Origin of the sequence: Streptomyces sp. NBC_00090 (assembly GCF_045160815.1) — a bacterium.
Lineage (GTDB): Bacteria > Actinomycetota > Actinomycetes > Streptomycetales > Streptomycetaceae > Streptomyces.
Window position 1 is genome coordinate 626,873 of record NZ_CP108224.1, and the last position, 57,671, is coordinate 684,543.

The 57,671-nt window shown below is 73.9% G+C and carries 44 protein-coding genes and 1 riboswitch (2 of these 45 running past the window's edge); of the genes, 26 read left to right on the forward strand and 18 right to left on the reverse strand.

Features of this window, described 5'->3' with window-relative positions; translation table 11 throughout:
• The 4 genes from OG361_RS02830 to OG361_RS02845 all read left to right on the forward strand — a co-directional run.
• A protein-coding gene (locus OG361_RS02830) for an FAD-dependent oxidoreductase (protein ID WP_405851671.1) crosses the window boundary here: on the forward strand, window positions 1-1,069 show its 3' portion. 350 nt of this gene lie to the left of the window's left edge; 1,069 of the gene's 1,419 nt are visible here — the last part of the coding sequence; its start codon lies off the left edge, out of view; it ends in the stop codon at window positions 1,067-1,069.
• A complete protein-coding gene (locus OG361_RS02835) occupies window positions 1,066-2,289 on the forward strand; it encodes an FAD-dependent oxidoreductase (protein ID WP_405851672.1) in 1,224 nt (407 codons plus the stop codon). Before OG361_RS02830 ends, OG361_RS02835 begins: the two co-directional genes overlap by 4 nt.
• Before the next feature lie 119 nt (window positions 2,290-2,408).
• Window positions 2,409-2,885 (forward strand): NUDIX domain-containing protein, encoded by a 477-nt coding sequence (locus tag OG361_RS02840; RefSeq protein WP_405851673.1) that lies wholly within the window; start codon window positions 2,409-2,411, stop codon window positions 2,883-2,885.
• A 63-nt stretch (window positions 2,886-2,948) separates the two neighbouring features.
• On the forward strand, window positions 2,949-3,194 hold the full coding sequence (locus OG361_RS02845; protein WP_384559481.1) for a hypothetical protein: 246 nt from the start codon (window positions 2,949-2,951) through the stop codon (window positions 3,192-3,194).
• A 113-nt stretch (window positions 3,195-3,307) separates the two neighbouring features.
• Here OG361_RS02845 and OG361_RS02850 read toward each other — a convergent pair whose 3' ends face one another.
• Window positions 3,308-4,513: a cytochrome P450 gene (locus OG361_RS02850; protein ID WP_405862028.1), complete on the reverse strand. Its 1,206-nt coding sequence runs from the start codon at window positions 4,511-4,513 to the stop codon at window positions 3,308-3,310.
• 106 nt (window positions 4,514-4,619) lie between these two features.
• On the reverse strand, window positions 4,620-6,617 hold the full coding sequence (locus OG361_RS02855; protein WP_405862030.1) for an NAD-binding protein: 1,998 nt from the start codon (window positions 6,615-6,617) through the stop codon (window positions 4,620-4,622).
• 527 nt (window positions 6,618-7,144) lie between these two features.
• Here OG361_RS02855 and OG361_RS02860 point away from each other — a divergent pair.
• Complete coding sequence (locus OG361_RS02860) at window positions 7,145-8,407, forward strand: D-alanyl-D-alanine carboxypeptidase family protein (protein WP_405851675.1); 1,263 nt, start codon at window positions 7,145-7,147, stop codon at window positions 8,405-8,407.
• 154 nt (window positions 8,408-8,561) lie between these two features.
• Here OG361_RS02860 and OG361_RS02865 read toward each other — a convergent pair whose 3' ends face one another.
• Together OG361_RS02865 and OG361_RS02870 are read right to left on the reverse strand one after the other, a co-directional pair.
• Entirely contained in the window at window positions 8,562-10,952 is a 2,391-nt protein-coding gene (locus OG361_RS02865; protein WP_405851676.1) for an ATP-binding cassette domain-containing protein, read from the reverse strand.
• A 172-nt stretch (window positions 10,953-11,124) separates the two neighbouring features.
• Entirely contained in the window at window positions 11,125-11,367 is a 243-nt protein-coding gene (locus OG361_RS02870) for a DUF5133 domain-containing protein (RefSeq protein WP_405851677.1), read from the reverse strand.
• Window positions 11,368-11,508: 141 nt separating this feature from the next.
• Here OG361_RS02870 and OG361_RS02875 point away from each other — a divergent pair, with 141 nt between their 5' ends.
• On the forward strand, window positions 11,509-12,546 hold the full coding sequence (locus OG361_RS02875; protein WP_405851678.1) for an NAD-dependent epimerase/dehydratase family protein: 1,038 nt from the start codon (window positions 11,509-11,511) through the stop codon (window positions 12,544-12,546).
• 72 nt (window positions 12,547-12,618) lie between these two features.
• On the opposite strand, the gene OG361_RS02880 is transcribed toward OG361_RS02875, so the two are convergent.
• Window positions 12,619-13,479, reverse strand: coding sequence for a glutathione S-transferase C-terminal domain-containing protein (locus OG361_RS02880; RefSeq protein ID WP_405851679.1), 861 nt, complete (start codon window positions 13,477-13,479; stop codon window positions 12,619-12,621).
• Between the two features lie 458 nt (window positions 13,480-13,937).
• Here OG361_RS02880 and OG361_RS02885 point away from each other — a divergent pair, with 458 nt between their 5' ends.
• From OG361_RS02885 to OG361_RS02900, 4 genes are all read left to right on the forward strand, one after another.
• Entirely contained in the window at window positions 13,938-14,393 is a 456-nt protein-coding gene (locus tag OG361_RS02885) for an RrF2 family transcriptional regulator (protein WP_405851680.1), read from the forward strand.
• A 192-nt stretch (window positions 14,394-14,585) separates the two neighbouring features.
• Complete coding sequence (locus tag OG361_RS02890) at window positions 14,586-15,899, forward strand: acyl-CoA dehydrogenase (RefSeq protein ID WP_405851681.1); 1,314 nt, start codon at window positions 14,586-14,588, stop codon at window positions 15,897-15,899.
• A gap of 138 nt (window positions 15,900-16,037) precedes the next feature.
• Window positions 16,038-16,910 (forward strand): universal stress protein, encoded by an 873-nt coding sequence (locus OG361_RS02895; RefSeq protein WP_405851683.1) that lies wholly within the window; start codon window positions 16,038-16,040, stop codon window positions 16,908-16,910.
• 138 nt (window positions 16,911-17,048) lie between these two features.
• Window positions 17,049-18,164: a CAP domain-containing protein gene (locus OG361_RS02900; RefSeq protein ID WP_405851684.1), complete on the forward strand. Its 1,116-nt coding sequence runs from the start codon at window positions 17,049-17,051 to the stop codon at window positions 18,162-18,164.
• Between the two features lie 72 nt (window positions 18,165-18,236).
• Here OG361_RS02900 and OG361_RS02905 read toward each other — a convergent pair whose 3' ends face one another.
• From OG361_RS02905 to OG361_RS02925, 5 genes are all read right to left on the reverse strand, one after another.
• Entirely contained in the window at window positions 18,237-19,706 is a 1,470-nt protein-coding gene (locus OG361_RS02905; RefSeq protein ID WP_405851686.1) for a sigma-70 family RNA polymerase sigma factor, read from the reverse strand.
• Between the two features lie 123 nt (window positions 19,707-19,829).
• The gene (locus OG361_RS02910) at window positions 19,830-20,120 is read right to left on the reverse strand and encodes a hypothetical protein (RefSeq protein ID WP_405851687.1); all 291 of its coding nucleotides are present in this window, start codon (window positions 20,118-20,120) and stop codon (window positions 19,830-19,832) included.
• A 120-nt stretch (window positions 20,121-20,240) separates the two neighbouring features.
• Complete coding sequence (locus OG361_RS02915) at window positions 20,241-22,463, reverse strand: NADP-dependent isocitrate dehydrogenase (RefSeq protein WP_405851688.1); 2,223 nt, start codon at window positions 22,461-22,463, stop codon at window positions 20,241-20,243.
• A 45-nt stretch (window positions 22,464-22,508) separates the two neighbouring features.
• Window positions 22,509-23,579, reverse strand: a complete 1,071-nt coding sequence (locus OG361_RS02920; protein WP_405851689.1) for a phosphatase PAP2 family protein — start codon at window positions 23,577-23,579, stop codon at window positions 22,509-22,511.
• 133 nt (window positions 23,580-23,712) lie between these two features.
• Window positions 23,713-25,554 carry a glycoside hydrolase family 15 protein gene (locus tag OG361_RS02925; protein WP_405851691.1) on the reverse strand — a complete coding sequence of 614 codons (1,842 nt, stop codon included), beginning with the start codon at window positions 25,552-25,554 and terminating at the stop codon, window positions 23,713-23,715.
• A 201-nt stretch (window positions 25,555-25,755) separates the two neighbouring features.
• On the opposite strand from OG361_RS02925, the gene OG361_RS02930 reads away from it, so the two are divergent.
• The 5 genes from OG361_RS02930 (at window position 25,756) to OG361_RS02950 (ending at window position 31,144) form a co-directional block, all read left to right on the forward strand.
• Entirely contained in the window at window positions 25,756-26,571 is an 816-nt protein-coding gene (locus OG361_RS02930; protein ID WP_405851692.1) for a glycosyltransferase family 2 protein, read from the forward strand.
• 90 nt (window positions 26,572-26,661) lie between these two features.
• The gene (locus OG361_RS02935; RefSeq protein WP_405851693.1) at window positions 26,662-27,375 is read left to right on the forward strand and encodes a hypothetical protein; all 714 of its coding nucleotides are present in this window, start codon (window positions 26,662-26,664) and stop codon (window positions 27,373-27,375) included.
• Window positions 27,372-29,438, forward strand: a complete 2,067-nt coding sequence (locus OG361_RS02940) for a glycosyltransferase (RefSeq protein WP_405851694.1) — start codon at window positions 27,372-27,374, stop codon at window positions 29,436-29,438. Before OG361_RS02935 ends, OG361_RS02940 begins: the two co-directional genes overlap by 4 nt.
• Entirely contained in the window at window positions 29,411-29,917 is a 507-nt protein-coding gene (locus tag OG361_RS02945; protein WP_405851696.1) for a PIG-L deacetylase family protein, read from the forward strand. Before OG361_RS02940 ends, OG361_RS02945 begins: the two co-directional genes overlap by 28 nt.
• Window positions 29,918-30,052: 135 nt before the next feature.
• Window positions 30,053-31,144, forward strand: a complete 1,092-nt coding sequence (locus OG361_RS02950; protein WP_405851697.1) for a glycosyltransferase family 4 protein — start codon at window positions 30,053-30,055, stop codon at window positions 31,142-31,144.
• A gap of 18 nt (window positions 31,145-31,162) precedes the next feature.
• Here OG361_RS02950 and OG361_RS02955 read toward each other — a convergent pair whose 3' ends face one another.
• From OG361_RS02955 to OG361_RS02975, 5 genes are all read right to left on the reverse strand, one after another.
• Window positions 31,163-32,008 carry a class I SAM-dependent methyltransferase gene (locus OG361_RS02955; protein WP_405851698.1) on the reverse strand — a complete coding sequence of 282 codons (846 nt, stop codon included), beginning with the start codon at window positions 32,006-32,008 and terminating at the stop codon, window positions 31,163-31,165.
• Window positions 32,008-36,486: an aminotransferase class I/II-fold pyridoxal phosphate-dependent enzyme gene (locus OG361_RS02960; protein ID WP_405851699.1), complete on the reverse strand. Its 4,479-nt coding sequence runs from the start codon at window positions 36,484-36,486 to the stop codon at window positions 32,008-32,010. Before OG361_RS02960 ends, OG361_RS02955 begins: the two co-directional genes overlap by 1 nt.
• Before the next feature lie 205 nt (window positions 36,487-36,691).
• Window positions 36,692-37,726, reverse strand: coding sequence for a LacI family DNA-binding transcriptional regulator (locus OG361_RS02965; RefSeq protein WP_405851701.1), 1,035 nt, complete (start codon window positions 37,724-37,726; stop codon window positions 36,692-36,694).
• A gap of 179 nt (window positions 37,727-37,905) precedes the next feature.
• Window positions 37,906-38,235 carry a putative quinol monooxygenase gene (locus tag OG361_RS02970; RefSeq protein WP_405851702.1) on the reverse strand — a complete coding sequence of 110 codons (330 nt, stop codon included), beginning with the start codon at window positions 38,233-38,235 and terminating at the stop codon, window positions 37,906-37,908.
• Window positions 38,236-38,280: 45 nt separating this feature from the next.
• Complete coding sequence (locus OG361_RS02975) at window positions 38,281-39,045, reverse strand: IclR family transcriptional regulator (protein ID WP_405851703.1); 765 nt, start codon at window positions 39,043-39,045, stop codon at window positions 38,281-38,283.
• A gap of 250 nt (window positions 39,046-39,295) precedes the next feature.
• On the opposite strand from OG361_RS02975, the gene OG361_RS02980 reads away from it, so the two are divergent.
• The 4 genes from OG361_RS02980 (at window position 39,296) to OG361_RS02995 (ending at window position 43,801) form a co-directional block, all read left to right on the forward strand.
• Complete coding sequence (locus OG361_RS02980; RefSeq protein WP_405851704.1) at window positions 39,296-41,035, forward strand: VanW family protein; 1,740 nt, start codon at window positions 39,296-39,298, stop codon at window positions 41,033-41,035.
• A 212-nt stretch (window positions 41,036-41,247) separates the two neighbouring features.
• Window positions 41,248-42,282 (forward strand): serine hydrolase domain-containing protein, encoded by a 1,035-nt coding sequence (locus OG361_RS02985; RefSeq protein ID WP_405851705.1) that lies wholly within the window; start codon window positions 41,248-41,250, stop codon window positions 42,280-42,282.
• Window positions 42,283-42,383: 101 nt separating this feature from the next.
• Entirely contained in the window at window positions 42,384-43,031 is a 648-nt protein-coding gene (locus OG361_RS02990; RefSeq protein ID WP_405851706.1) for a GNAT family N-acetyltransferase, read from the forward strand.
• 254 nt (window positions 43,032-43,285) lie between these two features.
• On the forward strand, window positions 43,286-43,801 hold the full coding sequence (locus OG361_RS02995) for a helix-turn-helix domain-containing protein (RefSeq protein ID WP_405851707.1): 516 nt from the start codon (window positions 43,286-43,288) through the stop codon (window positions 43,799-43,801).
• Here OG361_RS02995 and OG361_RS03000 read toward each other — a convergent pair.
• Window positions 43,798-46,689 (reverse strand): AfsR/SARP family transcriptional regulator, encoded by a 2,892-nt coding sequence (locus OG361_RS03000; protein ID WP_405851708.1) that lies wholly within the window; start codon window positions 46,687-46,689, stop codon window positions 43,798-43,800. The two genes, OG361_RS02995 and OG361_RS03000, sit on opposite strands and share 4 nt — an antisense overlap.
• Before the next feature lie 136 nt (window positions 46,690-46,825).
• On the opposite strand from OG361_RS03000, the gene OG361_RS03005 reads away from it, so the two are divergent.
• Both OG361_RS03005 and OG361_RS03010 read left to right on the forward strand, forming a co-directional pair.
• Window positions 46,826-48,271 (forward strand): glyceraldehyde-3-phosphate dehydrogenase, encoded by a 1,446-nt coding sequence (locus OG361_RS03005; protein WP_384559540.1) that lies wholly within the window; start codon window positions 46,826-46,828, stop codon window positions 48,269-48,271.
• 87 nt (window positions 48,272-48,358) lie between these two features.
• Window positions 48,359-48,453, forward strand: a riboswitch (ZMP/ZTP riboswitch).
• Between the two features lie 34 nt (window positions 48,454-48,487).
• Entirely contained in the window at window positions 48,488-49,645 is a 1,158-nt protein-coding gene (locus tag OG361_RS03010; RefSeq protein ID WP_405851709.1) for a phosphoribosylaminoimidazolecarboxamide formyltransferase, read from the forward strand.
• Between the two features lie 15 nt (window positions 49,646-49,660).
• Here the strand turns inward: OG361_RS03010 and OG361_RS03015 are convergent, their stop codons facing one another.
• A complete protein-coding gene (locus tag OG361_RS03015; RefSeq protein ID WP_405851710.1) occupies window positions 49,661-51,349 on the reverse strand; it encodes a glycosyl hydrolase family 8 in 1,689 nt (562 codons plus the stop codon).
• A gap of 113 nt (window positions 51,350-51,462) precedes the next feature.
• Complete coding sequence (locus tag OG361_RS03020) at window positions 51,463-52,677, reverse strand: S8 family peptidase (RefSeq protein WP_405851711.1); 1,215 nt, start codon at window positions 52,675-52,677, stop codon at window positions 51,463-51,465.
• Window positions 52,678-53,188: 511 nt separating this feature from the next.
• On the opposite strand from OG361_RS03020, the gene OG361_RS03025 reads away from it, so the two are divergent.
• The 5 genes in view from OG361_RS03025 to OG361_RS03045 are tightly spaced (each overlapping or abutting the next) and all read left to right on the forward strand, a layout consistent with a single transcriptional unit that may run on beyond the window.
• Window positions 53,189-54,376 carry a DUF6421 family protein gene (locus tag OG361_RS03025; RefSeq protein WP_405851712.1) on the forward strand — a complete coding sequence of 396 codons (1,188 nt, stop codon included), beginning with the start codon at window positions 53,189-53,191 and terminating at the stop codon, window positions 54,374-54,376.
• Window positions 54,369-55,604 (forward strand): branched-chain amino acid aminotransferase, encoded by a 1,236-nt coding sequence (locus OG361_RS03030; protein WP_405851713.1) that lies wholly within the window; start codon window positions 54,369-54,371, stop codon window positions 55,602-55,604. Before OG361_RS03025 ends, OG361_RS03030 begins: the two co-directional genes overlap by 8 nt.
• On the forward strand, window positions 55,601-56,185 hold the full coding sequence (locus tag OG361_RS03035) for a bacilysin biosynthesis protein BacA (RefSeq protein WP_405851714.1): 585 nt from the start codon (window positions 55,601-55,603) through the stop codon (window positions 56,183-56,185). Before OG361_RS03030 ends, OG361_RS03035 begins: the two co-directional genes overlap by 4 nt.
• The gene (locus tag OG361_RS03040) at window positions 56,185-57,426 is read left to right on the forward strand and encodes an MFS transporter (protein ID WP_405851715.1); all 1,242 of its coding nucleotides are present in this window, start codon (window positions 56,185-56,187) and stop codon (window positions 57,424-57,426) included. The genes OG361_RS03035 and OG361_RS03040 overlap by 1 nt, the downstream gene beginning before the upstream one ends.
• Window positions 57,414-57,671, forward strand: partial view of a hypothetical protein gene (locus OG361_RS03045; protein ID WP_405851717.1) — the 5' portion only. It continues 936 nt past the right edge of the window; 258 of the gene's 1,194 nt are visible here — the first part of the coding sequence; its start codon is at window positions 57,414-57,416; the stop codon falls past the right edge of the window. The genes OG361_RS03040 and OG361_RS03045 overlap by 13 nt, the downstream gene beginning before the upstream one ends.

Genomic DNA, 57,671 nt, shown 5'->3' on the forward strand with positions numbered 1-57,671 from the left:
CCTCGCCGAGAAGGCGGAGCGCAACGGCCACCTCACCACCCGCCTGCTGACCGCCGACGAACTCGGCCCCCGTGAACCTCACCTGGGGCCGGGCGCGCTCGCCGCGCTCGCCGTACCCGGCGAGTCGGTGATCTGCCCGTGGACGACCACCCTCGCGTACGCGACGCAGGCCGTCCGGTCCGGAGTCGACCTGCACCTCAACTGCCGGGTGGAGAAGGTGCGTACGGACGACCGGTGGCACCGGCTCGTCACCCGGAGAGGAGTGCTGCGGACCCGTCACCTGGTCAACGCCTGCGGGCTCCACGCGGACGCCTTCGACGCGCTGCTCGACCGTCGCGACTTCACCGTCACCCCCCGCAGGGGCCAGCTCCTCGTCTTCGACAAGTTCGCCCGCGACCTGGTCCGGCACATCCTGCTCCCCGTCCCCGGACCGCTCGGCAAGGGGGTGCTCGTCTCGCCCACCGTGTACGGGAACGTCATGCTCGGACCCACCGCGGAGGACCTCGACGACAAGACCGCCACCGGCACGACGGCGGAGGGCCTCTCCGGCCTGCGCGAGCAGGGCGGCCGCATCCTTCCCGCGCTGCTCGACGAGGAGGTCACGGCCGTCTACGCGGGGCTGCGGGCCGCCACCGGACAGGAGGACTACCGGTGCGCGGCCCACCCCGCGCTGCGGTACGTGACCGTGGGCGGGATCCGTTCCACCGGGCTCACCGCCTCGCTCGCGATCGCCGAGCACGTGCTCGGTCTCCTCGCCGACTGCGGCCTCGAACCCGGAGCCGAGCGTCCGCTCGCCCCGGTCCGCATGCCGAACCTCGGCGAGGCGTTCCCCCGCCCGTACCGGGACGCGGAACTCATCGCGCGGGACCCGGAGTTCGGCACGATCGTCTGCCACTGCGAGCGGGTGACCCGGGGGGAGATCCGGGCCGCGTTCACCTCGACGATCCCCCCGGCGGGCCCGGACGGACTGCGGCGCCGCACGCGCGCCCGGGGCGGCCGGTGCCAGGGTCACTTCTGCGGCGCGGAGGTACGGGCGTTGAGCGAGCGGTACGGGAAGGGGGCCCGGTGAACCGTACGGTCGACGTGCTCGTCGTGGGCGCGGGACCCGCCGGGCTCGCAACCGCCGCGCGGCTCGCGGCGGCCGGCGCGGGCCGGGTCGAGGTCCTGGAGCGGGAGAGCGCGGCCGGGGGCGTACCGCGGCACTGCGGGCACCCCGGGTTCGGCGCGGACCGCCGGGGGCGGCCGCTGGACGGCCCCGCGTACGCGCGGCGCGCCGTCCGGGCGGCGCTCCGCGCCGGGGCCGACGTCCGCACCGGGGTCTCCGCCACCGGCTGGGCGGGGCCGCTCACCCTGGACGTCACCGCCCCGACCGGGCTCGAACGGATCCGGGCACGCGCGGTCGTCCTGGCGACGGGGGCGCGCGAACGGCCGCGCAGCGCCCGGCTCGTACCGGGTGCGCGGCCGGCCGGGGTGCTGACCACGGGCGAACTCCAGCAGACGGTCCGGCTGTTCCGGGAGCACGGCGGGGCCGCGCGCGAGCGCGTCGGCCGGCGGGCGGTGGTCGTCGGCGGCGAGCCGGTGGCCCGGCACGCGGTGCGGGCGCTGCGTGACGCGGGGGTGGAGGTCGCGGCGGTCGTCACCGAACTGCCGCGGGCCGCCGTCGGGTTCGGAGGCGTACCGGTCCTCACCCGGACGACGGTGACCGAGCTGCTCGGACGCGGCCGGCTGACCGGGGTCGCGGTCCGGGCGGGGGACGGCCGGAGCACCGTGCTGCGCTGCGACACGATGGTGTTCACCGGCGACTGGATCCCCGACCACGAGCTGGCCAGGTCCCGCGGGCTCGCCCCGGCGCCGGGCACGCGCGGGCCCGTGACGGACGGCTCGTTCCGCACCGCCGAGCCGGGAGTCCTCGCGGTCGGCAACCTGCTGCGCGGCGTGGAACCGGCGCAGGTGGCCGCCGCCGAGGGCCGCGCGGCCGCCGACACCGTCCTCGACCTGCTCGCCGGACGCCCCCGGCCCGCCGCCGGGGTACCGGTGGCGGCGGCGGGACCGCTGCGGTGGGTGACGCCGGGGCTCCTCGGCCCGGGCCCTGTGGCGGTCCCCCTGCTCGTACGGGCGGACCGGCGGCTCGTACGACCGGTCCTGACCGTCACCCAGGACGGCGCCCCGCTGCGGCGGGAGCGGCTGCGCGGGGAGCTCGTCCCCTGGCGCACGGTGCGGCTCGGGCCGACGTGGACGGGCGGCGTGGACCTCGCGGGCGGTCCGGTGGTGGTCGGCGCCGAGGTGTGAGACCGCGCGGGCGGGCGCTCGGACGGGCCGTGTCGACCGGGCTGCGTCGCCGGGGCTGCGTCGATTGGGCAGCGTCGACCGGGCTGCGTCGACCGGGCCGTTCGGTCAGACTGGGCGTCATGTCGGAGAAGCGCAGCGCGGGTCTTCTGGTCTTCCGTCGTACGGCGGGCGGTGGTGTCGAGGTACTCATCGGCCACATGGGCGGCCCCCTCTGGGCCTCCCGCGAGCACGAGGCCTGGTCGATCCCCAAGGGGGAGTACGGGCCGGACGAGGCTCCCGAGGCGGCGGCCGGGCGGGAGTTCCTGGAGGAGCTGGGGCTGCCGGCCCCCGACGGCGCGTGGATCGCTCTCGGCGAGACCCGGCAGCGCAGCGGCAAGACCGTCATCGCCTGGGCGGTCGAGGGCGAACTCGACCCGGCGGCGGTCGTGCCGGGCACCTTCACCATGGAGTGGCCGCCCCGGTCAGGCGTCCGGGCGGAGTTCCCGGAGATCGACAGGGTCGGCTGGTTCACCCCGGAGGCGGCCGCTCCGCTGCTCGTCGTGGGGCAGCAGGTCTTCCTGGAACGGCTGGCGGAGCACCTCCGCCGACGGGTCTGAACCCCGATTGTCAGACCCGTGCGAGAGGGTGGTGATCGCAGAACTGTCGAGAGGGAGCCCGACATGACCACGATGACCGCCAGCGAGCGCGCGGCGGCCCAGGCGTACCTGCGGCTGCTCGAATCCACCCAGGCCGTACTGACCGATCCGCAGCTCGCCCCGTACGCGGGGGTGATGCTGACCCACCCGATGGCGGAGGCCGACGAGGCGCTCCGCGCCGCCGGCCTCTCGGGGAACGAGGACCGGCTGCTACGCCTCGTCTCCTCGCTGCGGGCCTCCCCCGCGAGCGTGTGGGGACGGACGGGGTAGCCCGGGCAGCCGGGGCCCGCGCGTCCGGTCCGTCAGCCCGGCGCGTAGGCCTGCCCGTCGGGCGGTCGGGCGGTCGGGCGGTCGGGCGGTCGGGCGGTCAGCCTGTCGGGCGGTCAGCCTGTCGGGCGGACCGGGAGCGTCCGCACGCTGTTGCCGACGAAGCCGGAGTGGCGGGTCAGTTCGTCCTCCGGGACGGCCAGGTCCAGGTCCGGGAAGCGGGTGAAGAGCGCCTCCAGGGCGATCGCCGCCTCCATCCGGGCCAGCGGGGCGCCCAGGCAGTAGTGGGGGCCATGACCGAGCGAGAGGTGCTTCACCGTCGCGGTGCGGGTGATGTCGAAGCGGTCGGCGTCCGGGCCGTGCGCCTTCGTGTCACGGCCGGCGGCCGAGTATCCGGCGAGGACGGGGGTGCCCCGGGGGATGAGGGTGCCGTCGACCGTGAGGTCGCGGGTGGGGTAGCGGAACGGGAAGTAGCTGACCGGGCTGTCCCAGCGCAGGGTCTCCTCCACCACGTCCGCCCAGGTGGCCCGGCCCCCGACGACCAGGGCGAGCTGCTCGCGGTGGGCGCAGAGCGCCCGTACGGCGTTGGTGACGAGGTTCAGGGTGGTCTCGTGCCCCGCGATGATCATCAGGAGCAGGGTGCCGATGAGCTCGGGCTGGCTGAGCCGGTCGCCGCCCTCGTCCCGGGCGGAGATGAGCGCGCTGGTGAGGTCGTCACCGGGGGCGCGGGCCTTGTCCGCGGCGATGGAGGCGAGGAGCTCGACGAGGTCGCGGTTGGCGGCGACGGCCTGTGCCGGCTCGGTGTCGGTGGCGACGACGAGGCTGGAGAGGCGGTGGAGCCGGTCCTGATGGGCCGGGTCGACGCCGAGCAGTTCGCAGATGACGCCGAGGGGCAGCGGGAGCGCGTAGTGGCGGCGCAGGTCGGCGACGCCTCCGCCGGCTCCGGCCGCCTCTGCGAGTCCGTCGAGGAGCCCTGCCGTGACGGCCTCCACACGCGGGCGGAGCTCCTCGACCCGGCGGGCGGTGAAGGCGCTGCTGACCAGGGCGCGCAGCCTGCGGTGGTCGGCGCCGTCCGCGGTGGTCATGCCGGGCACGGTGGCGAAGGTGCGCAGCGGCCAGCCGTCGGGTATCCGGCCTTCGGTGAGGGCGGTGAAGTGCTGGGCACCCTTGGCGACGTCGGGGTGGGAGAGGAAGTCGCGCAGGGCGTCGTGGCCGAGCACCGCCATGCCCTCGATCTCGCCGGGCAGGAGCACCGGGGCCACGGCGCCCTCGGCGAGGAGCCGGGCGTTGGCCGCGTGCGGGCAGCCGCCCGCCGGGTCCATGCGGTGCGGCGGGCGGCCGGGGTCGGCGCTGTGCGGGGTCTTCACGGAAGGCACTCCTGACTGCGGAGGCGGGCCGGTGCGGCACGCGAGCGGTCAGATCCTACGATCAACCCGCCCCTGTCCGTACGGAGTTGTCCGGCGCGTCCCCCTCGTCGGCGCGGACCCTGGCGCCCCCGCGACCGAGGAGTTCGGCCAGGCCGCGGCGGGTGGCCGCCACGATCACCCGGTCACCGGGGCCGAGGACCCGCTCCGGAGCGAGGCGCCAGTCCTGGCCCCGGGACGCCGCGCCGGTCCCGTACGGGACGCCGTAGGCGCCGTACGGGGTGCCGCTCCGGTCGAGGGCGATCACCCGCCAGGCTCCGGGCCGGAAGGCGTCGGCGACCGTACGGGCCTCCAGGAGCGGGTGGTCGGCGACGTCCACGGCGGCGAAGAGCAGGACCCGGCGCTCGACGGGCACGGCGCCGAGGACCTGGCGGCCCATCATCGCCCCGGCGAAGGCGGGCGCGGCGAGGTGGGAGACGCTGCGGCTGCGGGTGAGGGCCTCGGGGTGGGCGGTGCGCAGGGTGCGGTAGACGGCGGTCGCGAAGTCGTCGTCGTACAGGCGGAGCACGACCCGCAGGTCGGGGGTGACGGAGCGGGCGGAGAGCGCGGCCTCCAGGTTGGTGATGTCGACGCTGGTGAGGGCGAGGAGGGCGTGTGCCCGGTGGATGCGCGCGGCCTCCAGGACGCCCTCCTCCGTGACGTCGCCGATGACGGTGGGGACGCGCAGCCGCCGGGCCACGGCGATGCCGCGGGCCTCAGGGTCGGACTCGACGCAGACGACGGGGATGCCCATCCTGCGGAGCCTGGCGAGGACCCGGGTGCCGACCTTCCCGAGGCCGAGGAGGACGACATGGCCGGAGAGTCCCCGGGGCGGCCGGCGCAGGGTGGTCGCCGTGCGGAAGGTGCCGAGCCCTTCGAGGAGGGCAGCGACGATCACGGGGAGCAGGAGCAGTCCGACGAATCCGGCGAGGATCTGGAGGACCTGGCGGCTGGTCGGTTCGCCGACGGCCGGGTCGCCGATGGCGAAGATGTCGAGGAGCGTCAGATAGGCGGCGTGCAGGGGGTGGTCGCCGGTGGTGAAGGTGGAGGCGAGGGCCAGGGCGAGGACGGCGGCGGCCGCTCCGCCGAGGGACCAGCGCAGGCGCCGGGAGAAGAGCGAGGCGACGGGCAGCCCGGAGCCGCCGAAGCGGCCGGTCGGCAGGACGTGGCCGGCCGGGGTGACCGCTTCGAGGGTGACGGAGGCCCTGCCGGTGGCGGCGGCCACCGTACGGTCGTCGGGGAGGAGCCGGGGGCCTTCCTCGCCGCTGCGCTCGGAGCCCTCGCAGCCGGCCGGGTCGCCGGCGGTGGCGGAGAGCAGCGCGAGCGTGCACCGGCCGGGGTCGGGGGCCTCGCCCACCGCGGGGGTCCGCTCGACGGCGTGCAGCAGGAGCCCGCCCGCCTGGACGACCTTGCTGGTGCCCGCCACGGCCGCCGCGGCGAGCCCGGGGGCCGCGGTGTCGACGTCGGAGAGGACGGTGGTGGCGGCGTCGAGCTTCTCCGGGTCCAGGCCTGGTTCGGCGACGGCCGCGGCCTGGTCGAGGAGGGTTTCGAGGTGCTGGCCCAGCTTGCGGTTGTAGAGCCGGATGACCAGGCGCAGCCGGGGGTTGAGGCGGCGGGCGGTGAGCGCCGCCCGGATGTTGGTCTCGTCGTCCTCGTGGACGAGGGCGAGCGCGGCGGCGCGCTCCACTCCGGCGTCCACGAGGGCCCGGTCGTCGGCTTCCGCGGACTCGACGACCTGCAGGGCGCCCATGGGCTCGCCGCCGTCCGCGTCGACTCCGGCCGGTGCCGTGGCCCCGGCCGCCCCCGTGGCCCTGGCCGGCGCCGCCGCTCCGGGGGTCGCGGTGGTGCGGGCGACGGCCGCGGTGACGCGTCCGAAGAGGGCGAGCGCCCTGCCGGTGCGGGCGGCGGGCGTGCGCGGGGCGTCGGGGCGCGCCGGTACGAGGAGGGTGACCCGCTCTCCGTACACGCCGTGCAGCTCGCCCGCGAGGCGGTGGGCGAGGGCGTCGTCCCCGCAGACGATCATGTGCCCGGCGGGTGCGGTACGGGGCTGCCGCTCGGCGCGGAACGCGGGCGCGCCGAAGGGTCCGCCGACCGGGCTCCCCGGGGCCCGCGCGGGACCGGGCACGGACCGGGGGGCCGGCTCGGCAGGTGGCGCTCCCGCGCTCTCGGCCGGAACGGCGTTGCTCTGGTTCGGGTGTGATGGCACGTCACCAGCATGCCTTGTGCCACCGACAGCGGGTCGGGCGGCCGGACGGCACCGGTCGGGGCGGCGGAACGGCACCGGTCGGGCGGTCACGCGGCACGGGTGAGGCCGGTCGCGAGGGACGGGTGAGGCCGGTCACGAGGGACGGGTGAGGCCGGTCGCGAGGGACGGCACGGCACGGGACGGACGGCACGGGGCGGGCCGGTGGCGCGGCACCGGTCGGGGGGTCGCGCCGGGCCGCTCGCTCCCCCGGGCGGGCGCACGACGTGCCGCCGTACGCCGGACCCGCTACGCCGGTCGGCGCACTCCGATCTGCGCGCCCCGCCCGTGCTTCCTACGGTGGCTGAATGATCGTCACGTCAGCTGTTCGTCATGCCGCCGCCGGTACCGCGGCGTTGCTGTTCGTGCTGCCTGTTCCGGCGGCCACGGCTTCCCCCGTTCCTCCCCTCTCGGCGCCCTCCTCCGTCGACGAGCCGACTCCGCCGACTCCGCGGTTCGTCGACCCGGCCCGGCTCGACCGGAAGGGCACCCAGGTGCAGCGGCTGCCGGGCGCACCGGCCGTGCCGTCGCTCTCCGCGCTGTCGTGGGTGGTGGCGGACGCGTCCTCGGGCGAGGTCCTCGCCGCGCGGAACGCGCACCGCAAGTTGCCGCCGGCCAGCACCCTCAAAGCGCTGTTCGCGCTCACCGCGCTCCCCCACAACGGCCCGTCCGAGCAGCACACCGTGGCCGATTCCGAGCTGACCGGGATCGGGGCGGGCAGCAGCCTGGTGGGGATCAAGGAGGGGTACACGTACAAGGTGTCGGATCTGTGGAACGGGGTCTTCCTCAGCTCGGGGAACGACGCCGTGCACGTCCTGGCCGCGATGAACGGCGGCTGGGAGTCGATGACCCGGCAGATGCAGGAGAAGGCCCGGTCCCTCGGGGCCCACGACACGCAGGTGGTCTCCCCGGACGGCTACGACGCGCCCGGCCAGGTGTCCTCCGCCTACGACCTGGCGGTCTTCGGGCGGGCCGGGCTCCAGGACCCCGCCTTCACCCGGTACTGCTCGACGCCGTACGCCGACTTCCCCGCGGGCACCTGGTCGTACGGCATCGCCAACACCAACCGCCTCCTCACGGGCGCGGACGGCGTGGACCGCTACCCGGGGCTCATCGGGATCAAGAACGGCTACACGACGAACGCGGGCAACACCCTGATCTCCGCCGCACGCCGGGGCGGCCGGACGCTGGTCGTCTCCGTCATGAACCCGCAGTACGGCGGCGGTCTCGCCGTGTACGAGGAGGCCCGCGAACTGCTCGACTGGGGCTTCGAGGCCGCGGGGCGCGTGCAGCCGGTCGGTTCGCTGCTGCCGGTCCGGACGAAGGGCCCGGCCGAGACGGACACGCGAACCGTGACGGCGCGGGACGGCGGGGGCACCCGGGCGGCCGATGCCAAGGCCGTGGTCGGCCGGGCCGGGGCCGAGGCGGTGGCCGCGCCCCGGAAGGACTCCTCGCGCGAGGCGGCGCCTTCGGGCCCGTCGACCGGGCTCCCGCTGGCCCTGGTGGGCTCGGCCTGCGCGGCGGCGCTGGCGCTGTGGGGCTGGCGGCGCAGGGCGGCCCACCGGGCCTGACTGCGCGGGGGCTCCGCGAGGAGGGCGGGGGACCCTCGGACGTCTCTCGCCACCCCCAGCGGACGTCTCGCGCAACCCCCGCGGACGTCTCTCGCAACCCCCCGCCCCGGGCCGGATCAGGTCCCGCCCGGCGCGGAGGGGCGCGGATTCCGCGTCAGGCGCCGACGTAGGCCGCGAGGTGCTCGCCGGTGAGGGTGGAGCGGTCGGCGACGAGCTTCGCGGGCGTACCCTCGAAGACGATCTTGCCGCCGTCGTGGCCGGCCCCGGGGCCGAGGTCGATGATCCAGTCGGCGTGGGCCATGACCGCCTGGTGGTGCTCGATGACGATCACGGACTTGCCCGAGTCGACGAGCCGGTCGAGCAGGCCGAGCAGCTGCTCGACGTCGGCGAGGTGGAGGCCGGTGGTCGGCTCGTCGAGGACGTAGACGCCTCCCTTGTCGGCCATGTGGGTGGCGAGCTTGAGCCGCTGGCGTTCGCCGCCGGACAGGGTGGTGAGCGGCTGGCCGAGGGTGAGGTACCCGAGACCGACGTCGGCGAGGCGCTCCAGGATCTTGTGCGCGGCCGGCGTGCGTGCCTCGCCCTCCGCGAAGAACTGCTCGGCCTCGCTCACCGACATCGCGAGCACCTCGCTGATGTCGCGGCCGCCGAGGTGGTATTCGAGGACCTCCGCCTGGAACCGTTTGCCCTCGCAGTCCTCGCAGGGGGTGGCGACACCGGCCATCATCGCCAGGTCGGTGTAGATGACCCCGGCGCCGTTGCAGGTGGGGCACGCGCCCTCGGAGTTGGCGCTGAACAGGGCCGGCTTGACGCCGTTGACCTTGGCGAAGGCCTTGCGGATCGGGTCGAGGAGACCGGTGTACGTCGCGGGGTTGCTCCGGCGCGAGCCGCGGATCGGCGTCTGGTCGACCGACACCACGTCCTCCCCCGCGGGGATCGAGCCGTGGACGAGGGAGCTCTTGCCCGAGCCGGCGACGCCGGTGACGACGACGAGCGCGCCGAGCGGGATGTCGACGTCGACGTCGCTCAGGTTGTTCGCCGTCGCGCCGCGGATCTCCAGGGTGCCGGAGGGTGTGCGCACGCTCTCCTTGAGGGAGGAGCGGTCGTCGAAGTGGCGGCCGGTGCTGGTGCCGCCGGCCCGCAGTCCGTCGACGGTCCCCTCGAAGCAGACGGTGCCGCCGGCCGTGCCGGCGCCGGGGCCGAGGTCGACGATGTGGTCGGCGATGGCGATGGTCTCCGGCTTGTGCTCGACCACGAGCACCGTGTTGCCCTTGTCGCGCAGCCGCAGCAGCAGGTCGTTCATCCGCTGGATGTCGTGGGGGTGCAGGCCGATGGTGGGCTCGTCGAAGACGTAGGTGACGTCGGTGAGCGCGGAGCCGAGGTGGCGGATCATCTTGACGCGCTGGGCCTCGCCGCCCGACAGCGTGCCCGCGGGCCGGTCGAGGGAGAGGTAGCCGAGGCCGATCTCGACGAACGAGTCGAGGGTCCGCTGGAGCGAGGCGAGCAGCGGCGCCACCGACGGCTCCTTGAGGCCGCGGACCCACTCGGCGAGGTCCCTGATCTCCATGGTGCAGGCGTCGGCGATGCTGATCCGCTTGATCTTCGACGAGCGGGCGCCCTCGCTGAGGCGGGTGCCGTCGCACTCGGGACAGGTGGTGAAGGTGACGGCGCGCTCCACGAACGCCCGGATGTGCGGCTGCATCGCCTCCTTGTCCTTGGACAGGAAGGACTTCTGGATCTTCGGGATCAGCCCCTCGTAGGTGAGGTTGACGCCGTTGACCTTCACCTTGGTCGGTTCGCGGTAGAGGAAGTCCCGCATCTCCTGCTTGGTGAAGCGGCGGATCGGCTTGTCCGGGTCGAGGAAGCCCGACTGGGCGTAGATCCCTACGGTCCACACGTTGTCCGACTTCCAGCCGGGGATGGTGAACGCGCCCTCCGCGATCGACTTGGAGTCGTCGTAGAGCTGGGTGAGGTCGATGTCGGAGACCTTGCCCCGGCCTTCGCAGTGCGTGCACATGCCGCCGGTGCGGTTGTAGGTCGCCTTCACGGTCTTGGTCTTGGCGTCGCCGCGCTCGACGGTGATGCCGCCGCTCGCGCGGACCGTGGCCGTGTTGAAGGAGTACGCGCTGGGCGGGCCGATGTGCGGCTTTCCGAGGCGGCTGAAGAGGATGCGCAGCATCGCGTTGGCGTCGGTGGCGGTGCCGACGGTGGAGCGCGGGTCGGATCCCATCCGCTGCTGGTCGACGGTGATCACGGTCGTGAGGCCTTCGAGGACGTCGACCTCGGGGCGGGCCAGCGTCGGCATGAAGCCCTGCACGAAGGAGCTGTAGGTCTCGTTGATCAGGCGCTGGGACTCCGCGGCGATCGTGTTGAACACCAGCGAGCTCTTGCCCGATCCGGAGACCCCGGTGAACACCGTCAGCCGGCGCTTCGGGATCTCGATGCTGACGTCCTTGAGATTGTTCTCGCGCGCCCCGTGCACGCGGATCACGTCGTGGCTGTCGGCACCGTGCGGAGCAGGCGACTGCGCGCTCTTCCTCGTGGCCATGCTGGTCGTGTCTCCCTCTGTCGCGCGGGCCGAAACGTGATCATCGCATCCCGTCGTTCACGGCGTCGGGTCAATCACGATGTCCACGGCAGTCACGCTAGTGGGGGCCCGGCGGACAGGCTTCTCGATTCCTGATCGATCGCCCCGCCTCCGCGGCGCGTGCGGGAATCGATCAGGCCCCCGGCAGCCCCTCCAGGGCCTGCCGGGATGCGGGGCCGCCCTGGGCGACGTACCGTTCGGCCGCGCTGACCGCTGCGTGGGCGGTGCGCTCTCCCATCAGGACGCAGAGGGTGTACGCCGTGTCCTCGAAGCGCCGGCGGGCCGACAGGTCGCACGGCCGGGCGAGCACGGACCGCTCCTGGGTGCGGTAGTGCCGGAGCAGCCGGTCGATCGTGTTCCTGTCGGGCAGCAGCATGGCGCACTCCTGTCTCCTGCTCTCACCTGCGTCGCCCCATCCTCCCGGCCGTCGGCCACGCTCGCGACCCGCGTGGGCACCCTGTGTGACGGAACGGGTTCCGGAGTGCGCTTCCGCCGCCCATGGCGGAGGGTCGGAGACATGAACCCGAGCACGCAACAGCGGGTGGTCGTCACGGGCGCCACCGGCAATGTCGGTACGAGTCTGGTACGGGCACTGGCCCGCGAGCCACGGGTCGGCTCCGTCCTCGGGCTCGCGCGCCGCAGGCCCGCGCTGGAGCTTCCCGGCGTGGAGTGGGCCGAGGTGGACCTCTCCCGGGAGGGCGACGAGCCGCGGCTCGCGCAGTACGTGGCGGACGCGGACTCGGTCGTCCACCTGGCCTGGAGGTTCGGGCCGACCCACGATCCGGTGGAGACCTGGCGGACCAACGTCCTGGGCGCGGTGCGGGTCTTCGACGCGGTCGCGGCGGCGCGGGTGCCGGTGCTCGTGCACGCCTCCTCGGTGGGGGCGTACTCCCCCGGTCCGGTGGGCGGCGCGCCCGTGTCCGAGGCCTGGCCGACGCACGGCTGGCCGGGCGCCGCCTACACCCGGGAGAAGGCCTATCTGGAACGGGTCCTCGACACCTTCGAGCGCGACCATCCCCTGACCCGGGTGGTCCGGATGCGCCCGGCGTTCCTCTTCAAGGAGGAGTCGGCGAGCGGACAGCGGCGGATCTTCGCGGGCCGGTTCTTCCCCGGTCAGCTGCTGCGGCCGGAACTGCTGCCGCTGCTGCCGGAGTTCGAGGGGCTCCGCTTCCAGGTCCTGCACACCGAGGACGCCGCGGACGCCTACCGGAGGGTGCTCCTCCGGGACGTCCGCGGCGCGTTCAACCTGGCCGCGGAGCCGGTGGTCGACGCCGAGATCCTGGGCCGGCTGCTGCACGCCCGGCCGGTGAAGGTCCCGGCGGGCGCGGTCCGCGGCGCGCTGTCGGCGGCGTGGCGGCTGCGGCTCGCCCCGGCCTCCCCCGGGCTCTTCGACGCGCTGCTGCAGTCGCCGCTTCTCGCCACCGAGCGGGCCAGGCGGGAGCTGGAGTGGGAGCCGTCGGCGAGCTCGGTGGAGGCCCTGGAGGCGTTCCTCCGTGGGGTCCGCGCGGGCTCGGGCGACGAGACGGCACCCCTGGCCGGCCACCGCATCGGCTGACGGGAATCGGGCACCGGGCGGTCGGCGCGGGGCGGTCGGGTCGCGAGCTTGCGCGGGTGGTCGGCGCCGGGGTCAGCGCGGGGGTGCGGACCAGTCGACGAGCCGGATCGCGGCGCCCGCGGCCTCGCGGCCCCGGCAGTGGGAGCGGTGGCGGCGCAGTACGGCGTCGATGTCGAGGTGGCGGGCGAATTCGGGGCGGGCGGCGAGGCGTTGGGCGTACGCCCAGAGCGCCGGGTGTCCGGCGACCCGGTCCATCGCGGCGGCGTCGAGGTGCCAGCGGTGGACGGTGTCGAGCTGGACGAGGGTGACCCAGACGTGCACGTCGGCGGCGGTCGGCCCGTCGCCGAGCACGTACGCACGGTCGGTGAGCCGGCGCTCCAGGGAGCCGAGCGCCGCGAAGAGGACGGCGAGCGGGTCCCGGTGGGCGGACTCGCCGTCGAGGCCCAGCTCCCCGGCGCGCTGCGCGGCCCCGTTGATGCTCCGCTCGCACAGGTCGGCGATGGCCTCGATCTCGCCCCGGTACTCCTCGGGCAGCAGGTCGGGTCCGTCGCCGCGGAAGCGCAGGGCGAGGTCCCGCAGGATGTCGGGGGCGTGGGTGCTGACGATCCGACCGGTCCAGCCGTCGCTCAGTACGGGCGGGGCGGCGGGACCTTCGTACAGGTAGGCGCTCGCCTCGTACAGCGGGCGGAGCGCGGTGTACCCGCCCTCGGGCGTGTCGGGGGTCTCGGGGAGGACGGTGAGCGGGAGCGTGTCGTCGAGGCGGAGGAGGGCGTGGGTCAGGGCGAGGCCGAGACAGCCCGGTCCTGACGGTGCCAGATGGAGCCGGTAGCGGTGCGGTACGGCGTAGTGGCCGCTGCGGACGTCGCGGCCGATCCGGCCGCGGAAGGCGGGCCGGGCGTAGGTGGGCAGGAGCGAGGACGGGACGACGGACATGCTTCTCCCTTGAGGGTGCTCGGTGCTGGGTCGGGGCGGTGCACGGCGGTGGCGGTCGCTCGGCGCGACGGCGGGACCGGCCGGGCGGGCCCGGAGGCAGCAGAGGTACGGGAAGGAGACGGCGGACCGCGGCGAGGTGCGCGTCCTGCCCTGGCGCCGGTACGGGCGGCGGGGCGGGGCGGCTCAGCGGACGGGGTGGACGCCCCGGCGGTGTCGGCGACTCGCGGCGCTGCAGACCCGCAGCAGATCGATGTGACGGCGGGACGTGAGGGGCAGGGGGCGAGGGAGGGGCGCGGCGTGCGAGGTGTCCCGCCGGCCGGTGAGTCCCATGGTTCCCTACCTGTTCGCTCGGTTTTCCCTTGACGAGTCTCCGGCCGGTCGGGCGCGGCGTCAAGGGTGCGGACGCGCCGACCGCCGGGCGCACGGACGCGGTGGGGCGCGTGCGGAATAATGCGCGCATGCGCATTTCAGCCAGGGCCGACTACGCGGTGCGGGCCGCCCTCCAGCTCGCCGCCGCCCGGGACTCGGGGCCGCTGAAGGCCGAGGCGATCGCCGAAGTCCAGGGGATCTCGCACAAGTTCCTGGAGGGCATCCTCGGCGACATGCGCAAGGGCGGGCTCGTCCAGAGCCAGCGCGGCGGCAACGGCGGCTACTGGCTGGCCAGGCCCGCGGAGACGATCTCGGTCGCGGACGTCATCCGCTGCGTGGAGGGCCCGCTGGTCTCCGTACGCGGCGAGCGGCCGCCGGACCTGTCGTACACGGGGCCCGCCGAGTCGCTGCTCACGCTGTGGATCGCGCTCCGGGCCAGTGTGCGCGAGGTGCTGGGGGTGTCGCTCGCGGAGGTGGCGGCGGCGGAGCTGCCGGCGGCCATCACCGCGCTCGCGGACGACCCGGAGTCGTGGACCAACCCCTGACGGTCCGTCCCGCGGATCTCGACCCGGCAACGGACCGGCGGAATCAACCCTTCACGAGCTGCGCGGACTTGACTCCGTCTCACTGATCAAGACGCCCATGTCCAGCTTCCGGACGCCCCTTGGGGGTCGGCGACGACCTCTGCCACTATCCCTATCATTCCAGTGGGGATACGAGGGATCGGGTGAGGTGACGTGAGCACACCAAGGAAAGCGGCCAGGAGAAGCGCGATACGCATCGTTTCGGCACCGGCCGACCGGCCCGCGGACGACGAGATCTGGCCCCGCGTCACCCGCGAACTCGCCGACGACCTCGCCGTCGACGCGCCCGCCAGGGACCGCGCGGGAAAGGCCCCCTTCGACGAGGTCGCCCGGCTCCAGGAGGCGGGGCTGCCGGCCCTCCTCACGGCGCCGGGAGCGAACCCGCGGGGCGCCGACTGGCGGGCCGCGTCCGCGATCGTCCGGGAGATCTCCGCCGCCGACAGCTCCATCGGCGAACTCCTCGCCCACCACTACGTCCTGTCCTGGAGCAGCCGCTTCTTCGGCCCGGCGCGGGAGGCCGGCGCGACGACCGCACTCGACGCGTGTACGGCGGAGGAGCGCTGGCTGCTCGCCGGCGGCGTCGAACCGCCGCTCACCGGGACCGACCCCGGCCTCGTGCTCACCCCCGCCGAGGACGGCTGGATCCTCGACGGGCGTCGCACCTTCGCCTCCGGGGTCACCGTGGCCGACCGGCTGGTCGTCGGCGCGCGGCCCGGCGGGACCGGCGACTGGCTGATCGTCCTGGTGGACCCGGCGCATCCCGGGGTCTTCACCGACGCCGGTACGGACCGGGTCGGGCAGCGCCTCGCCGGCGCGGGCACCGTCACCTTCGACCACGTCCCGGTCCCGGCCGCGCACGTCCTCGGCGTCCTCCCCCACGACGAACACACCGTCACCCCGTTCGCCACCCTCGCCCCGCTCGCCCTGCGGCTGCTCCTCGTCCAGGTCGGGCTCGGCATCGCCGAGGGGGCGCTCGCGGAGGCCCGGGACATCAGCCGCGCCGGGCAGGCCGGACCGGTCCCGGCGCCCCCGGCGAGAAACGGGCGGACCGCCGCCACCACCGATCCGGTGGGCACGGGGGACGACCCCTACCTCCTCCTCGCCTACGGGGAGCTGGCCACGGCCGCGCACGCCGCCTCGGCGGTGGTGGAGCGGGCGACGGACGCCCTGGTCCGCGGGCTGCTCGCCGGGCCCGAGCTGAGCCCGGAGGAACGGGCCGACATCGCCGTCCTGGTCTCCGCGGCCGAGACGCTCACCGGCCGGGCCGCCGTCCACATCACCACCCGTGTCCTCGAACTCGTCGACGGCGCGGAGGGCGCCGACGCCCGGAGCGGCGGACCGGGCTTCGACCGCTTCTGGCGCAATGCCCGCGCACTCACCGCCCACACGCGGCCGGCCCACCGGCTCCGCGACATCGGCGACCACTACCTCAACGGCACCCACGCCCGGCTCACCCTGCCGGCCTGACGGTTCGGCAGAGGCGGCCGACGGTCCGGCATGTCGGGACGTCCGTCCCTTTCGTCGGCCCGTCCTTGGGCCCAAGCTGGAGGGAGGAGGGCCCGGCAACCCCGGTGGGCCCGGCACGCTACCGATGGAGGCAGCCCGATGAGTCGTGAGATCGTCGCAGGAGTGGACGGTTCCCCGGAGAGTCTCGCCGCCGCCGACTGGGCCGCGCGCGAGGCCCTCCACCGGGGGCTCCCGCTGCGGCTCGCCCACGCCTGGCGCTGGGAGCCCCTCGACATCCCCCTGGTCCAGGACCGCGCGGGCCAGGAGCGCATCGCCGACGAGGTCCTGGAGGAGGCCCGGGCGACGGTCGCGCGACGCCACCCGGAGGTCGCCCTCACGGCCGAGGTCATCCCTGACACCCCGGTCGCGGCACTGCTCGGCGCCGAGGAGCGGGCCGAGCTGCTCGTCATCGGCTCGCGCGGCCACGGGGCCGTGGCCGGCTTCCTGCTGGGCTCGTACGGGCAGCAGATCATCGCAGCGGCCACCCGTCCCGTGGTGGCCGTCAGGTCCCGCGACGGCCAGCCCGCCGAACCACCGGTGGGGGACGTCCTCGTCGGCCAGCACGGCGACCCGGAGGACAGCGCCGCGACGCTCGGCTTCGCCTTCGCGACCGCCGCCGCGCGCGGGGCGGCCGTGCGGGCCGTCCGGGCCTGGAACCTGCCGCCCCTCTACGCGTACAGCCCGGCGTCGATGCGGCTCGCCGACGAGGCCGGCGGGCTCGTCCCGTACGAGGAGAAGGCGCTGCGCGAGGCGTTGGCACCGTGGCGGGAGCGGTACCCGGAGGTGCCGGTGAGCGAGCACGTCGAACTGGGCAGCGCGGGGCAGGTGCTGCTCTCCGCGTCGGGGGCCGCCCAGCTCCTGGTGGTCGGCCGGCGGGCCAAGCGGGGCGCGATCGGGCCGCGCATCGGCTCGGTGGCGCACGCGGCGCTCCATCTCGCGCCCTGCCCGGTGGCGGTCGTCCCGCAGGACTGAAAGGCTCCGACCTGGGTTGACGCGTCGGGTTGACGAGGTGTGTCGGGGCGGCCGGGGCCGGAAAGTGTTACCGCCGTCGCCCCGGTGGCTCTCCCAGCGCCGGACCCTCCGGCGACCTCGGCGAGAGAGCGGAGCCCCATGCGGCACCACGACCATCCCGGTCACCCCGAAGACCCTGAAGACCTTCAAGACCCTGAACGCCTCGACCGTACCGAACGGGTCGAGTACCTCGAACGCCCCGCGCGCTCCGACCCTTCCGAGCGCCGGGACCCCTCCGGGCGCTCCGACCCCTCCACGCGCCCGGACCCCTCCGAGCGCCGGGGCCGCTCCGAACGTTCCGTCCGGGACGGCGGGCGGCATCGCAAGGGCGGCGGGGCGCGGCGGCGCGCTCCGAAGCGTCCCCCGTTCCGTACGGCCGTCACCGCCGCCGGGGCCGCGGCCCTCGTGATGACGGTGGCGGCCGGGGTGTACGTGGCCGCCCCGGCCGCCGGTCCCTCGGCCGCCGGGGCACCCTCCGCCGTCCCCGATCCCACCGGAGTCGCGGACGCGGCGTCCTCCGCGTCCTCCACGTCCTCCGCGCGCGGCGCGGGCGGCGCGGTGCGGGCGGCCGCGCCGACCGCCCCGCCTCCCTCCGCCCCCTCGACCGCGCCCGCGCCGGCCCGGGCCGCGGTGAGGACGGTGGCGGCCCGGACCGCGTCCCCGGAGCCGGTGGCGCGGCCGGACGCGAAGGGGGAGTCGAAGGGGCGGTCGACGCCGGTGTCCGCGCCGGAGTCCGCCGCGACGCCCGCCTCGGAGCGGCAGCCCGTTCCCCGGCCCGAGCCGGAGCGGCAGCCGGGCGACGCGGCCGGGGGCGAGGCTGCCGGGAAGGTCTCGGAGTTCGTCCAGGAGGTCGTCGCCCTCGCCAACACCGAGCGCGAGAAGGCCGGTTGTGGTCCGCTCCGCGCGGAGACCCATCTGCGGACCGCCGCCCAGGGGCACGCCGACGACATGGCCGCGCGCGACTACTACGAGCACGACAGCCCGGAGGGCCGTGACGCGGGCGACCGCATGACGGGCGCCGGGTACGCGTGGTCGACGTGGGGCGAGAACATCCATCGCGGACCGAGGACCCCGGTCCGGGCGATGGAGGACTGGATGAACAGCCCCGGCCACCGCGAGAACATCCTCAACTGCTCCTTCAAGGACATCGGCGTCGGGGTGACCCTCACCGCCAACGGCCCTTGGTGGGTACAGAACTTCGGCGTCAAGCGCTGAGCCGCCGCCCCGGCGCGCCCCTTCGGCCACCGGCTCGGGTTCGCCTCCGGGGCGCTCGCCGGCCGGCGGGGATCAGGAGGCGGGGGCCGCGAGCTTCTGCACCCAGATCGTGCCGCCGGGGCCGCGCGCCGACGCCACGCCGGTGTCCCGGTAGCGGCAGTCCAGCATGTTCTCCTCGTGCATCGCCCCGTCGGTCCAGCTCTCGACGACGTCCGCCGGGTCCCTCGTACCGCGCGCCAGGTTCTCGGCCCAGGCGCTCCAGTCGTATCCGGCGGCGGTGATCCGCGCGTCCGCGAAATCCCCCTCCGGGCTGCTGTGCCCGTAGTAGCCCCGCGCGGCCATGTCGCGGGCGTAGCCGCGGGCCGCCTCCACCAGGCGCGGGTCGCTCCGCAGAGGGGCGCAACCCGCCGCCGCGCGGAGCCGGTTGACCGCCGAGGTCAGCCGCTCCTCGGCGGCCGGTGTGGGGCTGGGCCGCGCGGTGCGCGGCGGCGCGGGGGTGCGGGTCGTGGGCGCCGGGGTGGTGACGGTGGCCGCCGGGGTGCTGGGGACGGCCGGAGCGGCCGTGGTGGTCGCGGGTACGACCGCCGGGGGCGCGGCCCGGGGCCGGTCGGGTGTCGTCCGTATCTCCTCCTGCCCCGGTACGAGCAGGGCGACGGCGCCGATGACGGCGACGGCCGCGGCCCCGGCGAGCCAGGCGCGTCGGACCGGTGTCCACCGGCCCACCGGTTCGGCGGCGATGGGTTCGGCGCTCCGGCCGGCCACGGTCGCCGCCGCGAGCGGTGGTACGAGGCCGATGCCGACGAGCAGGCTCTCGACGGGGGCGAGACCGCGGCGGCCGGCCACCTGGCCGGTGCAGGCGGCGCAGGTGCGCAGGTGGCGGGCGGCCCGTTTGCGCCAGAGGGGTGAGGGGCGGCCGTCCCAGGCGGTGAGGGTCTCCCCCAGTCCGGGGCACGGCGGGTCGGCGGCGAGGGCCCGGACCACGGCCCGGCCGGTCTCCAGGCGTTCCCTCATCCGCTGGATCCGGACGGCGGCGTGCTGCGGGGAGACGCCGAGGCCCTCGGCGAGTTCGGCGCGGGTCAGCTCCCCGGCGGCCTCCAGCCACCACAGGGAGAGGAGTTCACGGTCCTCGTCGTCGAGCCAGCGGGTGGCGCGGGCCACGTCGCGGCGCTGTCCGGAGAGGCCGAGGCGGAGGATGGTGAGCTCGGTGAAGTCGCCGGCCGGGTCGGCGAGGTCGGCGGCCCGGTCGAGGCCGGGCACGGGCGCCCGCCGGTGTTCGTGCCAGCGGCGGCGTATCGCGTTCATGGCGATGGCGACGAGCCAGGAGCGGAAGCGGGCCGGGTCGCGGAGGCCGGTGAGGCCGTCGAGGGCGCGGACCATCGTCTCCTGGACGATGTCGTCGGTGTCGGCGTGTCCGTCGAGGGCCCGGCCGACGATGTTGTGGACGAGGGGCAGGTACGCGCGTACCAGCTCGTCCCTGGCGTGCGCGTCACCGGCCCGGGCCGCCTCCACCAGCGCGGTGGTGCGGCGCTCGTCGCTGTGCATGGTTCTGCTCCCTCAACGTCCATGGTTCGAGTCCCCCGTCGTTCGGAGACCCGTGGGCGCGGGAGGGATAACACTTCTTGCCGTACGTGTCGCGGACTTCTTCGACCGGAGCCGCGGCCGCGACTACACCTGTGGTCGCGGCAGGGACGGGACGGTGGCCCCCCTCCCTTCCCGGACGGCCTCCACCACGGCCTCGTGGAGGTCGCGGCTCTCCTCCTCCGACGCGCACGGAACGGGACTGCCCGACATGGTGAACCAGTCGGACGCGCCGCTGTACTGCACGGCCACGCGTGCTTCGTCCTCGGCCCAGGTCGTGTGCACGGTCACATCGCCCGTCACGACGCCGGCCTCGTCGGTCAGCACCCCACCTCGCCCGGTGTAAACACCGGCGGTCGTCCAAGATGCCCAGCTCATCCATCCAGGTTCACACCCGAACGGCGGATGCGCCACCGACGGGACCGCCCCGGCCGGAATCCTTCCGGCCGGGGCGGCACGGGTCGTCCGCCGGGGCGGGCGACCGAGTCGTGCGCCGGATCAGGCGAGGGACGCGACGGCCTCGTTGAAGGTGGCGGACGGGCGCATCACGGCCGCGGCCTTGGCCGGGTCGGGCTGGTAGTAGCCGCCGATCTCGGCCGGGGAGCCCTGGACGGCGACGAGCTCGTCGACGATCTTCTGCTCGTTGGCGGCCAGCGTCTCGGCGAGCGGGGCGAAGGCCTTGGCCAGCTCCGCGTCCTCGGTCTGGGCGGCCAGCTCCTGGGCCCAGTAGAAGGCCAGGTAGAAGTGGCTGCCGCGGTTGTCGATACCACCGAGGCGACGGGTCGGCGACTTGTCCTCGTTGAGGAAGGTGCCGGTGGCGCGGTCGAGGGTGTCGGCGAGGACCTGGGCACGGGAGTTGCCCGTGGTGGTCGCGAGGTGCTCGAAGCTGGCGGCCAGGGCGAAGAACTCGCCGAGGCTGTCCCAGCGGAGGTAGTTCTCCTTGACGAGCTGCTGGACGTGCTTCGGGGCGGAGCCGCCGGCGCCGGTCTCGAAGAGGCCGCCGCCCGCCATCAGCGGGACGACCGACAGCATCTTGGCGCTGGTGCCCAGCTCCAGGATCGGGAAGAGGTCGGTCAGGTAGTCGCGGAGGACGTTGCCGGTGACCGAGATGGTGTCCTCGCCGCGGCGGATGCGCTCCAGGGAGAACTTGGTGGCCTCGACCGGGGACAGGATCTTGATGTCCAGGCCCTCGGTGTCGTGCTCCGGCAGGTACTGCTCGACCTTGGCGATCAGCTGGGCGTCGTGGGCGCGCGCGGCGTCCAGCCAGAAGACGGCCGGGGCGCCGGTGGCGCGGGCGCGGGTGACGGCGAGCTTGACCCAGTCCTGGATGGGCAGGTCCTTGGTCTGGCAGGCGCGGAAGATGTCGCCCTCGGCGACCTCCTGCTCCAGGACGACGTTGCCCTCGGAGTCGACGAGGCGGACGGTGCCGGCCGCGGCGATCTCGAAGGTCTTGTCGTGGGAGCCGTACTCCTCGGCCTTCTGCGCCATGAGGCCGACGTTCGGGACGGAGCCCATGGTCGACGGGTCGAAGGCGCCGTGGGCGCGGCAGTCGTCGATGACGACCTGGTAGACGCCCGAGTAGCTGTGGTCCGGGAGGACCGCGAGGGTGTCGGCCTCCTGGCCGTCCGGGCCCCACATGTGGCCGGAGGTGCGGATCATGGCCGGCATCGAGGCGTCGACGATGACGTCGGACGGCACGTGCAGGTTGGTGATGCCCTTGTCGGAGTCGACCATCGCCAGGGCGGGGCCCGCGGCGAGCTCGGCCTCGAAGGAGGCCTTGATCTCCTCGCCCAGGTGCGGGACGGAGTCCAGGCCCTTGAGGACGGTGCCGAGGCCGTCGTTCGGGGAGAGACCGGCGGCGACGAGCGCCTCGCCGTACTTGGCGAAGGTCTGCGGGAAGAAGGCGCGCACGACGTGGCCGAAGACGATCGGGTCGGAGACCTTCATCATCGTGGCCTTGAGGTGCACGGAGAAGAGCACGTCCTCGGCCTTGGCGCGGGCGACCTGCTCGCTGAGGAAGGTGCGCAGGGCGGCGGCGCGCATGACGGCGGCGTCGACGACCTCGCCGGCGATGACCTTCAGCGGCTCGCGGAGCTCGGAGGTGGTGCCGTCGGCGGCGGTGAACTCGAAGCGCAGGGTGTCGTCCTTGGTGACGACGACGGACTTCTCCGTGGAGGCGAAGTCGTTGTCGCTCATGGTGGCGACGTTCGTCTTCGACTCGGGGGTCCAGGCGCCCATGCGGTGCGGGTGGTTCTTGGCGTAGTTCTTCACCGAGCCGGGGGCGCGGCGGTCCGAGTTGCCCTCGCGCAGGACCGGGTTGACGGCCGAGCCCTTGATCTTGTCGTAACGGGCGCGGACGTCCTTGTCCTGGTCCGTCTGCGGGTCGTCCGGGTAGTCCGGGAGGGCGTAGCCCTGCGCCTGGAGCTCGGCGACCGCGGCCTTGAGCTGCGGGATGGACGCCGAGACGTTCGGCAGCTTGATGATGTTGGCGCCCGGGGTCTTCGCCAGGTCACCGAGCTCCGAGAGGGCGTCGGCGATGCGCTGGCCCTCCTCCAGGAACTCCGGGAAGACGGCGATGATGCGGCCCGCGAGGGAGATGTCCCGCGTCTCGACCGTGACGCCGGCCTGCGAGGCATACGCCTGGATCACGGGCAGGAACGAGTACGTCGCCAGGGCGGGCGCCTCGTCAGTGTGGGTGTAGATGATGGTCGAGTCAGTCACCAGGGTTCTCCAGCTCCACGTCTGCGTATGCGAGATTGCTCGACATCAAGATATCTCGTGATCGCCGTCCTCCGTAAAGGGCCCCACGAGCTCACCGTCGCGGGGCACCCCGGCGGCCTCCACGAAGGGGCCGCCGAGCCGGTACGGGGCGGGGGCCCCGTCCACGTCGACGCGGCGCAGCAGCGCGAGCAGGAGCAGTCCCGCGGCGGCGGTCACGCCCAGGGCGAGGGCCTGCCCGCAGCGGTGGGCGAGCCGCAGCTCGGCCGGGTCGTAGGGGGCGGCGGCGGGCAGCGAGAGGGTGTCGCCGAGCAGCCAGAGGCCCGCTCCGAGCCCGGCGACGGCCAGGACGGCGAGCGGGACGGTCGCGAGGAGGGTCTGCGGCAGGGGGCTGCGCGGGGCGGGTCGGACCTTGCCCTTGCGGGCGAGGAGGGCGAGCAGACCGGAGTAGACGGCGAGGACGACCAGGGTGGCGGCGATCACGTCGCCGGGACGGTGATCGCCCGCCGCGACGGTGTACGCGCCGACGGCGCCGGCCCAGAGCGTGGCCGCGGCCACGGTGGGGCCGCGCAGCCGGTGGGGGACGACGAGGGCGAGGCCGAAGGCGATGCCGAGGGCGAGGGCGGTCTGCGCGCTGGGGAAGCCGCTCGGGACGACGGCCCCGACGGTGTCGAGGAGCCGGGGCCTCGGCGCGTACCGCTGGAGCAGCCCGATGAGGGCGACGGCGGTGACGAGGGCGCCGGCGACGGCCCCGGTGAGCGCGTACCGCTTGCGCAGCAGGCCGACGGCGAGCAGCAGGACGCCGCCGAGGACGAGGGAGAGCGTGGTGAGCCCGGCGAGCGAGGGGTGCTCGCGGAGCAGGGTGGTGGCGGCGGTGTCGGCGCGCCGCCCGGTGAGGGCGGCGTCACCCCAGCGGCGGCCGGTCGCGGTGAGCACGAGGCCCGCGTAGACGACCGTGAGGAGGAGGACGGCCCCGAGGCAGGCACGCCGGGTCCGGGTGCGGACCCTGGTGCTGAAGGAGCCGGCGGCCTCGCCGGCCACGGCGGCGTACCACCAGGTGTCGCCGGTCTCCAGCGGCCTCGGGGAGCCGCCGGCGCGGAGCCTGTCGTAGGAAGCCATGCCCCGATTCGAACCCACGCGCGGCGGGCCCGCCCGCTGGACGCACCCGAACGACACGCCGAAGGGCCTGGTGGGGGCGCTGCGTGGGAAGGGCCTGGTGGGGCGCTGCTCGGGTGGCCGGAGGTGGGCGCGATCACGCCACCGCGAGAGGGCGGGGGGCGGCACGGTCGTGGCGGCGCGTTCCGTAGAGCGTGAAGGCCGTGTTGACCAGGGCCACGTGGCTGAGCGCCTGCGGGGTGTTGCCGAGCTGGCGGCCGGCCACCGGGTCCCACTCCTCGGCGAGCAGTCCGACGTCGTTGCGAATGGAGAGGACCCGCTCGAAGACGGTCCGCGCCTCGTCGGGGCGGCCGGTCGCGGCGAGGGCGTCGGCGTACCAGAACGTGCAGGCGACGAAGGATCCTTCGGTTCCGCCGAGGTCGTCGAGGTCGTGGGTGCCGCCGTCCCGGACGTCTCCGTACCGGCGGAGGAATCCGTGCTCGTCGAGCCGTTCCATCGCCTTGACGGTGCCGAGGACCCGGGGGTCGTCGGCGGGGAGGAAGCCGAGCCGGGGGATCAGCAGGGCGGTGGCGTCCACCTCCCGGCTGCCGTAGTACTGCGTGAAGGTCTGCTGTTCCTCGCTCCAGCCGCGGGCGCAGATCTCCGCGTGCAGCTCGTGCCGCAGCCGCTGCCAGCGCCCTACGGAGCCGCGCAGTCCGGCGACGCGGGCGAGGCGGACGGCGCGGTCGGCCGCGACCCAGGCCATGACCTTGGAGTGGACGAAGTGACGGCGCGGGCCCCGGACTTCCCAGATCCCCTCGTCGGGTTCCGGCCACCGTTCGCCGAGGTACTCCAGGAGTGCGGCCACCAGGGCCCAGGCCGCCGGGTCGAGGGCGATCCCGGACCGTACCGCCGAGTAGACGGTGTTGAGCACCTCGCCGTAGATGTCGAGCTGGAACTGGTCGACGGCCGCGTTGCCGAATCTGACGGGGCGTGAGTCCTCGTAGCCGGGCAGCCAGTCGGCGTACGTCTCGGGGAGCCGGCGCTGCCCCTCGACCCCGTACACCGGCTGGAGGTCGGCGGGATCGCCCGCGACGGCCCGGAGCAGCCAGTTCATCCAGGCCAGCGCCTCCCGGCGGAATCCGCCGCGGAGCAGGCAGGAGAGGGTGAAGGTGGAGTCGCGCAGCCAGCAGAAGCGGTAGTCCCAGTTGCGCGCCCCGCCGAGGGACTCGGGCAGGGAGGCGGTGGCGGCCGCGACGACGCCGCCCGTGGGGGCGTAGGTGAGGGCCTTGAGGGTGAGGAGGGAGCGGAGGACCGCTTCCCTCGCGGGCCCTTCGTAGCGCAGCGCGGCGGCCCAGTCGTTCCAGAAGGCGAGCGTGCGGACGAGGGTGGCGTCGAGCTCGGCGGGCGAGGGGGTGGGCGGTGCGGCGGCGTGCGAGGGGCGCCAGCCGAGGACGAAGACGGCGCGCTGCCCGGCCGCGACGGTGAAGTCGACGGTGGTGCGGTCCGGGGTGACGACGGGTTCGGTGCCGGGGGCGCAGGAGAGGTAGGCGGCGTCCGGCCCGGCGACGGAGGCGACGGTGCGCCGGTCCACCGAGCGGGTCCACGGCACGATGCTGCCGTGGTGGAAACGAACCCTCAACTCCCCCCGCATGGCGACCCGTCCGGCGATCCCCTCGACCACGCGGACGATCCTCGGCGCGCCTTCGAGCGGGGAGCGTGGGGGCATGAAGTCGGTGACCCGGACGGTCCCGGCAAGGGATTCCCAGAGGGTGTCGAGGACGAGCGTGTCGCCCCGGTAACTCCTTCGCGCGCAGCGGCCCGCCCCGACCGGGGCAAGGATCCACCGGCCGTGGCCGGGGTCGCCGAGGAGGCCGGCGAGGCAGGCGGGCGAGTCGAAGCGGGGTGCGCACCACCAGTCGACGGACCCGTCGGTCCCGATGAGCGCCGCCGTCTCCAGGTCACCGACGAGGGCGTAGTCCTCAATTCGCCCTGCCATAAGCGGATTGTATGCCGTTCAGAAGCCGCCCGCAGAAAGAGCGAACGGAATCCGGTGACGACCGCCGTCGATTCACCCCGGTATTTCTTATCCATGGGCCGCATATCCTTCCCGGATCCTTGACGGCATCGCGTGCCGCGCAGGATTCTGAAATAGCGGGTTCGCCGCATGCGCGGATTCGTCGCGCGGAGGGCTGAACCGATGAGTAGCGACGCGCACCCCATGCGCCGGTCGACCGACCGGACACCCGGTCCCGCTCCGCCCACGGTGAGCCTGGTCCTCACGGTCCGCCCGGACGGGCGGGACCCCGGACCCACTCTCGACCGGCTCCTCGACCAGCTGCCGGAGACCGTGCGGGACGTGGTCCTGATCGGCGGACCGCCGGGCCGGAGAGCCGTACGGGACGGCCTGACCGTACGCACCCTCGGGGCATGGGACTTCACTCGGGGCGACATTCCGCACGCGGGGCTGCTCGCGGCCGACGGGGACCTGATCGTCGTGATGAACGCCGACGGCAGCATGTCGCCGTACGAGATCCCGCATTTTCTGCACTACCTGGCGAGCGGATACGATTTCGTCAAGGGATCCCGCTTCATCGCGGGCGGGGCCGTCGCCGACTATCCACTGTCGCGGCGCCTGGGACATCGCGCACTGCTGCGGGTCGCGCGCCGGCTCTACGGTCAGCAGCTCACCGATCTCTGGTACGGATTCTGCGCGTTCCGGCGCGGCTTCGTCGACCTCCTCGACCTGCGCGAGGACGGTGTCGAACTCGGCGCCGAGCTCGTGGCCCACGCGCTGCACTACGGGCTGCGCGTCGCCGAGGTGCCCAGTCGTGAACTGCCGCGCCGCCACGGGCCGTCACACCCGCGCACGGTCCGCGACGGCGCCCGCATCCTCGGCACGCTCCTCGACGAACGGCCGCGCAACGCCCTCTCGCGGCTCGCGCACGGGTCCTTCCGTCGCGCCCGCGGCTCCGCCGACGCCTCTCCGGTTGACGAAACACCCCCGAGGAGCTAAGGGTGGAGAGAGCAGCACTTCAGTAGATATCAGGGCAAGACAGGACTGAGCAGACCCTCGGTAGGGGTCGGTTGCCGGAAGAGGCTCGTCGTGACCTCACTCCACATCAACCGCGCGCCGGCGGTACCCGCTCCGCATCCCCTGCGGCGGGTCACCGACTGGCCTCTCGCCGACACCCGGCGCTCTCCCGTCCGCCCCTCCCCGCACGGCCCGACCGGACACCCGGCACGCCGGGCCTCCGACCGGCTCCGCGCCGCCCCTCCGCCCCGGCGCATGACGCGCAGGCCCCGGGGGACGGCCCGCCGCCGACGCGCCCGCACGGTTCGCACGCACGCCCCGCGCCGCGGCGGCGCCGACGGCCCAGCCGGATCCGACGGCCCAGCCGGATCCGGGGACCTGCCCGCCCCTGGCCGCGGTGAGCGGTCCCGGTCCCCTGCGGTCGTCGTCGACGACAACGGCGCCGACGGCACGCTCGACGTGCTCGCGCGCCTCGCCGACTCCCCTGCCCCCGTCCACGCCGAGGCGTACTTCCGGGAGATCGCCCGGCGGTTCGCGGCGGCAGGCGCCCACGTCACCCTCGTCCCGTCGCGGTACCCCGGCTCGCGCGCCCTGGAGTACCGCGGCGGGATCCGCGTCGTGCGCGGCAGCGAGACGTTCGGCGTGTACGGGACGGCCGCGTCGCATCTGCCGCGGAGGCGGGTCGCCCTGATCCTGCGGGCCGTGCCCGTCCGACCGGCGAACCGCGAGCCGTCCCCGCGGGTTCCGCTCGTGGTGGCCAAGAAGCCGCGGAGGCCGGTGTCATGACGAGCACACAGGACGTCCTCCTGGTGGCCGTGTCCGGCCCGGACGACGCGGCCAGGTCCTCGCTGGTCCGCAGGCTCGCGACGCTGCTCGGCGAGCGGGGACTCCCCGTCGTCACCACACACTGCTACGGCTGCTTCCTGTGCCGAAGGTTCCCGGTTTCGCCACCTGTGAGGGAAGAGGGGGAACCGGGTGAGGGGCGGGCTCGGCGGGCCTCGGATCCTGAGCGCCAGGGGTCCCGGCCTCGCCGTGCCCACACCTTCCTCGACGCCACCGAGCTGCGGGTCCGGATCGCGGCGGCCCGGCTGAGGGCGAGCGCGCGGGCGCGCGGCGGGCCGGCCGTCGTCGTGACCGACCAGGGGCCGCTGGACGGGCTGGCGAAGTTCGATCCGCCTCCCGGCGATCCGGCGGCGGACGCCTTCCGCCGGATCGCCGACCGGTACGGTCTGACGCTCCTCGTGGACACCGGGCTCGACACGCCGCGGGGGCGCGGCCGGGAGAAGGCCGCCGGTTCGCCGGCCGCCCGGTGGGGCCGCTACCGCGCCTGGTCCGTTCGGTTGCCGCGGGTGGCGCGGATCGACGGTGAGAGGGCCCCCTCACTCATCGCGTCCACCGCCCTGGAACAGGTCCTCGACGCCCTGCGGGCGCAGGCCGCGGAGCCCGGGAACGGGGCCGCCGACGGGAGGACCCGAGTCGCCGGCCGCCCGGACGACGGCGCCCGGGTCTCCGACCGCACGGACGACGGGGCCCAGGTCTCCGACCGCACGGACGACGGAGCCCAGGTCTCCGACCGCACGGACGACGGAGCCCGAGTCTCCGACCGCACGGACGACGGAGCCCGAGTCTCCGACCGCACGGACGACGGAGCCCGAGTCTCCGACCGTCCGCACGACGGGGCCGACACGCGCCGGCACGTGGTGGTGTCGAGCTACGACGACGCCGGCGGTATCCCCGATGAGCGGGGCGGCGGCGCCCCGGTGGTCGGCGAGGTGGCCCGCCGGCTCGCAAAGGACTTCCGGGTGACGGTCGTGACGGCGGGCCGCCGCGCCGGCACCGAGGACCGCGACGGCGTCCGGTACGTGCGGCTGCCGGTCCGCCGGGCGGGGCCGCGCGCCGGGCAGCTGCTGTTCCTGACGCTGCTGCCGTTCGTGGCCCGCCGCATCCGGCACGACCTGTGGCTGGAGAGTTTCACTCCCCCGTTCTCGACCGGCTTCCTGCCCCTGGCCACCCGCGCGCCGGTCGTCGGCATCGACCAGGGCCGCAGCGCCGAGGCGCCGAGGCGCCGCCACCACGTGCCGTTCTTCCTGGTCGAACGGCTGGGGCTGCGCTGCTACCGGCACATCGTGGCGCCGAACGCGGCGGACGGTTCGGCGATCCGGCGGCTCAGCCCCCGGGCCGACGTCCAGGTCATCGCCAACGGTGTGGAGCCGCGCCACCTCGACGAATCCCGGCTCGGCACCGGACAGTTCATCCTCTTCCTGGGGCGGATCGACACCCGCGTCAAGGGCCTCGACCTGCTCCTCGACGCCTACGACCGGGCCCGGCCGCCGATGGAGCTGCTGCTCGCGGGCAGTGGCACGCCGGCCGAGGAGCGCCGGCTCGCGGTGCTCGTCGCCGCCCGCACCCGGGGGCCCGAACCCCGGATCCACTGGGTGGGGTACGCCGGGGAGGAGCTCAAGCGCCAACTGCTGCGCGACAGCGCCTTCCTGGTGATGCCCTCCCGTCACGAGACCTTCGTCCCGGTGGCCCTCGAAGGCATGTCGTACGGCAAGCCCGTCCTCCACTTCGACCTGCCCGCGCTGCGCTGGATGCGCGACGGCGGCGACGTGGCCGTGCCGCCGTTCGACGTGGCGGCCTTCGGCGAGCGCATGGCCGAGCTGGCCGTCGACCCGGCGCTCCGGCGCCGCCTCGGGCGGCGCTCGAGGCTCGCCGCCCAGCGCCGCGCCCGGGACGAGATGACGGGCCGCTACCTGGCCCTGGCCCACCGGCTCCTGGACGCGCCCGCCCCCGCACGGCGGCCGAGGAATAGGGGTGCGTCATGGCAGTCATGGCAGACGACCCGCTGACCGGCTTCGTCCGGACCGTCGTCGGATCCGGCACCCCCATCCTCGTGCTCTCCCCGCACCTGGACGACGCCGTCCTGTCCTGCGGAGCGCTGCTCGGCTGGGCGGGGCGGCGGGCCCCGGTGACGGTCGCCACGCTGTTCACGGAGGCCGCGCCGCCGCCGTACGCCCTCTCCGCCCGGCAGTACCTGAAGCGGACGCGGGCGGGTGACGCCGAGGAGCTCTTCGCCGACCGGCGGGCCGAGGACCGGCACGTCCTGGAGCGGCTGGAGGTCGGCCGGCGTCACGTCGGCCTCGTAGACGGGCTGTTCCGGCGGCTGCCGCGCCCCCGTCCGGGTACGGAGCGGCTCGCCCGGCTCCTGCCCGAACCGGCCCACATCTACCCGACGTACCGGCTCCACCTCTCCCGTGGCCGGGACTCCGCGCACGACGCCGAGACGCTCCACGCGGTCGGCGAGACCGTCGAGTCGCCGGGGGTGTGACGTGACGATCCGGGCCCCCGTACGGCAGGCCGGCCCTGTACCGGCTGCCCTCGCCGCTGCCCGGGCGGGACATCGCCGACCCGGCGGTGCCGGCCGCGGCCACGCCGGGACCTGTGCTCCCGGCGGAGGTGCGTGATGGGCCGCCGTGAGCGGCCCCGTGTCCTTCTCCTGACCAGCAGCCCACTGGACGGAGTGGAGGGCTCGGACGTGCAGCTCGCCTTCGACGTCCTCAAGGCCCTGCCCGACGTGGACTTCGTCTGGTTCTCCCAGTGGCCGGGCCACCGGCAGGAACCGCCCGGGCGCGGACACCCGGTCCGGCTCCTCTCCTGGGACGGCGCCCCCTCTTTCGCGCAGCGGGCGCAGGCCGCGCTCGCCGGGGCCGTGCTCGCGCGCCGGGTCGACCTGGTGCACGCCTTCCTGACCGTCGGCCGCACCTTCCCGGTCTTCTCGAGGCTCCGGCCGCTGTTCCTCGGGGGGCGGCCGGTCGTCCACACCGTGCCCGGGGTGATGGACTCCCGGTTCCTGGCGCGCTCCCGGCCGCTGGGGACGACGGTCGCCCTCTCGGAGTCGATGGCGCGCCGACTGCGGGCGGCGGCCTTCGGGGACGTACGGGTCGTCCCGCCCATGATCGACCTGGACGAGTGGCCGTACCTTGCGCGCCCCCAGGGGTACCCGGTCGTCCTCTTCTCCGGCCGTCACGATCGGCGGGGCGGGGCCGAGACGGCGATCGATGCGGCGGCTACGGCGTGGCAGGAGGGGGCGAGGTTCCGGCTGGTGCTCGCGATGCGCGCGCGGCCCGGGCAACAGGGCGCCGTCCTGGACGAGGCGCTGCGGGAGCGGGCCGGCGCGGCGGGACTCCCCGACGTCGAGGTCCGCGGCTACGTCGACGACATGCGGACCCTGCTCGCCTCGGTCCACGTACTGCTCTTCCCACCGGCCGCGCTCGGCGGGAAGGCGGACATCCCGCTCACCGTGCTGCAGGCGCTGGCCTCGGGGCGGCCCGCGATCCTCAGCGACCTTCCCCAGTTCTCGGACTTCGGCCACGCCGTGCTGCGCGCCCCGGCGGGTGACGCGCGCCGCACCGGGCAGCAGCTTGCCTGGCTCCTCGACCGGCCGCGCTCCTGGGAGGTGCTCGCGGAGCGGGGACGGGCGCTCGCCGAGGACCACTTCGGCCCCGAACGGTTCGCCGCCCGCTACGCGGCCCTCTACCGGGAGCTGCTGTCATGACCGGCCCCCGGTCCGGCGTCACCCCCGATCCGGCCCAACCTGATCCGGCTCTACCTGTTCCGACCTAACCTGATCCGGCTCTACCTGTTCCGGCCGTACGGCGGACAGGAGCAGGACGCCGGTGTCGCCGTACTCGGGCAGGGTGCGGTCCTTCGCCAGCCGCTCGATCCGCAGGTCGGTGGTGCGGGGCGCGAAGACGGCCCGCAGGGCGGCCCCGTCGACGGGGCAGGCCGGCCAGAGCGGGCCCGTCCCGATGCGGTAGCTCGGCATGCGTTCCATGAAGGAGGCGACGAGCCGGCCGCCGGGGCGGACGGCGCGGACGAAGGCGGCGCAGAGGGCGGTGAACTCGTCGAAGTCCTCGGTGATGCTCTCGGCGACGAAGTTCATCGACGCGAGGGCGTACGTGCCTTCGGCCAGGTCCTCGGCCGTGCCCCGGACGACCCGGACCCGGCCGAGCGCCTCGGTGACGCTCTCGGGGAGTGCGGGGTCGAGGCTGCGGCACAGGGCGTAGAAGGGCTGCCAGCTGTCGTCGGGGCCCGCCGCGAGCTGCCGGCGCAGATAGCGGACGCTGGCGGCGCTCGGTTCCAGGGCGTCGACGCGGCGGCTCGCGGCGCCCGCCAGCATCAGGGGGTAGAGGTTGGGGCCGGCGCCCAGTTCGAGGGTGCGGGAGAGGCTGCCGGGGGCGTAGCTCCGGTAGACGGCGGCGTGGTGGCGGATGACGCCGATGTCGCACGGGTGGAGCCTGCGGTAGTTCTCTGCGAGGTAGTCGGCGACGGGCCAGGCGTTCCAGTCGGCGTCCCGGTTGCGGCGTGGTCCCGGCCGGTCCGGAGAACGGCGCCGGGCGGGCGCGCCCGCGGTGTCCATCACCGCTCCGGCGGCCGTCGGCCGGCCGCGACGGCCCGGGGGCGCGGGCCCTCGGTGTGCTGGAGGGTGAACCGCTCGGTGAGCGCCGTGAGGGCCTCGCACAGTTCGTCGATCTCCTCGTCGGTGTTGGCGGCGGTGACCTGGATGCGGAAGCCGACGCGGTCGCGCGGGACGAGCGGGTACGAGGCGAGGGTCACGTAGATCCCGTGCTCCCAGAGGAAGGCGGCGACGGCGTCGAGGTCCGCCGCGTCGGCGAGCGGGATCTCGATGATGGGCAGCCCGTCCGTGTTCGGGGTGGCGAGGCCGAGGCCCCGGACGTGGGCGAGGACGCGGGCCGTCTTTCGGTGAAGATCGGCCCGGATGTCGTCGCCGCGCTCGTCGTTGACGTCGAGTCCGGCGAGGGCGGTGGCGAGCGAGGCCGTCGGCGAGGGCCCGGAGTAGAGGTACGGGGCGGCCGCGACCTTCAGGTGGTCCTTGAGCCACTTCGGGACGGCGAGGAAGGCGAGCAGCGAGGAGTAGGCCTTGGAGAAGCCGCCCACCAGGACCATGTCGTCGTAGGTCTCGCCGAGGTGGCGCACGATGCTGTTGCCGCGTGAGCCGTACGGGCTGCTCTCGCCGGGGCCGCGCTCCCCGATGACGCCGAAGCCGTGGGCGTCGTCGACGTAGAGGAGGGCGCCGTTCTCCCGGCAGATCCGGGCCAGGACGGGCAGGTCCGGGAAGTTGCCGGTCATGCTGTTCACGCCGTCCATGCAGACGAGCCGGCTCGCGTCGCCCGGTGCGCCGCGGAGCAGCGCCGCCAGCTCGTCGGGCCGTTCGGCGCTGAAGCGGTGGATCTCGGCGCCCTGTCCCCGGGCGACGACGCAGCCGTCGTAGACGGTGCGGTGCGCCTGGGCCTCGACGAAGACCTGGCCGGTGCCGGCGAGGAGGGGGATGACGGACTGGTGGATGAGGGTGATCGTCGGCAGCAGGAGGGTGTCGGGGGCGCCGAGGAGTTCGGTGAGCCGCTCCTCGATGCGCGGGTAGAGCCGGGGGCTGCCGATGAGCCGGGACCAGCTGGGGTGGGTGCCCCACCGTCTGACCTCGGGTTCGATGGAGGCCATGATCGTGGGGTCGAGGTCGAAGCCGAGGTAGTTGCAGGAGGCGAAGTCGACGAGCCAGTCCTCGCCGACCCGGATGCGGCGGCCGTCGACCTCGTCGATGACGGCGTCGCACATGAGGCTGGTCCGCTGGAGGTGTTCCAGGTCGCGCCAGCGGGAGGGGCGCGGGGGCCGGCCGGACCGGCCCGGAGCGGGAGCGGGAGCGGCGGCCGTGGCGGCCGAGGAAGCCGGGGAGGCCGGGGAGGCCGAGGGAGCCGGGCGGGCGGTGGGGCGGGCGCCGGACGCCTGGGCCCGGTGCAGATACGCGTCGGCCTGGTGCCCGGTCATCGGCCGGGCGAAGAGGTAGCCCTGCCCGTAGCGGCAGCCCATGTCGGCGAGGAGCGCCCGCTGCTCCTCGTGCTCGATGCCCTCGGCGACGACCTGGAGCCCGAGGACGTCGGCGATGCGCACGATGCCCTCCACGAGGGCGACCTGCTGCGGGTCGGTGGTGATGTCGTCGATGAAGGACTTGTCGACCTTGAGGATGTCGATGGGGAACTCGCGGAGGTAGCTGAGCGAGGAGAAGCCGGTGCCGAAGTCGTCGATGGCGATGGAGACCCCGAGGTCCTTCAGGGCGGCCATGGTGCTGCGGATCTGCACGTCCTGGCGCATCAGGACGGTCTCGGTGAGCTCCAGGACGAGCGTGTCCGGCGCGAGCCCTGAGGAGCGGAGCGTGCGCCGTACCTCGTCGAGGAAGCCGGGGTCGCGGAACTGGCGGGCGGAGACGTTCACGTTGGCGTACAGGGGCGGCTGCCGGGGGCGGGAGCGCTGCCAGCGGGCGATGTCGAGCGCCGCGTGTTCGAGGACCCAGGCGCCCAGCGGCATGATGTGGCCGCTCTCCTCGGCCAGGGTGATGAACTGGTCGGGCGGGACCATGCCGCGTCGGGCGTGCGGCCAGCGGATGAGCGCTTCGAGGCCCGCGGGGGCCGCGTTCCCCACCTCGACGATCGGCTGGTAGCGCAGGGCGAAGGCGTGGTCGGCGATGGCCGCGTCCATGCCCGCCTGGAGTTCGTGCCGGGCGACCAGACGGGAGTGGAGCTCGGGGTGGAAGAGCCGCCACCGCTTCTTGCCGGCCGCCTTCGCCGCGTACAGGGCGAGGTCGGCGTGGCCGAGGAGCTCCTCGGCGTGGGCGCTGTCGAGGACGGTCGCGATGCCGACGCTGGTGGAGACGGAGACGGCTCCGTCGGCGAGGTGGAAGGGCTGGCTGAGGCTGTGCACGATCTCGGCGGCGAGGGTCTCGGCGTCGCGGGGTTCGTGGGCACCCTCGATGAGGACGGCGAACTCGTCGCCGCCGAGGCGCGCGGCGGTGTCGGTGAGCCGCAGGACCGAGGTGAGGCGGCGGGCGACGGCGACGAGCAGCTCGTCGCCGACGGAGTGGCCCATGGTGTCGTTGACGACCTTGAAGTCGTCGAGGTCGACGAAGAGCATGCAGGTCAGGGTGGACTCTCGGCGGCCGCGGAGCAGCGCGCGCTCGATCCTTTCGAGCAGCAGGACGCGGTTGGGAAGGCCGGTGAGGGAGTCGTGGAAGGCCCGGTGGGTGAGCTCCCGTTCCAGCTTCCGCTGCTCGGTCACGTCGCGGAGGGTGAGGACGAGGCCGTGCACGGTGCGTTCGTCGCGCAGGTTGCTGCACCGGACCTCGACCTGGAGGTCGCCGGAGCCTCCTGAGCCGCCGTGGAGGAGCTTCCAGTCGTCCCGGGCGTCGACGGTGTCGCGTGAGCGGGCGTCGGCCAGGACGCGCAGGGCACCGTCCTTGTCGGCGGGGGCGAGGAGGTCGGTGAGCGGGGTGCCCGGGAGGAGGGAGTGGCCGAGCATGGTCTCGGCCGAGGGGCTGGCGTACCGGACGGTGTCGTCGTCGTCGACGATGAGGATGACGTCCGAGGTGTTGTGCACCAGGGTGCGGAAGTAGGCCTCGCTCGTCCGGCGGTTGACCTCCTCGCTGAGTCCGAAGCGTTCCAGGGCCAGGGCCGCCTGGGAGGCGAGGGACTGGGCGGGGCCCGCGATCTCGGAGAGCTTCTTCTCGGGGCCCGCGAGGAGCAGCACGCCGAGCAGCGGTTCGCGCCCGGCCGGCGTCTGGAGCTCCAGGGGGCAGAGCAGGGCGTGGGACTCGGGCGCCACCTCGGCGGCGACGGCGGGGTCGAGCCGGGACACGGGGAGGAGCCGGGTGCCGTCGGCGACGACCTCGGGCCAGGCCCTCGCGGGCGGAGGGGTCAGCTGGTCCGTGCTGCAGCTCCAGGGGTGGCTCACGGTGGCCACCGCGTTGAGGCCGCCCCGGCCGTCCCGGGTGAGGAGCAGGACCCGGTGGTCGGCACCGGGGCCGAAGAGCGTGGCGGACGCCGTCTCCACCGCTCCGGCGACCTCGCGGGGGCTCAGGGCGGCGACGAGGGAGGCGGCGGCGACCCGGAGGCTGCGTTCGCGCGCCTCGGCCTTGCCGTGGGCGCTCATCATGCTCCACAGGCGGGCGAGGACGAGCAGGAACATGAGGGCCGAGAAGATCGCGATGACGCCGATGTCCTGGTCACGGTCGTGGCGCAGCGACTGGAAGAGGAGCAGGGCGGGGGCGATGAGCGAGGCGCCGGCGAGGAGCGCGAGGCGCCGCTCCGCGATGCGCGGGGTCGGTTCGGGGGCGCGCTCGGTGAGCCCGGTCATCGAGGGGTGGAGGGCGGCGAGGCCCCAGGCGGTGAAGAAGACGACCCAGCCGAGGTCGAGGGGGGTGCCGACCTGCCAGGTGCCCTTGATCTGGAGGGTTCCGTAGATGACGTCGGAGGTGAGCATGCCGCAGGTGCCGATGGTGAGGAGCTGCACCGACCGGGAGCGGAGGCCGCCGGGGACGAGCAGCCGGGCGAGCATCGCGAGCATCAGCACGTCGCCGAGGGGATAGGCGATGGAGATGGCCTTCTCGATCCAGGTCATGCCCTCGCTCCTGGCCAGCGGGGTGATGAGGTTGACCCAGGAGAGCAGCGCGAGACCGGAGGTGAGGATGAGCGCGTCGAGGAGGACGGCCAGGTCGCGGCCGGCGGCCCGGTAGCGGATGAAGCCGAACAGACCGATGGCGAACAGCGGGTACGTGGCCAGGTACAGGGCGTCGGCCACGGAGGGGAACGGCCTGGTCTGGCCGAAGAAGGACTCCAGGGCGTTGTACGCGGTGTCGCCGGCGACGAAGGCGAAGTTGGCGGCCGCGAGCACCAGCCAGGGCCAGCGCCGGGCCGGCCGGTGGAGATGGACCCCGACGAGGATGGCGACGACGCCGCCGAGCCCGATGAGGGCCCAGAGCACGGTGTGACGCTCGGGGAACTGCAGGTACCCGACGGTCAGCAGGGCCACGACCCCGACATAGACCAGCATCCACGTGCGTAGTGACCCGGAAGCGGTGAGTGACCGGATCTGCTGACGCAACGTCATCGTCGACCGCCCCCTTGCCGGGTCGGATCGGGTCGGACGCCGAGGGGAGCGCCCAGGTCGCGGATACGGACCCCGTACGGAGTCCATTCTCCGGGGGCCCGGAGGCGGCTGCATCTCGGGAAGGCCCCCGCCCGCGCGGGGGCGCGCGTCAGGAGGAGGCGCGGACGACGAGTTCGGTGGGCAGCATCCGGCGGGGCTGCTCGTCCGGTTCGCTGGGCGAGGCGATCTCCTGGAGGAGCAGGCGGGCCATGGTGCGGCCCATCTCCTCGATGGGCTGACGGACGCTCGTCAGCGGCGGGTCCATGTGCCGGGCGACGGCCGAGTCGTCCACACCGACGAGCGCCACGTCCTCGGGGACGCGGCGGCCCGCCTCGCGGAGCACCCCGCGCGCGCCGGCCGCCATCACGTCGGAGGCGGCGAAGACGGCGTCCAGCTCGGGCCTGCGGTCCAGGAGTTCCCGCATGGCGCGCCGGCCGCCCTCCTCGGTGAAGTCGCCGTTCGCGACGAGGGCCTCGTCGGGCGCGAGTCCGGCGTCCGCCAGGCCCTCGCGGTAGCCGTCGAGACGGCAGCGGGCCACGTACATGTCGAGCGGGCCGGTGATGGTGGCGATCCCGCGTCGGCCGCGGGCGGCCAGGTGGGCGACGGCGGTCCGGCCCGCGCCGGTGTTGTCGGAGTCGACGAAGGCGACGCGTTCGTCCTCGCGGCGGCGGCCGTTGAGGACGGCGGGCAGGCCGAGGGCGCGGACCTGGTCGGGCAGCGGGTCGTCACCGTGCACAGAGACGAGCAGGACGCCGTCGACGCGCTGCGCGGCGAGGTACTGCTCGAAGCGCTGGCGCTCCTGTTCGCTGCGGATCAGGGTGAGCAGCAACTGCTTGTCGGCGTCGGCGAGTTCGGTACTGACCCCGCGGATGATGTCGAGGAAGTAGGGCTCGGCGAAGAGCCGGGCCTCGGTCTCGGGGATCACCAGGGCGACGGCGTCGGTGCGGCTGCCCGCGAGGGCGCGGGCGGCCCGGTTGGGGACGTAGCCGAGTTCGGCGACGGCTCGCTCGACGGCGGCCTTGGCCTGCTCGCTCACCTTCGGGGAGCCGTTGATGACCCGGGAGACCGTGCCCCGGCCGACTCCGGCCCGGGCCGCGACCTCCTCCAGGGTGGGCCTGCCGGTCTGCCGTCCGCTCACCGCCATGTGCCGCTTCTCCCCTCGGGCCGCCGCCCCGCCTGCGTTTCCCGCGAACCTATCAGGCGGGGTGACGGCCCCTGAGGCGTACGGGCTCGGGCGTACGGGCCGGGTGGGCGGGCCGGGCGGGCGGGCCGGTGGCAGGGCGGGTGGACGGGCCGGTGGCAGGCCGGGTGGGCGGGAGCGACTCAGGCGCCGGTCGGGGCGAGCTCGGCCATGGCGCCCCACCCCTGCTGCGGGACCTCGACGTTGATGATCTCGGGGGTGGTGGCGATGGCTCCGGCCATGGCGGCGAGGCCGGCCGCGAAGTGTGCGGAGGAGACGTGGGCGGCGCCGGCCTCGGCGTCGGCGAAGGCCTCCAAGAGGACGAAGACGTTCGGGTCGTCGACACTGCGGGACCAGTCGAAGAAGAGGTTCCCGGGCTCCTCACGGGTGGCGTGGGTGAAGTCGGCGACGAGGTCGAGCCAGTGGTCGGCGTGGTCGGGGCGGGCGGTGAACCGGACGGCGATGAAGATCATGCGTCCATCCTGCGGCGGACCGTCCGGCGGGACCAGCCGGGCCGGTCAGGATTCCGGCAGGGCCGGAAAGTCGGGTACGGCCCGGTCGAGCGCCGCCCGGATCACGCCCTGCCGCCGCCCGAAGTCGGCGGTGGGCAGTGAGACGGAGAGCGCGTGGACGATGCCGCCGCCGCGCTCCGGGAGCGCCACGGCGAGGCAGGTGTAGGCGAGGTCCGCCTCGCCCACCGACACGGCGAAGCCCTGGTCGCGCACCCGGGCGGCCTCCGCCTCGAAGCGCTCGGCACCGGTGATCGTGCGCTCGGTGAAGCGGGCCATGCCGTGGTCGGCGAGATAGCGGCGGCGCAGCGGGCGCGGGAGCGCGGCCAGCAGGGCTTTGCCGTGGGCGGTGGCGTGCGCGCGGGCCTCGGGGCCCGGTGTGAAGGGGTGGGCGGCGTCGGTCACCGGGGCGGTGGTGTCCACGACGGTGATCAGACCGTCGCGGTAGGCCGTGTGGTACGCCTCCGCTCCCGTTGCCCGCCGCAGTCGGCCGAGGAGCTCACCGGTGCCCGCGCCGAGGCCGTGGTGGCGCTGGTGGGAGCGGTGGAGCGCGGGGACGCGGGGCCCGGGGGCGTACCCCTCGGCGGTCCTGACGAGGTAACCGCGGGCGAGCAGGGGCCCGGTGACGTGGTAGACGGTCGACAGGGCGCACCCGAGCCGGCGCGCCAGCGCCTTCGCCCCGACGGGCCGGTCGGCGTCGGCGACGGCGTCGAGGACGGCGAGGGCCCGGTCGACGGACCGGGGTCCGGGGCTGGGGCTCGGGATGACGGGCATCGCTCCAGCTTAGGCGCCGACGGCCGCTCGCCCCGGGGCCGCTCGACCCGGGTCGGTCGCGACTCTCCCGGGGCCGGGCCGGGCCGGGTCCGGGCCGGGTCCGGGCTGTCCGAGGCGCCGGACGGAACGCTCCGTAACGTTCCCGCCGCACTCCGTATCCCCGCAGGTCATCACGGCTTTATGTGCATTTAACACTCTTTCGGCGTACCTTCGTGGGGATCCCCCCATCCCCGACGCCCCGGGAGAGCGTGTGCCCCGCTCCAGGACCGACCGTGCCCCGACGCCCCGCGAGGGGCGCAGTCCGCGCCTCCGGACGGCAGCGATCGCGACGGGCGTGGTCGCCGTCGCCGCCGGCGGGCTGTACGTCGCGGGGCTGCTCACCGCCGGGGACGACATATCCGCCGGCACCCTCGTCGCCGGCGTGGACGTGGGCCGCATGAGCCGCGCCGAGGCCGAGGCGAAGCTCGCGGCCGAGGCGCCGGCCGCGTGGAGCGCCCCGATACCCGTCAAGGTCGGCGACCGCACGACCACCGTCTCCCCCGCCGCCGCGGGTCTGACCGTGGACGCGGCGAAGACCGCCGACCTGGCCGCCGACCCGTCCCGCGACCCGGTCACCGTCATCGGGCGGCTCTTCTCCTCCGGCGAGCGCGAGATCCGGCCGGTCTTCGCGTACGACGAGGCCAAGGCCCGGGCGGCCGTGGCCGAGCTGGCCAAGGAGAACGACCGGGAGGTCCGCGAGGGCTCCGTCGCCTTCCGCGACGGCGAGGCCGTCACGACCCGGGCGGTCACCGGCCAGAAGCTGGACAGCGGGCGGGCCGTCGAGACCCTGCGCGCGGCCTACCCCGCCGCCGCGGGCGCGGCGCCCGTGACCCTCCCCGTCACCGTCACCGAACCGAAGCTGGGCAACGCCGAGGTCACCCGCTTCGTCGACACGTACGCGAAGCCCGCCGTCTCCGGCCCGGTGACCCTCACGGCCGGTGCGGAGCGGCTGCGGATCTCCTCCGCCACGCTCGGCGACCACCTCTCCGTGAAGGCCGAGAACGGCAGGCTCAGCGCCGCGCTCGACCCCGAGGCCCTCCTCCGCGACCCCGATGTCGCCCAGCCCCTCGCCTCGATGACGGGCGCGCCGGTGGAGGCGACCCTCGGCGTGCGGGACGGCAAGGTCGTCGTCGAGTCGGAGGGCAGGCCGGGACAGGAGGTGACGGCGAAGGCCCTCGGCGACGCCGTGGGCCCGCTGCTCGGCAAGACCGGCGCCACGGCCCGTACGGCTCCGGTGGCCACCACGGTCACCGAGCCCGAGCTGACCACCGACTCGCTGGCCCGTCTCGGCATCACCGAGCAGATGTCGACCTTCACGGTGGACTTCCCCACCGCGCCCTACCGGACGACGAACATCGGCCGGGCCGCCGAGCTGATCAACGGCTCGGTCGTGAAGCCCGGCGAGGTGTGGAGCTTCAACAGGACGGTGGGCGAGCGCACCCCGGACAACGGCTTCGTGGACGGCACCATGATCCTCGACGGCCAGTACCGGTCCGCGCCGGGCGGCGGTGTGTCGGCCATGGCCACCACCGTCTTCAACGCGATGTTCTTCGCCGGCGTGAAGCCCGTCGAGTACGGCGCGCACTCCTTCTACATCGAGCGCTACCCGGCCGGCCGGGAGGCCACGGTCGCCTGGGGCAGCCTGGACCTGCAGTTCCGCAACGACTCGGGCAAGCCGATCTACATCAAGGCGGACGCGACGGACTCCTCGGTCACCGTCAGCTTCCTCGGAACGAAGAAGTACGACTCCGTGGAGGCGGAGGCCGGACCGCGCACCAACCTCAAGGAGCCCTCGAAGCGCGAGGGCACCGGCGAGGCCTGTGTGCCCCAGCCTCCCCTGGAGGGCTTCGACATCTCGGTGGACCGGGTCTTCAAGGACGGCGGCGCCGAGGTGAAGCGGGAGACCTTCAAGACCCACTACACCCCGCGTGACGAGGTGACGTGCACGTGAGCTCCCGGGACACGCGCTGACGGAAGGGTGTCTTCCCTTACGGCCGGGGCATGACTTCGGAGCGCGGCCCGTCAGGGACTGGACGGGTCCGGCCCGTCGGTCGTCCCAGGACGGGTCAGGGCGTGTGTCGAAAGTCCCGCCTGCCCGGCGGCGCCCGGCACGCACGCTCGTTTCGACACACGCCCTAGCCCCGACCCCGCCGGAGGCACGCCTTGGCTCCTCAGCGCAGCGATCCCTTCGAGCGGCTCCTCTCCGACGGTGTGCGCGCGGGCGTGTACCCCGGCGCCGTGTGGGCCGTGGGCGACGCCCGGACGACGCTCTCCGACGGGGCCGTCGGGCCGCTCGACCCGGCCCGGCCCGACGGGCCGATGCACCGGGAGACGCTCTTCGACGTGGCGAGCCTCACCAAGGTCCTCGCCGTCTGGGCCGTCGTCGGCACCCTCGTCGACGCCGGGAAGCTGGAGCCGGCCGCGCCGCTCGCCGCGTACTGGCCCGAGGCGGCGGGGCGCCCGCTCGCCGGGGTCACGGCCCTGGACCTCCTCACCCACACCGCGGGGCTGCCGCTCCGCGCCAATCTGCGGGCCCTGTACGGCTCCGACCCCCAGGACGTCCGGGACGGGGTCCTCGCCGAGCCCCTGCGGCACCGGCCCGGGGAGGCCGTCGCGTACACCGACCGGGCGGCGCTGATCCTCGGCTACCTCGCCGAGCACCTCACCCGGCAGCCTCTCCCCCGGCTCGCCGGCGACCGGGTCTGGACGCCCCTCGGCATGGCGACGACCCGGTACGGTCCGCTGGCCGCCGAGGTCCGGGAGCGCTGCGCGCCGACCGAGTACGACGAGGAGAGCGGCGCCCCCCTCCAGGGCACGGTCCACGACTTCTCGGCGCGGCTGCTCGGCGGCGCCTGCGGGATCGCGGGTGTCTTCACCACCGCCGCGGACATCGGCCGCTTCCTGTGCCACCTCCTCGCGCCGGTCCCCGGGACCTTCTCCGCCGACTGGACGGCGGCCTCGCTGCGCGTCCGGACCGGCGCTCTCACCCCGCCGCGCGGGCTCTTCTGGCACCCGGCACCGGGCACCGAACCGGCGGACGACGTGTGGGCGCACTTCGGCTTCACCGGTACGGGGATGTGGGTCTCGCCGTCGCGCGGCCGCTGGGCCGTCCTGCTCACGAACCGGCTGTACTTCACCCGCGACCCCGGTCCGCTGGCCCGGGTCCGTGACGTCTTCCGGACTCTGGCCTTCCGCTGACCACCCCGCGGAAAAGGGGGTGTTCCTCCGACCGGACTCTGCGACCCTGCACTCCGGTTGGACGATCTTTGACGAGCCCGACACGTACGGAGTGCGGATCAGTGGGTTTCACGCTTGAAGGACCGGTTATGGAGGGCGCGTTCGTGCGTCTGGAGCCGCTGGGGCATCACCACGCCGCCGGTCTCGCCGAGGCCGCGGAGGAGAACCGGGACTCGTACCGGTTCACGTGGGTGCCGGAGCGGGAGTCGGTGGGGGCGTACATCGACACGCAGCAGGGCCGCGCCGCCGACGGCCTGCTCGCCCCGTACGCGCAGGTGGACGTGGCGACCGGGCGGGTGGTCGGCGCCACCTCCTTCTGGGATCCGCGGCCGTGGCCCTCCGGGGAGGGCCTCTGCGCGGTCGAGATCGGCTTCACCTGGCTCGCGGCCTCGGCCCAGGGCACGGGGGTGAACACCGAGGCCAAGTACCTGCTCTTCCGGCACGCCTTCGAGAGCTGGAAGGTGGCGCGGGTGGACCTCAAGACGGACGCGCGCAACGCCCACTCACGGGCGGCGATCGAGAGTGTGGGCGCCAGCTTCGAGGGCGTCCTGCGGAACTCGGCCGGTTCCTGGGTCCCGGGAGAGGACGGCCGCCTCCGCGACACCGCCGTCTTCTCGATCGTCGCCGAGGAGTGGCCGGAGCGCCGGGCGGCCCTGGAGGAGCGGCTCGCGGGAATCCGGCAGCGGCGCGCGGCGACCGGCGCCGTCTGAGCGTGCCTGTCGGGGAGCGCCTGTCTGAGCGCGCCTGTCAGGGAGCGCCCGTCGGGGGGGTTCCCCCGCGTCGCTTCCGGACACCCCGGGGCGATTCACCCCTCGGCCCCGGCCCTCCGGTCCGTCCCCGTCCGTCCCGGGCCGTCCCGGGTACGGCCGGGACGGCCTTCCGGGCTGCCGGCGCCCCGGGACCCGCTGCTAGCTTCGGCAACGGACCAAGGGGGTGGCGTTGGCGGCTCGTTGATCGCCTGTTGGTGGCCGGTACCAGAATCCTCGGTGACGAGGACATCCCGGAACCGGAGGGTCAGATCATGCGAGCGGACGGCGGGGCAGAGTGCATCGTGGGCGGGGCGAGCCCATGGGACCGGCTGGCCGGAGAGATGCGGCGGATCAAGGAGGCGAAGGAGCTCAGCTACGCGGGCCTCGCACAGCGCACGCACTACAGCCGGTCCTCCTGGGAACGGTTCCTGAACCAGAAGCAGTTGCCGACCCGGGTGGCGATCGAGCAGTTCGCCGCCGCCGCGGGACGGGACCCGCAGCCGCTCCTCGACCAGCTCGAACGGTGCCTGCGGGACGCGGCGGCGCCCTCGCCGGCCTCTGCGGTGACGGGACCCGCGCCGACGCGCCGCCCGTCCCGCCCCTCGCCCTTCCGGCCGTCCGACGCCCGCTCGCTGGCCCTGGTCTCCGCGGCCGGTGTGCTCGTCGGCAGCCTCATCACGGTCGCCGTGGCACGCTCCACGGCAGCCGGCGGCGGAGCCCGGCGGGTCTAGGGGGCGCTCGCCACGTCCGGGGGGAGGTCGGCCAGCCCCGCCAGGCACTCGTCGATCCGCTTGGTCAGATGGTGCTTGCGCGCGAGCTCCAGGCACGTCTCCCAGGTCGTCCGGGCCTCCGTCCACTCCCCGAAGTGGTGGTGGGCGCGGGCCGTGAAGACCAGGCAGTCGGCGGTGCCGCCGTGGTCGTTCATCCGGTGGCGGATGCCGAGGGCCTCCGACAGGGCCGCGAACGCCTCGTCGCGGCGCTCGAGTCCGCGAAGGATGTCGCCGTAGCTGGTGAGGGCGGTGGCGAGGAAGACCCAGTGGCCGCTGCCGCGCAGTAGGTCGATGACCCGCCGGAACTCCGTGGCCGCCAGGTCGAACGCGCCGACCAGTTTGCGGACTTCGGCGATCCTGCTGAGGATCATCGCCTCGCCGCGCGCGTTCCCGCTCATCCGGTACAGGTCGCGGGAGAGCTCGGCGTGCACGAGCGCCTGATCGGCGTCCTCCATCTGCAGGTACACGGCGGCCAGGTTGCCGAGGATGGAGGCCCGGGCCGCCAGGTCGCCGCGCTGGGTGAAGAACTCCAGGGCCGTCCCGAGGTGTTCGAGACAGGCGTCGTTGCGGAACGCCATGCCGTGGGCGACGGCCATCCGCCGGTGCAGCCAGGCCTGCCCGAGCCGGTCGTCCCGGGCGCGCGCGATCTCCATCGCCTGCTCCAGGCAGGCGTCCCACTCCCCCGTCCACCAGTGCGTGGCGGCGTAGCCGAAGAGGCCCACCGCGAGCCGCCAGGCCATGTCGGAGCGGCCCAGCTCCCCGGCGAGGGTGATCGCGTCCTGGACGGCGGGGAGTTCCCGCGCGCTCCAGCGGATCGCCTCGTCGTCGTCGGCGAACTCCGGCAGCGACACGGGGGTCAGGCCGCCGCCCCGGCCCTCGGCGTCCAGCGGCGGCGGGGACTGCGTCTCGCCGGTGGCCGCGAGGGACGCGGCCGCGACGGCCTCGACGTACCAGGAGAGGATGCGCAGGACGGCGGCCCGCCGGTCCTCCGGGGTCTCCTCCTCCTCTCCCCGCTGCGCCGCGTACTCGCCGAGCAGGTCGTGGAAGGCGTACCGGTCGGGCTCCGGGTCGAGGAGGAGGTGGGCGTCGGCCAGGACGTCGAGGAGGGCGGCGGCGCGGACCTCCGTGACGTCCAGGAGCGCCGCGGTGGCCTGCGGGGTGACGGGGTGGCCCGCCCACAGGCGGCCGAGCAGCCGGAAGGCCCTGGCCGCCTCGCGTTCGAGGGGCTCGTCGCTGTCGCGCATGGCCACGTAGCTCATCGCGAAGGTCCGCTGGACGTCGACGGTGCCCATGGCGAGGGTCTCCAGCCGGCCCTGGTGGGGGGTGAGCCGCTTGGCGAGGAGGGCGAGGGGCCACGCGGGCCGGGACGCCAGCCGGCCGCCGACGATGTGCAGGGCCAGCGGCAGGCCCCCGCACGCGGTCATGATGTCGGCGAGGGCCTCGGGCTCGCGCCGTACGCGCTCCTCGCCGCAGAGCCTCGCGAGGAGGGCGTGCTGGTCGGACTCCGCCAGCGGGGCGAGGGGGACCTTGACGGCGCCGGGCAGGTCGGCGAGCAGCTGCCTGCTGGTGATCAGGGCCGCGCTGGGGCCGCCGGCCGGGAGGAGAGCGGCCACGTGGGCGGCGTTGCGCGCGTTGTCGAGGACGAGCAGCACGCGGCGCTCGGCGAGCGCGGTCCGGAAGAGGAGGGCCCGGTCGTCCGTGTCGTCGGGCAGGCTGTCGTGGCGTACGCCCAGGTCCGACAGGAAGCGGGCGAGCAGCTCGTGGGCCGTGCGGGCGCCGCCGACGCAGTAGCCGCGCAGATCGGCGAAGAGGGCGCCGTCCGGGTAGGCCTCGCGGACGCGGTGGGCGACGTGGACGGCGAGTGCGGTCTTGCCCACACCTCCCATGCCGGAGATGACCACGGGCCGGGAGGGCGCATCCGCCGTGAGCAGGGATCGCAGCGCCGCCGCCTCCGGTTCCCTGCCGGTGAAGGCCTCTCCCTCGCAGGGCAGCTGGAAGGGCGGGCGGGCCGGCTCCGGGCGGGGTCGGGGGCGGGGTCGCGGGCGGGGTGCCGGGGCTCCCGCGAGCACCTCCTGGTGGGCCTGCTGGACGGCGGCTCCCGGTTCCGTACCGAGCTGGTCGACCAGGTTCCGGCGCAGCCGGTGGAAGACGGAGAAGGCCTCGGCCTGGCGGCCGGAGCGGTGCAGGGCCAGCATGAGCCGCTGGTGGAACCCCTCGCGCAGCGGTTGCTCCGCCGCGAGGGTGGTCAGCTGGGGGATCAGGTCGTGGTGCCGTCCCAGGTGGAGCTCGGCGTCGCAGCTCCACTCCAGGGCCTGGAGGCGCGCCTCCAGGAGCTGGTGGACGCGGAGGGCGGGCCCCTCGGTCTCGGAGAAGGGGGCCAGGTCCGCCAGGGGCGTGCCGCGCCACAGGCTCATGGCGGCGGCGGTCTCGCGCAGGACGGCCTCCCACTCCTCCCGCTCGTGCGCCTGCCGGGCGGCCCGGATCCGGGTCTCGAACACGTCGGCGTCGAGCTCGCCCTCGCGGACGTGGAGCCGGTAGCCGGGGGCCACGGTGCGCAGGCGTCCCTCGGTCCCGCCGTCGGCCGGGGCGGCCCGGCCCGTGACCGCGGTCCCGTCGCTGTCCGCGAGGACCCTGCGCAGCCGGGTGAGGTGGTTGGCGAGGGAGGCGTCGGCGCTGGCGGGGACCGAGTCGCCCCAGAGGGCCGCTTTGAGCGTGTCCCTGGGGACGGTGCGGCCGGCGTCGAGGAGCAGTGCGGCGAGGAGGATGCGGACCTTGGGGCCGGTGACCGGCCGCGGCTCCGTCCCGTCGTGGACCACGAGTGAACCGAGCAGCCCGAACTTCACCACCATGCCCCCGCATCAAGGTAGGGCGGGCCCGCTCTGCGGCGGATCCCGACGCCGTCCATCGTACGGTTCGGCACCCCTTGATTGATCAAACCGGCCGGGGGTTACCATATGAGCGCCGCCTAGCTCGAAAGATAAACTTGTGACTGTCAATGACGACTCGTTCACCAGCTGGAAGAACCGCGAGGAGATCGCGGAGTCGATGATCCCGATCATCGGGAAGCTGCACCGGGAGCAGGACATAACCGTCCTGGTCCACAGCCGCTCCCTGGTGAACAAGTCGGTGGTCAGCATCCTCAAGACCCACCGCTTCGCCCGGCAGATCGACGGCGAGGAGCTCTCGGTCACCGAGACGCTCCCGTTCCTCCAGACCCTCACCACCCTCGACCTGGGCCCGTCCCAGATCGACATCGGCATGCTGGCCGCCGAGTACAAGACCGACGACCGCGGTCTCTCGGTGGCGGACTTCACCGCCGAGGCCGTCGCCGGTGCCACGGGTGAGAACAAGATCGAGCGCCGTGACGGGCGTGACGTCGTCCTCTACGGCTTCGGCCGCATCGGCCGCCTCGTCGCCCGCCTCCTCATCGAGAAGGCCGGCTCCGGCAACGGTCTGCGCCTGCGCGCGATCGTCGTCCGCGGCGGTGGCGACCAGGACCTCGTGAAGCGCGCCTCGCTGCTGCGCCGCGACTCCATCCACGGCCAGTTCCAGGGCACGATCACGGTCGACGAGGCCAACAGCACCATCGTCGCCAACGGCAACACGATCAAGGTGATCTACGCCAACGACCCCTCCGAGGTCGACTACACGGCGTACGGCATCGACAACGCCATCCTCATCGACAACACCGGCAAGTGGCGCGACCGCGAGGGCCTCTCCAAGCACCTGCGCCCCGGCATCGACAAGGTCGTCCTGACCGCGCCCGGCAAGGGTGACGTGCCGAACATCGTGCACGGCGTCAACCACGAGACGGTCAAGCCGGACGAGCAGATCCTCTCCTGCGCCTCGTGCACCACCAACGCCATCGTCCCGCCGCTGAAGGCCATGGACGACGAGTACGGCGTGCTGCGCGGCCACGTGGAGACGGTCCACTCGTTCACGAACGACCAGAACCTGCTGGACAACTACCACAAGGCCGACCGCCGCGGCCGTTCCGCGCCGCTCAACATGGTGATCACCGAGACCGGTGCCGCCTCGGCCGTCGCCAAGGCGCTGCCGGAGCTCAAGGCCCCGATCACCGGCAGCTCGATCCGCGTGCCGGTGCCGGACGTCTCGATCGCGATCCTGAGCCTGCGCCTGGGCCGCGAGACCACCCGCGCGGAGGTCCTCGAGTACCTCCGCGACGTCTCGCTGCACTCGCCGCTGAAGCGCCAGATCGACTTCACCACGGCCCCCGACGCCGTCTCCATGGACTTCGTCGGCTCGCGCCACGCGTCGATCGTGGACGCCGGCGCGACCAAGGTCGACGGCGACAACGCGATCCTCTACCTGTGGTACGACAACGAGTTCGGCTACTCGTGCCAGGTCATCCGCGTCGTGCAGCACGTCTCCGGCGTGGAGTACCCGACCTTCCCGGCTCCGGCGGTCTGATCCTCCCGGCGCCAACAGCACGGCGGCGCGCCGCACTTCCCCCACGGGGGGTGCGGCGCGCCGTCGTCGTTCCGTACGGGTAGCATCGTGCCCGGCCGCGACTGGCGAAGGTGGATCACCACCGGGGAGCGGCAGTCACCCCCGTCTTTCCCGCGTGCGCGTCGACCGCCTGGGCGCCTGCGTCAGTGATGTCCCGCTGACCCAGGAGGCCTGGAGATGGAACTGCGTTACGGAATCAACCCCCAGCAGCGGGAGGCGACCACCGCGCCGGTGGCGTCCGGGAGTCGGCCGGTCCGGGTGGTGAACGGCAGCCCGTCCTACATCAACCTTCTCGACGCGCTGAACAGTTGGCAGCTGGTCCGGGAGGCGAGCCGCGTCCTGGGACGGCCGGCCGCCGCCTCCTTCAAGCACGTCTCGCCCGCCGGCGCGGCGGTGGCCGGGCCCGTCGACGAGGTGACCGCCGGGCTGTACGGCGTCGACCGCGACCGGGTCGGAGCACTGACCAGCGCCTACCTGCGCGCCCGCGACGCCGATCCGAAGTCCTCCTACGGCGACTTCGCCGCCGTCTCGCGCCCGGTCGACGCCGAACTCGCCGAACTGCTGAGCCGCGTGGTCTGCGACGGTGTCATCGCCCCCGGCTTCGCTCCCGGCACGGTCGCGACCCTGAGCGCGAAGAAGAGGGGCCGCTTCCTCGTCATGGAGGCCGACGAGAGCTTCACCCCGCCGAGCCACGAGGCCCGGGAGGTGTACGGCGTGCGGCTGACCCAGCAGCGCGACGACCTGCCCATCTCCCCCGCCCTCCTCGACGACGTCGTGTGCGGCGCGCTGACGCCGGCGGCCGCGGAGGACCTGCTGCTCGGACTCGCGGTGCTGCGCTACACCCAGTCCAACTCCGTCTGCTACGTACGCGGCGGGGCGACGCTCGGGATCGGCGCCGGGCAACAGTCCCGGGTGGACTGCACCCGGCTGGCGGGCGCGAAGACCGACACGTGGTGGCTGCGCCGCCACCCCGCCGTCCGCGCGCTCGCCTTCCGGCCGGGCATCCGCCGGCAGGACCGGATCAACTGGCAGATCCGGTTCGTCGAGGGCGACCTCACCCCGGACGAGCGCGCGCGCCTGTCCGGGGCCCTGTCCGTGCCCGCCCCCGACCTCACCGACGAGCAGCGCGGCGAGTGGCTCGCGGAGCTGACCGGTGTGGCGTTCGCCTCGGACGGCGCGCTGCCCTTCCGGGACAACGTCGACCACGCGCACCGGCACGGCGTCACCTCCATCGCCGAACCCGGTGGGTCGATCCGTTCCACCGACGTCGAGGACGCCTGCCGCGAGCACGGGATCACGCTCGCGCGCACCGGGCTGAGGCTCTTCCACCACTGATCGGCGGGGCGTCCCCTACGGGACCCAGTGGTTCCCCGAGGCCGTGATCATGACCTGGAGCTGGATGCTGGCCGAGAAGTAGCTGCTGGTGTCGACGGGAGTCGCCAGCATCTTGTTCCAGAGGGCGTCCAGCCAGGCCTGGCTGGACGGGTCGGTCATCGCCGCCACGGCGAACGGCGCGAAGAAGGCGGCCTCGCTGCCCGCCGAGATCTGGGTGCCGTTGAGCTTGTAGCCGATGGCGATCTTGTTCGGGTCGCCGCCGGTCTTCGTCTTGATCCAGCCGTTCAGTTTCCGCGCGGCCGCGAGTGACGTGGCGTCCCCGCTGGTCACCGCGTCGTCCGCGATGCGCCAGGGGGTACGACACGCGTTCCACCAGTACGCGCCGTCGTTGGGGTCCTCCAGGACCTGGCCCGTGGCGGGCCGGGGGGTGGTGTTCGTGTCGATGACGAAGTCGGGCAGCAGCCCGGTGCCGGAGGCGTACGTCGACTGGAGGCGCGAGATCTGCGTCTGGTGGGCACTGCGGACCGCGTCCCAGGCGGTGTCGCCCGTGGCCGTACGGAAGGCGCGGAAGTGGTCGACCATCCAGTCCGAGGTGCGGGACAGGTAGTAGTACTGGTCGCCGGAGCTGGTCCAGTCGCCGAGCTTCAGCAGCTTGGTCGTCGGGTTGAGCTCGTCCTTCTTGATCGCGGCGATGTGCTTGAGCGCGAGGTCCTTGTAGTCGTACGCGCCGGCGCTCCCCCACTGCTTGTCGGCGAGGAGCAGACCGTACGCCACGTCCATGTCGCCGTCGGTGGCGCCGTCACCGCCGTTGACGCTCTTGCAGGAGGCGTCCTGTTCGGCCGCGAGGAGGTTCGGGTTGATCGAGGACGGGTGGTCGATCTTCCACTTCACGAGCCCGTCGAAGATCTTCTTCGCGTCGGGGTCGGCGCCGGCCATGGTGGCGGCGATGACCATGCCGTACCCCTGCGCCTCGGCGACGTAGGGGTGGTCGGCGTCCGGCGAGATGATCTGGTACCAGCCGTTGCCGCAGTTCTGCCGGACGAAGGCGGCCTTCCACTTGTCGTAGTACTCGACGACCTTCTGGTCGATCGTCGCCTGGGCGCCGGAGGGCTTGAGCGTCCCGGCGGTGTAGGGCCTGAGGTGGCTGCCGAAGGGAACGGCCGGCCCGCCGGGGACGCCGCCGCCGGTCGGGGCGCCGTAGACCTCGACCTCCCAGAGGGAGTACCCGTACGGGGTGCCGCGCGTGGTGCCGTACACCCGGAGGTACCGGCCCGTGCCGGAGACCGCGAGGTCGTCGACGGCTCCGTCGCCGGTGGTCGTGGAGTGGATGTCGGTCCAGGTCGATCCGTCGGGCGAGGTCTGGACGCGGTAGGCCTTGCCGTAGGCGGCCTCCCAGGTGAGCTTCACCCGGGAGACGGTGTGCGTCGCCCCGAGGTCGATCCGGAGCCACTGCGGGTCGACGCCCTCCACGCTGGCCCAGCGGGTGGTGGCGCTGCCGTCCACCGCCCGGGCGGGTTCAAGACCGGCCGCCTCGACGGACGAGGCCGTCACCGGCTTTCCGGCGGAGACCAGGCCGTCGGCGGCGGCCGCCCGTTCCTGTGCGCTCGGCTGCGCCTGGGGGTGCGCCTGTGCCTGGGGGATCGACGTCAGGGGCAGCACCAGCAGTCCGGCGAGCCCGAGAAGCGAGACGCTTCGTCGACGCATGACAACTCCCTTTCCTTCGCGGCTCATTCGTTAGGAAGTTTTCCTAACCATTGAGCCGCGAGGGTAGAGAGGGCCGGGGGTCCGCGCAAGACCCCCGACCGGTCACGTGCGCGTCACGGGACGAGCCGCAGAAGGCGGTTGGGCGAGCCGCTGCCCGGGCTGGTCACCTTGTTCGGCGTGGCTCCGTTCACCAGGGCGGTCGCGACCTGCGCCGGAGTGGCGGAGGCGTGGCCCGCGAGGTAGACGGCGGCGGCGCCCGCGACGTGCGGGGTGGCCATCGAGGTGCCCGAGATCGTGTTCGTGGCCGTGTCGCTCGTGTGCCAGCCCGCGGTGATCGACACGCCGGGGGCGAACAGGTCGAGGACCGAACCGTAGTTGGACCAGCCGGCCTTGGCGTCGGTGTTGCTCGTGGCGCCGACCGTGATGGCGGCGGCGACGCGGGCGGGAGACGTGGAGGCCGCGTTGACACCGGAGTTGCCCGCGGCGACGGCGTAGGTGACGCCGTCCGCGATGGAGTTCTTCACCGCGTTGTCGAGGGCGGTGGAGGCGCCGCCGCCGAGGGAGAGGTTGGCGACGGCCGGGGCCCCCGCGGCGTGGTTCGAGGTGACCCAGTCGATGCCCGCGATGACGCCGGCGGTGGTGCCGGAACCGTTGTTGTCGAGGACCCGGACGGCCACGATCCTCGCGGCCTTGGCCACGCCGTACGTGGATCCCGCAATGGTGGTGGCCACGTGCGTGCCGTGACCGTTGCCGTCCTGGGCGACCGAGTCGCCGTCGACCGCGTCGTAGCCGTTCACCGCCCGGCCGGCGAGCTGCGAGTGCGAGATGCGGACGCCGGTGTCGATCACGTACGCGGTGACGCCGCTGCCGGCGGTGTCGGGGTACGTGTACGTGCCGGAGAGCGGGAGGTTCGCCTGGTCGATGCGGTCCAGGCCCCAGGGGGCGTTGGTCTGCGTCGCGTCGGCGCGGTAGACCTGGTTCTGCTCGACGGAGGCGACGGCCGGGTCGGCGGCGAGGCGGCGGGCCTCCGCCTCACCGAGGGTGGCCGTGTAGCCGTTGAGGGCGGAGCCGAAGGTCTTGCGGACCGTGCCGCCGTAACCGGCTATCAGGTTCCGGCCCTTGGCGGAGGCGGCCTTGAAGCCCGCGCCCTGCTTGAGGGTGACGATGTAGCTGCCGGGCACCGCGTCGGCCGAACCGGCCGCGAGGACGACGCCCTCGGCGGGTGCCGCCTGGGCGGGGACGGCGGCGAAGGTGCCGAGCAGGGCGGCCGCGGTCGCGGCGGAGACGGTCAGCGCGAGGCGGGCCTTGGTGTGCTGCGGGAGTGCCATGCGAGGGAGTCCTCCTCTTCGGCGTCGCGCCTGATGTGGGGCGGCGCGACTGTGGGGGGCGCGTGCGGTCACACGCACCGCCGGGAGCCGTGTGGGGCGATCCGGCGTGATCAACAGCCTGTCCGCTCCACGGGCGCCGCTCAAGGGAGTTGAGGACTTGTCATGCATCTGCCACACCCCGTCACGCATCCGCCACACTCCGGCAATCGAATCCCTGTCGAACCCATGGAAAACACCCGTCATCGGGCAGGGGTCGCCACCCGAACACCCCCTGCCGCTCGGCGCCGACGGCGGCCCGACGGCGACAGGACGCCACCCACGACGGGAACCGGATCGCGTTTCCGCAGGTCGGGGAGGCGGCGATGTGAAATCCGAACATCCATTGTTCGAGAGCGAGTTGGGATGTTAGCGTCCCCGATCAGCAGTGGTTTTGCGTCAGCGTGAACAAGCGGAGTCAACGGCTCCGCGCAGGGGAACCATCACTGTGGGGGGTGTAGTGGGTCCGCGTACTGTGGCCAGACTTCTGGACTTCGAACGGCACGTCGTCCCCGCCGTCGACCGCATCCGGAGGGTGCGGAGCGGCGAGGAGAGCGGGGAGACGAGCGAGGCGCTGGGCGATCTCCTCAGAACGGTCGAGGGCCTGACCGGTCTTCTGTCGGGGCGTCAGATATCGGCCACACTCGCCGATCTGACCGCCTGGCGGGACTCCGGGTGCGAGGGCACACCGCACTTCGACGCCACCCGGGACACCGTGCCCGCCCCGCTCGACGGAGAGGCGGCCGCGTTCGTCGGGCCCGTGGTCCTTCCCAACAGCGACCGCCACGAGGTCCACATCGAGGCGTTCTCCGTCGTCCGGCAGGATCCCGACTGCACCCCCCACCTCCAGTCCGTCTATCCGCACCCCAAGGCCGTCTTCCAGTCGACGCGCCTGCTGTCCGCCTCCCGTGGGCTGCGGGAGGGCAACTGCGTGGTGTTCTTCCCGGAGAACGTTCCGGCGGCGACGCCCTGTACGCACCAGAACTTCGCCTGGTTCTTCTTCAACCGGCACGTCGACATCTGGGCCCAGACCCTGGGCATCACGGACCGCCTCTGCGGCCCCGGTTCGCCGTTCGCCGGAGACGGCCGGCTGCTCTCCGTGGGGCTCGACCCCGAGGACGTGTACCAGGCCCGGTGCGTCTGGGGCTACCTGCACGACTACTTCCACCACACCGGCCCCCGCCCGCTCGACCAGCACCTGGCGCTGAAGACGAAGTGGCGTCCCGGCCTCCTGGAGGAGCTCAAGGTCGACATGAAGTCGGCGATCGCCTGCTTCGAGGAGGAAGTGCCGTTCGGGCCCGTCGTCTTCGAGTACATCCTGCTGGAACGTCTCTTCCGCTACCCGGCTCAGCCCGAACCGCTGCGCAACTTCGACGCCGGAACCGGCTTCGCGCTGGGCACCTGGCTCGCCGCGCACGGCCTCTTCACCGACGACGGCCGGGGCCGGCGCCGCCTCGGCGCCAAGGCGGAGATCGTGGAGAGCGTCCGCGAACTCGTCGCCCTCATCGAGGAGATCGAGACGATCGAGGACGACGAGACCTACAGGTCGCGGGCCACCGACTTCCTGTACGAGACGCTGCTGCGGCGCCCCGAGACCAAGCCCCACCGGTACGGCGGCCCGCTGGCGCCGCTCGGTCTGTGGGGTGCCGAGGTCCATGTCTGAGATACCGAAGGGCCGCGCGCCCGACCCGACCGGCCCGACGCCACCCACGACTCCACCCACGGCGACGTCCGGCCCGACACCGACACCGACACCGACACCGACACCGCAACCGCCCGCGGCCGTCCTCCGGGACCCGGGCTTCTGCCGCCACTCCACCGGCCATGTCGCCGTCGTGGAGTGGGACGCCGACACCGGTTGGTCCGAACCCACCATCGAGCCCTACGCCATGCTGTCGATGGACCCGGCGACCCTGGGACTCCACTACGGGCAGGCCGTCTTCGAGGGACTCAAGGCCTTCCGCACCGAGGACGGCTCGGTGTCCCTCTTCCGGCCGGCCGACCACGGCCGCAGGCTGGGGCTCTCGGCCGCCCGGCTCGCCATGCCCGAGATGCCGGCCGAGCTGTTCACCCGGACCTGTACCGCCCTCGTCGCAGCCGACGAGGCCTGGGTGCCCGGCGGGTACGGGCAGAGCCTCTACCTCCGGCCCCTGCTGCTCGGCACCGAGGCCGACCTGGGGCTCAAGCCCTCGCGGCGCGCCCGCTGCGTCTTCCTCGCCTACCCCGCCGACCCCTGCTTCGGGAACGACTTCCGGCCGCTCGCGGTCTCCACCGCCACCGAGACCGTCCGCGTCGTACGCGGCGGCACGGGCGAGTCGAAGTGCGCGGGGAACTACGCCGCCGGACTGCTGACCCGTACCCGGGCCCAGGCCGCGGGGTACGCCGAGGTCCTGTGGCTCGACGGGATCGAGCGCCGCTGGGTGGAGGAGCTCAGCACCATGAACGTCTTCCTCGTCTGGGACGACGAGGACGGCGTACGGGTGACCACGCCCCCCTGCGACGGAACGATCGTCCGCGGCCTCACCCGCGACTCGCTGCTCACCCTCGCCGGGGACCTCGGTCTGCGCGCCACCGAGGAGCCCGCCGCGATCGACACGGTCCGCGACGGCATCCGCTCCGGCCGTCTCACCGAGATGTTCGCCTGCGGGACCGCCGGCGTGGTCGTCGCCGTGGGCCGCCTCGGCACCGGGGACGAGGACCTGACCATCGGCGACGGCCGGGAGGGTCCGGTGACCGGGCGGCTCCGGAACGCCCTCCTGGACGTCCAGCACGGACGTACGCCCGACAAGCACGGATGGCTGCTCCGGATCGACACGGCCGGGGACGGGACCGAGGCCGGAGCGCCGGCGGACGGCGCGCACGCAGACCGAAGCGGGGGACGACACGCATGAACGTCAGCACGGGACTGACGGCCGACCGCGACCGGACACTGTCGAGAGTCGCCAGGATCCACACCCTCGGCCCCTCCGGCACCAATCTGGAGAAGGCCGCCCACCACTGGTTCGCCGAGCGGGACCTCGCCGGGACGGTCGTGCTCCACTCCGAGGTGGAGGACGGGCTCGACGTCATGGCCTTCGACGGCACCGAGGCCATCCTGGCCTGCGCCGTCTACCCGCGCCTCCACGACCTCGTCTTCGGCAATCTGCACCGCCTGGAGATGGTCGACAGCTTCATCCTGGACACCCACGACATGGTCCTCGCCGGCCGTCCCGGCCAGACCGACGTCGCCACGATCGTCTCCCACCCGGCCCCCAGTTGTCTGGTGGCCGACCGGGGCACCGTCTCCTTCGCCAGCAGCAACTCCCGCGCCGCCGCCCTGTGCGCCGCCGGGGAGTTCGACGCCTGTGTGACCACGGACCGGGCGGCCGACTCCGAGGGCCTGCGGGTCGTCGAGAACTTCGGGCCCGTCCCGATGGTCTTCACCCTCCACGCGGGCAAGGTCCCCGACGGCCCGGGGAGCGGAACGTCCTGATGAGCAAGACCACACCGGCGGCCGGGAGCCGTCGCCTGCCCGCCGCGTTCCGGGCCCTCATGGCGAGCGAGGCCGTCTCCTCGGCCGGCTCGCAGCTGACGCTGGTCGCCCTGCCCGTCCTCGCCGCGGTGGACCTCGGCGCCTCCCCCTCGCAGATCGCCCTGCTGAGCGGCGCGCAGTTCGTCCCCGTACTCGTCGTCACGCCCTTCGCCGGCAGGCTCGCGGATCTGCGGGACCGCGCGCCGCTGCTCTATCTGTCCCACTTCGCACGCGCCGTCGTCCTGCTCCTGGTCGTGGTGCTTGCCGCCGCGGCGTGGCTGGACTACACGATGCTCTTCGCGGCGGCGATGCTGCTCGGAGCGTTCACCGCGCTCTTCGACACCTCGCTGCTCGCCTATGTACCGGACACCGTCGAGACCGAGGAGCTGACCCGCGCGAACGGTCAGCTGGCGGCGGTCAACGCGGTCTCCCAGACCGCCGGGCCGGCCGTCGGAGGCCTGATCGTCTCGGGTCTCGGACCGGTGCTCGCCGTCGCCCTCGACGCCGTCTCCTACCTGTTCGGCGGGGCGGCGCTGCGGATGCGCCGGAAGCCCTCGCGGAACCGGGCCACCCGGGAGAACGCCTCCATCCGGGCCGGTTTCGCCGCCGTGGCCGCCTCCGACCCGCTGCGCCGACTGGTCGCGTCCGGCGCCCTGTTCAACCTGGCCGAACAAGTCGCCCTGAGCGTGCTGTTCATCGCCGTGGTGCAGGAGACGGACCACTCCGTCACCTTCCTCGGCTTCGGCTTCAGCGCGGCCGGCGTCGGCAGCGTGATCGGCGCCAGGGCCACCGCCCGGTACGGCGGCGGGGACGGCGCCCGGTCCTGGGTGTGGGCCCTGCTGGTCTCCCAGGCGGCGCTGCTCGCCGCGCTCTGGTCGCTCGGCCTGGGCCTCTGGGGCGCCGCGGGCTTCATGGTGGCGATGCTCGTGTACGGCGCGGCCATCGCGTTCTACAACGTGCACGCCCTGACCCGACGTCAACTGGTGTCGCCCGAGGGGATGCTGGGCCGGGTCAACGCCGTCTACCGCACCTTCGCGTTCGGCACCATCCCCATCGGCTCGGGCGTCGCCGCGCTCCTGCTGCTCTTCACCAGCGCTCCGACGGCGGCCACGCTGGTCGCCGTGCTGAGCGTCGTCGCCACCTGGATCCTCGCCAAGGGGACGTACACGACCGAGAGGCGGGACGAGGCATGGACCGGCTGACCCCCTGCACATCCTTCACCGTGGGCGAGCGGGCCCGGCTCGACGCCTCCGGGGCCGAGGAGTCATGGCTCGACGAGGGCGGGTTCTACACCTCGCGCCGCTGGACGGTCTCCCAGGAGGGCGACCGCGGCTTCCGTACGGAGTACCTCGTCGGCCACGACGGGGAGACCGGTCCGACCGGCGCCCTCGTCCCCTTCCACACGGCGTCCGGCGGCGACAGCAATCCGCTCTACAACGAGGCCACG

Coding starts and splice junctions, on each gene's coding strand:
- OG361_RS02840 (WP_405851673.1), top strand. CDS start 2,409: ATGTCGGAGAAGCGCAGCGCGGGTCTTCTGGTCTTCCGTCGTACGGCG.
- OG361_RS02845 (WP_384559481.1), top strand. CDS start 2,949: ATGACCACGATGACCGCCAGCGAGCGCGCGGCGGCCCAGGCGTACCTG.
- OG361_RS02850 (WP_405862028.1), bottom strand. CDS start 4,513: ATGGACCCGGCGGGCGGCTGCCCGCACGCGGCCAACGCCCGGCTCCTC.
- OG361_RS02855 (WP_405862030.1), bottom strand. CDS start 6,617: ATGATCGTCTGCGGGGACGACGCCCTCGCCCACCGCCTCGCGGGCGAG.
- OG361_RS02860 (WP_405851675.1), top strand. CDS start 7,145: ATGATCGTCACGTCAGCTGTTCGTCATGCCGCCGCCGGTACCGCGGCG.
- OG361_RS02865 (WP_405851676.1), bottom strand. CDS start 10,952: ATGGCCACGAGGAAGAGCGCGCAGTCGCCTGCTCCGCACGGTGCCGAC.
- OG361_RS02870 (WP_405851677.1), bottom strand. CDS start 11,367: ATGCTGCTGCCCGACAGGAACACGATCGACCGGCTGCTCCGGCACTAC.
- OG361_RS02875 (WP_405851678.1), top strand. CDS start 11,509: ATGAACCCGAGCACGCAACAGCGGGTGGTCGTCACGGGCGCCACCGGC.
- OG361_RS02880 (WP_405851679.1), bottom strand. CDS start 13,479: ATGTCCGTCGTCCCGTCCTCGCTCCTGCCCACCTACGCCCGGCCCGCC.
- OG361_RS02885 (WP_405851680.1), top strand. CDS start 13,938: ATGCGCATTTCAGCCAGGGCCGACTACGCGGTGCGGGCCGCCCTCCAG.
- OG361_RS02895 (WP_405851683.1), top strand. CDS start 16,038: ATGAGTCGTGAGATCGTCGCAGGAGTGGACGGTTCCCCGGAGAGTCTC.
- OG361_RS02900 (WP_405851684.1), top strand. CDS start 17,049: ATGCGGCACCACGACCATCCCGGTCACCCCGAAGACCCTGAAGACCTT.
- OG361_RS02905 (WP_405851686.1), bottom strand. CDS start 19,706: ATGCACAGCGACGAGCGCCGCACCACCGCGCTGGTGGAGGCGGCCCGG.
- OG361_RS02910 (WP_405851687.1), bottom strand. CDS start 20,120: ATGAGCTGGGCATCTTGGACGACCGCCGGTGTTTACACCGGGCGAGGT.
- OG361_RS02920 (WP_405851689.1), bottom strand. CDS start 23,579: ATGGCTTCCTACGACAGGCTCCGCGCCGGCGGCTCCCCGAGGCCGCTG.
- OG361_RS02925 (WP_405851691.1), bottom strand. CDS start 25,554: ATGGCAGGGCGAATTGAGGACTACGCCCTCGTCGGTGACCTGGAGACG.
- OG361_RS02930 (WP_405851692.1), top strand. CDS start 25,756: ATGAGTAGCGACGCGCACCCCATGCGCCGGTCGACCGACCGGACACCC.
- OG361_RS02940 (WP_405851694.1), top strand. CDS start 27,372: ATGACGAGCACACAGGACGTCCTCCTGGTGGCCGTGTCCGGCCCGGAC.
- OG361_RS02945 (WP_405851696.1), top strand. CDS start 29,411: ATGGCAGTCATGGCAGACGACCCGCTGACCGGCTTCGTCCGGACCGTC.
- OG361_RS02950 (WP_405851697.1), top strand. CDS start 30,053: ATGGGCCGCCGTGAGCGGCCCCGTGTCCTTCTCCTGACCAGCAGCCCA.
- OG361_RS02955 (WP_405851698.1), bottom strand. CDS start 32,008: ATGGACACCGCGGGCGCGCCCGCCCGGCGCCGTTCTCCGGACCGGCCG.
- OG361_RS02960 (WP_405851699.1), bottom strand. CDS start 36,486: ATGCTGGTCTATGTCGGGGTCGTGGCCCTGCTGACCGTCGGGTACCTG.
- OG361_RS02965 (WP_405851701.1), bottom strand. CDS start 37,726: ATGGCGGTGAGCGGACGGCAGACCGGCAGGCCCACCCTGGAGGAGGTC.
- OG361_RS02970 (WP_405851702.1), bottom strand. CDS start 38,235: ATGATCTTCATCGCCGTCCGGTTCACCGCCCGCCCCGACCACGCCGAC.
- OG361_RS02975 (WP_405851703.1), bottom strand. CDS start 39,045: ATGCCCGTCATCCCGAGCCCCAGCCCCGGACCCCGGTCCGTCGACCGG.
- OG361_RS03000 (WP_405851708.1), bottom strand. CDS start 46,689: ATGGTGGTGAAGTTCGGGCTGCTCGGTTCACTCGTGGTCCACGACGGG.
- OG361_RS03010 (WP_405851709.1), top strand. CDS start 48,488: ATGGAACTGCGTTACGGAATCAACCCCCAGCAGCGGGAGGCGACCACC.
- OG361_RS03015 (WP_405851710.1), bottom strand. CDS start 51,349: ATGCGTCGACGAAGCGTCTCGCTTCTCGGGCTCGCCGGACTGCTGGTG.
- OG361_RS03020 (WP_405851711.1), bottom strand. CDS start 52,677: ATGGCACTCCCGCAGCACACCAAGGCCCGCCTCGCGCTGACCGTCTCC.
- OG361_RS03030 (WP_405851713.1), top strand. CDS start 54,369: ATGTCTGAGATACCGAAGGGCCGCGCGCCCGACCCGACCGGCCCGACG.
- OG361_RS03035 (WP_405851714.1), top strand. CDS start 55,601: ATGAACGTCAGCACGGGACTGACGGCCGACCGCGACCGGACACTGTCG.
- OG361_RS03040 (WP_405851715.1), top strand. CDS start 56,185: ATGAGCAAGACCACACCGGCGGCCGGGAGCCGTCGCCTGCCCGCCGCG.